The organism is Borreliella bissettiae DN127 (assembly GCF_000222305.1).
Classification (GTDB): Bacteria; Spirochaetota; Spirochaetia; order Borreliales; family Borreliaceae; genus Borreliella; species Borreliella carolinensis.
Genome location: NC_015919.1, coordinates 1 through 55,219 on the forward strand (window position 1 = coordinate 1; position 55,219 = coordinate 55,219).

A 55,219-nucleotide genomic window follows, 5' to 3' on the forward strand; every position below is an offset into this window, starting at 1 on the left:
TAAAGATAATTTATTAGTATACTAATAAATTATCTCAAATAACTTTAATACATATGTTACTTTATATTAATACTGGATCTTAACAAGAAATTCTTTAATAATTTTAAAATTATTAATTTTATAATAAAAAAAATAATAATAAATATTGATTTTGCAATCTTGACATGTAAAATACGACAGTGCGTATCAATACTAATACAATTTTGCTTTTTAATACGAATATATCTATTAAAAACTTTTATTAAAAAATAATTTAAACATAAAAACGAATTAGAAAATTAAAGTATAAAAACAATACTCCAAGCTCACAATAAGAAATAAATATAATAAAACTCAAAATTTTAAAACAACCTAAAGCCCATTGAACCTGAAATCACACTACCTTTCTTTCAGTTTTATTAAGCTTAGAAGATTCACTCTTTTATCTTTCCTTCTTGGTCAAAAAATCCCAAATAACGTGGATAACTGGTAGATAGTATTATTCTCACAAAAGAATTTTTAATTAATAGTTTACATTTTTAAAACTTGCCTTTAACACCTAGATTGAGCTTTTTAAAAGTCTTCTTTTACTTTATATTTATCTTCTTAAGCTTAAAAATTTTTAAAAAATCTATTACTAAACAAACAAGCTGATATTAATTTATTATAAATTGCGCTAATATTTTACTTGTCAAAGCTTACTATTAGGAGATAATAAAAACATGAAAAAAATTTTCATATTAATATTAATTTTTGGGCTGACAATACAAATCTTTGCCACAAAAGACACACAAAGCAGAATTGAAAAGGGCATTGAAAGTTTTAATAAATATGATAAAGAGAAAAAAAATCCAATCGGGCCATTCCTTTTAAATTTATTTTTGCCTTTTGGTATAGGATCATTTGTCCAAGGAGATTATATTGGTGGAGGCTCAGTGCTTGGATTTAATTTATTAGGAGCAATACTTTGGGGAACTGGAATGATTCTTAACCATCGTGAAGCACAATTAACCGGATACATACTAATAGGGGTAGGAGCAAGCATGGTTTTAACATCCTACACAGCTTCACTTATTATTCCATTCACATTTGCAAATAGACACAACGAAAATCTTAAAAAAAGGCTCAGCGCTGAGCTTGCGGGGTTTGAGCCCAATTTTGGCCTTGGAATAAACGGATTCCAATTATCGTTTAAAAAAAATTATTAAATGAATATTGGACAACAATTTTTACGATTTAATTTAAAATTAAAAATAAATTTGCCAACAAAGAAAGTATTTCCGTTAATGCTCTCTCTGTTGGCTTATCAATTGCACTTAAAATGCCCCTACTCCCCTTTAAAATACTAAAAGCTCTTGCAATCTTAATCCCGCAATATTCAACCTAATTAAGAAATTATTTTTAATGCCAAATTAATACAATATTTTTAACAACTAATAATAACAATTATTAAATAAAATGTTCTAAACATATTATTAAAATGCTATAATTACTAATTAATAATTAAAATAATTTTTAAGGAGACTATTTTGAAAAAAACAATTATTGTATTTATAATATTGGCATTTATGCTTAATTGCAAAAACAAAAGTAATGATACCGAGCCAGCCAACGATGTAGATGAAAAATCACAATCTAGCTCAAATCTAGTTGATGAAGATCGGATTGAATTTAGCAAAGCAACACCTTTGGAAAAATCAATAAGCAGATTAAACTTAAACAACACTGAAAAAGAAACACTAACATTTTTAACAAACTTATTAAAAGAAAAACTAGTAGACCCAAATATTGGCTTACATTTTAAAAATACTGGTGGAGATGAAAACAAAATAGAAGAGTCTATACAAAAATTTCTATCAGATCTCAAAGAAGATGAAATAAAAGAACTGCTTGCAAAAATCAAAGAAAATAAAGATATGAAAGAAAAAGATTCTGAAGAGTTAAATACTTATAAAAGCATACTTGCTAGTGGATTTGATGGGATTTTTAATCAAGCAGATTCCAAAACCATACTTAACACCCTTAAAGATACTATATAGCCAAACCAAGGCTGAAATTTATAATTAATTTTTAAAAGCTAGTAGTTTAAAACTACTAGCTTTTAAACCAACTTTTTAGTTAATCAAAGAATTAAATGCAAAACTTGCACTTTTTATCTTAGGATATTTTTCAATTATTTTTTTCATAGTAACATTAAAAAGCTGAGAATCAAGTGAGATTCTGTAAACTTTTTCATTTTTTGGATGTTGCTTGGACTTAATGCTAATCTCGGCAATCATATCGCTCCAAGTTCCATTATTATAAAGAGAAACAAAAGCCTCAACCACTTTTTTGGCATTGCTAGAACCAAAAGGATATGCAGTTACAAGCCCAGATTCAACTGATTTTTCAGACATTGGAAGTCCCCCAAAAAATCCGCCTTTATTTTCATTAAAATTTATATCACTTCCCCTGCTTATTAACTTAAATCCAGAAATAGAATAAAGCGGATCACTCTCTCTAGTAGTTTCAAAAATTATTAAAGGCATGGCATAAGAAAGATATCCCCCATCAACAGGAGAAACAAGGTAAGAATACTTAATGCCACTAAGTTCTTTAATAAAATCTCCGTGCTCCCCAAACAAATCTCTAGCTTTAATTTTTATCCAACGAATACGAACCGGCAAAAGAAAAAAATTTATTGATTTTACTCCTTCTAAAAACTCTATTTTAGAGTAATCAATAAATTTATTTTTATTCTCAAGAGCTTTTAAAGTATCATAATTTTGCAAATTATAAACTACATCAGAATCTCCAGAAAAAAGCCCAAAATTCATCGATCCGAAAGCTCTTTTTTCTTGATCCAGCCTATTCCCTCCTCCATTTTCTCCAATAAGCCTACTACTACCCTTTCTCTCCATTTTTGAATTATCATCTAAATTACACCCTAGAATTAAAACTACAACAGATATAATGACTCTTTTCAAAACGCTCCCCCTTTAAATTTTTATCTAATATTTAAAGTTTTTAAATTATAGTATTAGAAGAAAATGTAGATCAATTAACAAAAAAATCAAAATTAAAAATTTAACGCCGGCTAATCTCTTTTATCAAGCTGTTTAACATTCGATTTATATAATCATAAAGTTTTTTATTCTTGCCAATATTGTTGTAATAAAGTTTAAAAATTTCTAAAAGAGAGTTTCTAACTTTAAAAATCAAGACTCTTTTGTTTTTATTACCAACAGAGCCCAGTGCTTGTTTGAAAGATTTACGTGATTTTTCCATTTCTTTTAAAAACCTATTAACATCATAATTTAATGTTATTTCTTCTAGCTTTCTTAATATCAATCTAGAATATTCCTTTCCAAGCTTTTTAAACAAATCGTCAACATTTTCAAAATCTAATTCTCCGTCTAGCAAAACCCTGCAACATTGCAAAATTTCTTCTTCTTCGTCTGTTAAATTGCGTTTCCAATTTAAATGCCAATCAAGCTCTGACTTTGTAGTAAGAGAAAAATTTTTTAATTCAAGAAGTTCTTTGCTAACACTGCCAATTTGTTGATCGATTGTTTTTTCAAGAGCAACAAGAATGTCTGCGCCCGAACCACCGGCATTAATCTTGGTTAGATAAAACTGCTGACACAAATTCATATCTAAAAGAGACATTTCATCTTCTCTATCACTCTTATCAGAATAATTTTCAATCAATCGCACCAAGGTGCTCATTTTAGAAGACAAATCTTCCCAACGCTTTTTCCCTATATCAATCAAAAACTGATTAACATCTTTTTCGCTGTATCTATATTTTGCCAGCACTTCATCATTGTTTAAAAGCCACCCACCAAGAGCATATCTATTCTCATCATTTTGCAAAGATTTCTTGAAAAACTCAAAATTTTTGACCTCTTCCGAATTTAAATGGGGAATCCAAATCTCATCATGAGCATTTTTCAGCAAAGCTTTACCATATCTTGATTTGCCAATATTGTGCTTTGAAGAAGTTTTTTGCAAAGACTCCGAATTATCTAAACCGCCAAAATCATTGCTCAACTGCTCCGGGGGTTTAGGCATTAAATTTTCAGAATTTCTTAAAGTTTGCAAATCCTTTTTAAAGCCTTTAGATTTGCTTAATACTTGATCATTCTTTTTGTTTTTCAAACTGCTTAAACTAGAATTTTTAAGCCCATTGTTCCCAGAATCTAAAGACTTTTTTTCATTGCTTATTAAATTTTGATTATTTCTATAAGTAGTACTTTTTAAATCTTCTTCTAAAGATTTGCCCTTACAATTAACAAAAACCAGAAAGCTAATAATAACTGCAATTCCTATTTTATTCATAAATTAAATTTCCTCTATTTAATTATTGGTTTAAATAAAAATATAGCTCACTTTACATACACTAAATGTATAAATTACATTATTTCTTATTATAAAAAGAATTAGGCTTGATGTTGTTTTAAGAATTTGTTTTTTAAAATAAAAAACCTATTTAAAACAACTTAAATAAAGCTTTAAGCCTAAATTAATCCAATTCTGCCTTTTAAAGCAAATAAGTATTAATAATCTAGATTATTTAATAATTTATAAATTATACAGATAAATTAAAATCATTAATATCAACCCAAATCATAGAAATTTAAATTTTCAATCTAGACATATCTGCAACAAAACAAACATAAACAGAAAGATTAACTCTTACAGCAAGAGTTAATCTAAGAGTTGATTAAAATAAAAAAGCTAAAACGAAGCGGATGCATCGTAGTTTTTAACAAGATTGCACGCCTCTTCAATGTTTTTAGTAGTCATAAAAGATTGTCGCACATTATCTATGTAGGTTTTTTCAACCTGTAACAACTGCTGCTTAGCATTAGCAACATTTGGATCATTTGAGCTTTCAAGGTTCATTTTGGCCCTTCTTTTGGCCTGCAAACACTTAACAACAGTAGCAAGCATTTCTTTTATTTTCTCTTCATTTAAATTAAAAATTTGATTAAACTTATCTGGCCTACTATCAAGAACCACCTGCTCAAGAAAAAACAAAGCTTCTTTTTGGTCATCATTTAAAGAGTCTACAAAAGACATTTTAAGCTCTTTATTTGCTGCGCTATCAGAAGTATTTAAAAGCTTTGAGGATCTTCTCCTAAGATCAGAATAATTAAATTCTTTACAAGAAAAGAACAATAAAATAACAAATAATAAAATATTTTTCATACAGTCTCCCACACTGCGATTACGCAAATATTTAAATTCAAAAATTAAATAAACTTTTTTAAAAAAAATATAAATTATAATATATCTCAACATTTAAAATAATAAACATTTTGTAAAAGTTTATAGAAATATCAAATAAAATATGCTAGAATGACTTTGGTAGTTAAAAATGGAAATTAAAATCGATGAAAAATTTAATATAGTATTTAATAACGATCTTAAGTTAATAGAAAACATTGAAGAACAAAAACAGCGTTTATTTTTTTATCTTAAGACACCAAAAGGCAGTTTAAAGGGAAATCCAAATTATGGGCTTGACTACAGCTTTTACTTTAAACTTTGCAAAGCTAACAAATTAGAATCTATTAAAAATTTTTTTTTAAACCTTTCAAAAGAACTCAAAATAGACCTTATTAACGTAAAAACAAGCATTAAAAACAAAACAATAACAATAAATTTTTTCTTTTTAGGAAAAGACACTTTAAAAATGGATTTTAAAATATGAGTATAATTTTTGACAAAAACTTAGGAATATTGGAAAAAACAATAGAAGAAATTCAAAACGAAAAAAAACATATGCTTAGAACCAAATACGGCATAAACATTAAAGACAATTCAATTTACGACATAATAAACTTTCCAAGCTCAAGCATTGACAAACAAATATCAGAAGTCTTAAAAGAGCTTTTTTCCAAAATTAAAGAAAATGGAAGCTATTTTAATGCACTCAAAGAAGATTTGAGCACACCCAAAAGCTCAACTTATGAAGCAATAAGAAAAGCTCTGCTAAATGTTGAAGGGGTTAAACACATAAACATTTTAAGTGGGCCTGGAACAATAAATCTTTACTTAATACTACAAGAAGATTGCTTTAAAGACCAAGAAAAAAAGCAAATTAAAATTGAAACTAAAGAAAATATTTGGCAAGCAATCTACTATACAGCACCAAGCGGAACAGTTTTTAAAGGTGACATTGAGATTGAGTTTTTAAACAAACACAACCAAAAAAAAACATACAAATTCAGCTTAGGCAAGAAGAAATATGCATATCTTAAAGCGGTCTACAAAACAGAAGCAAAAGACGCAATCTACAAAGATATCGATGCTCAAATTAGAGACATTTACAACAAAATATTAACCAACAAATACATTGAAATGGGGACATCTCTTAGATATCAAGACTTTCTTGCGCCAGTTAGCATTATCCGGGGAATAAAAGAGCTTAAAATCGGAGTTTGCATTAAAAATGATAAGACAACAAAAATCACACAACTTAGTGATAGTGATTTCACATTTAATAAAGACGAAAACACCAAAGAGGATGAAATTATTATTTTTGATACAAATAAAAGATTACTTATTAACAGAGAATAAAAATGAACAAAGAAATACCAAAATTTTTAGAAAATACCCAAATTGAAAAATTCATTTGCAATGAACTTGATTATAAAAAAGAGATATTAAGAGAACTAAAAGAACTGCTTGTAAACTTCAACACAATTAACGTTAAAAAGAGCATTAACTCCAAATACATTGCGCTGCTAATGCTTTCAATATTTAATGCATTTCACTTTAAAAAAGAGCTAGATAAAAATCTTGTTAACTTTTTAGATGCCATTATTTTTGCAATAAAGTCTATTGGCACTGACGAGAGCTTTATTGTACTCTTTAAAGCTTTTTTACACGCAAATGTAGAAGTCAGCTCAAACGAAAACGCTCCGGGCGAAATAATAATAAAATTGCTTGGAAACATTAAATCCCCTATTGAATTTAATATTGCAGCAAAAAATCAAAACAAGCTAAAAAAAATAACCGCAAAACACACGGGATTTAAAAAAACTCTAACTTCTAACTACATGCCCAAAGATTACAAAAACTCAGTATATGAATTTATTAAAATATTAATTCCTATAGGAAGGATAGTTAAAATAATAGACAAAAAACAAATAGAAATAAAAAGCACAAGAACAAAAAACTTTAGCACAGCAGATCATTTTTTTTGATCTACTGCTTAAATAGCGTGTAAATAGTAATTAAAAAATTGCAGAAATTTAAAACCTAAGAAATTTAAAAGGAGAATTTATGAATACCAACGAACCACAAGAAAGCGTACAAATAAAAGACTTAAACAGAAAAACAAAAGTTAATCAAAGCGATCTTATCCCTATTGATGACATAGTAGAAGATACTTGTGCAATCACATATAAACACCTCCTAGAACAAATACAAAACGATACATTTTATAACAACGAATTTGGGGGCTTTAAAAAAGCAATAAAAGATGTAATTAGCAAGGAACTTTTAGAAAACAAAGAACATATAAAAAATATTTATATTAAAGTAATCTCAAAGCTTTTAGAGCTAAGCACACCACTTGAAAACATAGATTTTGATACTGTTTTTAGAAAAGTTAAATCTACGTTTATTGAAAGCTTAAAACACACAAACACAAAACCATCTTCAAACAAAATTTCAATTTACAACTCAGACACAAAAGACATTGAACTTATTCAATTTGAAATCTTTATTGAAAGTTTAAAAGAAATTCTTGTAGAAAAAGACGAAATAAACAGGCTCAAAAGCGACCTAACAAATTACGTGCAAATAAAAGATTTTACAGACAAATTTAGAAACTCTTTTAAATCAATCCCCAAACAAACTCTTGATACAAAAAATGAACAGCTTGTAAGCTGTTATCAAAACAAAATTCCACAAATTGTAGACATTCCTATTTGGTGGCAAGGCAAACCACGCGACTTTGGGGGACTACACACAATAGTTGACGATGCTACAATATTAGAATTCCAATACAAGAACAAAGCTACAACCGTTGTGCTTAAAAACAGAAGCAGCACATCAATTGTAATAAACGAATCATACAAAGATAGTTATATTTACTTACAAATAGATGCAGAAATCAGACATTCAAGCTCAACAGAAGATGACAATAAACAATTTTACCTTCAATTTGAAAAAAGCTCTGCAAAAATTCTAATAGCTTCATTTTCTTCTCAAAACATGCCCACACTTAAAACGCCAATTTACAATGGCTGGTACTACGTTGGATCGGGCAAACTAAGCACGGGAGAAGAAATGCCAATTTTAAACAAAGTATAAAAATAAATAAAAGGAGATATTTATGGATACAATACTTATTTTTTTGTCAACAATTGACAATACAAAACTAATTATATTAGGAGGATTTATTGTGCTTGCAATATTGCCAATGATTTTCGCAATAAAACCACCGTTTAGAGAAAATTTAAATTTTCTTATCAAAAAACTTTTAAAGAATATAAATAAAAAGGGGAAAAAATGAACAGCAAAATGAATATCAACTCTGGCATTGAGGCTTTAAATAATTTATATGATTTTCTAAAAAGTAGCGATTCTCCAACAGAAGTCAAAGTGGAAAAGGGAATATATTTGGGGCTTAATCTTTACAACCTAATAATGAGCATCTATAAAGACAAAATCACAACCCTTGAAAAGGAAGAATCATTAAAAATATTAAATGAAATTGAAAATGTTAATAATAAAATTACTCAACTTATATCAAGCATTAATGATGAGAGAGATTTAAGTATTATTGAACATTTAAGAGAAGAGAGAAACGAGCTAATGACAATCAAAACCCAAGCGCTCCAAGAAGAAATAAAAGCGTTCTCAGAAAATCTAAGAAATACTAGCAACAAAACCCAAAACTTAAAAGAAGATAAAGGAGATTAAATTGCAAATTAAAAATTTTCCTTTTTTGTTTTTATTAAATATTTTTATAATCTTTTCGTGCTCTACAATAGCAAGCCTTCCAGAAGAGCCATCATCCCCAAAAGAGTCAACATTAAAGGCCTTAAGCTTATATGAAGCGCATCTTTCAAGCTATATTATGTACTTACAAACATTTCTTGTGAAAACTAAACAAAAAGTAAATAATAACAATTATCCTGAGTTTACGCTTTTTGACACAAGCAAATTAGAAAAAGCCCAAACTCTAAAATCAATCAAAACAAACATTGCTACTTTAAAAAATCATATTGACAAAATAAAACCAATTGCAATGCAGATTTACAAGAAATACTCAAAAAATATACCTTAATACCTTAAAGACATTTACTTTTTCTTTTTCCTGAAAGTCCCGGTTGCGGGACTTTTTTAAAAAAATAAAAGCCTACATTAAAACCAAACTCAATTAAAACCAAACTCAATTAAAACTAAACTTAATTTAAGTTATTATCATTTTATTTTTTTTCAATTTTCTATTTGTTATTTATTAATCTTATACTATAATTATACTTGTATTAAGTTATATTAATATAAAAGGAGAATATATTATGAAAAAATATTTATTGGGAATAGGTCTAATATTAGCTTTAATAGCATGTAAGCAAAATGTTAGCGGCCTTGACGAGAAAAACAGCGTTTCAGTAGATTTGCCTGGTGAAATGAAAGTTCTTGTAAGCAAAGAAAAAGACAAAGACGGTAAGTACAGTCTAATGGCAACAGTAGACAAGCTTGAGCTTAAAGGAACATCTGATAAAAACAATGGATCTGGGATACTTGAAGGCGTAAAAGCTGACAAAAGCAAAGTAAAATTAACAGTTTCTGAGGATCTCAGCACAACTACACTTGAAGTTCTAAAAGAAGATGGCAAAACATTGGTGTCAAAAAAAACAACTTCTAAAGACAAGTCATCAACAGAAGAAAAGTTCAATGACAAAGGCGAATTAGCTGAAAAAACAATAGTAAGAGCAAACGGAACCAGACTTGAATACACAGAAGTTAAAAGCGATGGATCCGGAAAAGCTAAAGAAACTTTAAAAGACTATGCTCTTGAAGGAACTCTAACTGCTGAAAAAGCAACATTGGTGGTTAAAGAAGGAACTGTTACTTTAAGTAAGCACATTTCAAAATCCGGAGAAGTAACAGCTGAGCTTAATGACACTGACAGTGCTCAAGCTACTAAAAAAACTGGAAAATGGGATGCGGGAACTTCAACTTTAACAATTAGCGTAAACAGCAAAAAAACTAAAAACCTTGTATTTACAAAACAAGACACAATTACAGTACAAAAATACGACTCAGCAGGCACCAACTTGGAAGGCACAGCAGTCGAAATTAAAACACTTGATGAACTTAAAAACGCTTTAAAATAAGGAGAATTTATGAGACTATATTTAACAGGATTTGCTTTAGCGTTAGCTTTAATAGGATGTGCACAAAAAGGTGCTGAGCCAAAAAATACTCCTCAAAAGTACAATGATCAAGAACTTATTGACTCAAGCAAGGCGCCAAAAGACGCTAAACAAACCCTTCCTACAGTGGCAGAAGACACAGTGTCTTTGTTCAGTGGCAATGAAATTTTCTTAAGCAAAGAAAAAAATAGCTCCGGCAAATACGATTTAAGAACAATAATTGATCAGGTTGAGCTTAAAGGAACTTCCGATAAAAACAATGGTTCTGGAAGCCTTGAGGGCGTAAAAGCTGACAAGAGTAAAGTAAAATTAACAGTTTCTGACGATCTAAACACAATAACTGTAGAAACATTTGACAGTTCTGGCAAAAAAATTTCAAGCAAAGTTACTGTAAAACATGGGTCAATAACAGAAGAAACTCTCAAAGCTAATAAATTAGACTCAAAAAAATTAACAAGATCAAACGAAACTACACTTGAATACTCACAAATGACAGATGCTGATAATGCCACAAAAGCGGTAGAAACTCTAAAAAATGGCATTAAGCTTGAAGGAAATCTTGTAGGTGGAAAAACAACATTGAAACTACTAGAAGGCACTGTTACTCTTACAAGAGAAATTGAAAAAGATGGAAAAGTAAAAGTTTATTTGAATGATACTGCATCTGGTTCTACTAAAAAAACAGCTACCTGGCAAGAAACTACTAGCACCTTAACAATTAGTGCTGACAGCAAAAAAACTAAGGATCTAGTATTCTTAACAGACGGTACAATTACAGTGCAAAAATATGACTCAGCAGGAACTGCCCTTGAAGGTAAACCAGCTGAAATTAAAGACCTTGCAGAACTTAAAGGTGCTTTAAAATAATATATAAGTAAACCCCCCTACAAGGCAAAAGCATGTAGGAAGGGTTTATTACAACCTAAAAATTGAATTTATATATTTTTCAATTTGTTACTTCTGGAAAAAGTCTCTTAGGAGACTTTTTCTCTTTTTAAAAAGAGAAAACATAACAATAACAAGTCAAACTACTTAAAGCTTTAAGTCTCTAAATATTTAATATCAAAATAAAAAGCGCCAATAAACTGAATGCATGGCTAAAATTTAAGCAAATTAACAGGGCTAATTCCTTCACTCAAGCCCAACTCTTGAATGAAGGATAAATAAATAAAATAATTTCAATTCTTAATAAAATTAAACCCATCGCTAATCAGCTCACTATTTTAAATAAAAATTAACGCGTAAAAATAATTTACTCCTAATATAAGTTTATTACTGATAATATTTTATTATAAAAACTTACTTTTGTAAAGTATATTTAACAAATATGCATTAAATATACTTTTTTTTATATTTTTTATATAAAAATACTTTACTTTTTTAAGAAACTGTACTATTAATTAAGTTATAATTAAAGAAACTACTTATATTAGGAGTATAAAATTGAAAACATTAAAACAAAAAGCACCAAGCACTACAAAAAAGGCAAAGAAAACTACAATGAACTTCCAACATAATTTGATTGTATTAATCTCTACTCTTAACTTTATCAACTTAAACTTTAAAAAATACACACAAAAAAACATACTTTATTTCCTAAACAAAAACCTTGAAAGAAATAAACAAAACCCCATAAAACTCAAAACACTACAAAACTATTTATACATACTAGAGAAAAAATTTAAAGTCACACTAAACTACTGTAAACATTTGGGGAAAAATTCTGGAAGTGAAACTTATTATAAGCTTAAATACAAAAAAGAAAAATGCTATTTGATAATTAACGCATACTTTAAAGAAAAAGTAATCAATAAAATTAACGAATTTACACAAAGAATAAAAAAATTTTATCAAATAAATAGTAGTGTTAAATGGGAGTGTATTAATAATACTAATAATATATATAAATATAAAGAATATAGAAATATACACAAAAATTCCAAAAAAACAACAAATAACAAAACAATAAAAAAATATTTAAGTAAATGTAACTTCAAAACAAAAATTCCATCTCTAATATTGGATTTAAAGACAACAAACATAATTAAAATCCATCACTTAAGAAATCTAAAACACATTGAAAATGACCTTAAAGAAATAGATCCTAGAAACATTGAAAAGCACATATCAAGTGTAATAAAAGAAAATGTAAACAACCCAGGATATCTATGCAAATTTTTCAAAAACAGCGGATATAAAAGAATAGTAAACAAAATAAAAGAAACAGATAAAAAATCTAAAAACAAAAAAGAAATTTTAAAAAAAGTAATTGAAAACAAAATAAAAGAATTAGAAAATGAACAATATAAAAAAGAAGATCTCGAGAAGTTTTTTAGCAAAACATACGAAATTTATAAAATAAAACCACATTTCATAATAGAATACAAAAAATATCCAGATTTAGATAATTTAGTCAAAAGAGCAAAAACAGAAGTTCCCAAAATTCAAGACAAAATGCTAAAGTTAAAAAGTATAAAAAACAACATTTTTAGTATATTATTAGAACAGTTAAGGCACAAAGTAGATGAAGATAGGTTAATCCCTATTTTAAAAAAATTCATTGAGAATGAGCCTGATCTTAAATATAGCAAGGTATTTGACAATTCCTACTATAATAATTTAATTGAAATAGTGAGCTAGCAAGTTAGAAAGAAAATGTACAGTTTGGCTTTACTATTAAGGAAAAAGGAAAAAAATGACGGCTTTACTTGAACGATTAAAGCAAAAACAAAAAGAATTAAAATTAAACACAGACAACAAACCAAAGTCCCAAAAGGGAAAAAAGGCCAATGTTTTTTCTAAGATTGAGGAGGTTAAAGGTAGAAAGATATACCATACTAAAATCTTTAATGACTTTTATACATTTGGAATAAGCAAAAATGAACCTACGAAATTTTTCATTTCTTTAAGGGGAATCTTCAACATAGAAGACATAAGTATGTTTCATTTATTCTCTATAAGAGAAGATGATGAATTTATGGGAATTTATTACGGAATAAGAAAGCTTGATAAGGCATTTATTGTAAAGAATTTCAACAAGAAGGAAACATACACTCTTAGAAAATGTGAATACATTGAATTTAAGTTTAAAAAAGGTTCTGTTTTTTGTTATTTAAACGGGCTTCATATTTTACTTAAAAAAGATAGGGTCGACAGCCCCTATTACAACACACTTTTAAATATCATTTTAGAACTAGAAACCGAACTCTACACTTTTTATAGCAAAAAATTGGCAAAAGGGGGAATTATTCCTGAATGGATAAAAAAGAGACAAAAGTAATAACAGTTGCAAGCATAAAAGGTGGTGTTGGCAAGAGCACAACAAGTTTAATTTTTGCCACATTGCTTTCAATCAAATGTAAGGTTCTTTTAATAGACATTGACACTCAGGCTTCAACAACAAGCTATTTTTTCAATAAAATTAAAGACAATAATGTCGATCTAATAAATAAAAATATATATGAGGTATTAATATCAAATTTGCATATAGACAATGCACTAATAGCAATCAACGAAAATTTGGATTTAATTCCAAGCTATTTAACACTACATAAATTTAATTCAGAATCCATTCCATATAAAGAATTTAAATTAAAAGAACAGCTAAAGTTAATAAGCAATCATTACGATTATATAATACTTGATACAAATCCCAGCTTAGATTTTACCTTAACAAATGCTCTTGTGTGTAGTAATTACATAATAATACCAATAACAGCAGAGAAATGGGCCGTTGAAAGTTTAGATTTGTTTACTTTTTTCATGAACAAGCTATTATTGACTTTACCGATGTATTTAATAAATACTAAATTTAAAAAAAACAACACACACAGAGAACTTTTAAGAGTTTTAGAGAAAAATAGTAATTTTTTGGGCTCAATATCTGAGAGAGAAGATTTAAATAAAAGAATAGCAAAAAATGACAGATTTGATTTGACGAAGGATTACATAATAGAGTACCAAAATACGCTCACGGCGTTTTTAAATAAATCAAGTTACGTACACTAAGTGTACTCAGATTGTAAAGGAGGAGACAGGTGGAAATAAAGATAAATAAAAGAAATTTATCTGAGAGCGTTAGAGAAGAAGAACAGGCGCTTATTCATTATAATAAGCTTAAAGAAAAATTAAACATTAATTTTCAAAAAGAAATTTATTGCAAATTAGAAGCAATGAAGGTTTTAAAGGAAATTAAAGACAAAGAATATTATAAACTTGATAACTATTCTAGTTTTGATGATTTTGCAAAAGATTATAGACTTGCCAGAACTCAAACATATAAATATCTTAAAATTGCAACAGCAATAGAAGAAGGTTTAATTGAAGAAAAATATGTAGTTAAAAACGGAATCAACGATACAATTTGCCTTCTTAAAACAAAAGAAAGTCCAAGTTTAAAAAAATCCAACCAAAACCCAATAAAACCACTAAGATTTCAGCTTAAAAAGGAAGAAGCTTATTCTTTTTATAAAAAAAATGCAAAGCTTACAAGCTTTCTTTTGGAAAAAATTTTTTTTGAAGAAGAAGATTTTTTATCAAAAATAATAAAAGAATTTGAAACTTTAAGAAATAAACGAAAATAAAATATTTATTTGCAAAACTTGAAAAGTTAGTGTATACTTTATAGGTACAGACTGACACGCAATGTGTCGCTCTTAATATAAGGACCTGTTACCTTAAAGGGTTTATTGGGGATTCTTTTAAAAGAAAGTCCAATAAACCCTTTAACTTTTAAATTAAAGTTTTTATTTTTTAATATTAATTTTAGAAAAATTTAGAAAAGTATTTACAAAACATAATTTTTTTTATACTATATTATTAGTAAAAAACTTATATTAGGGGTTAAGATGAAAAGGCTTAATAAGATCAAAAGGAAAGAATACTGCAAATTTTTAATTAAAACTTTTGCCATTAAACACAATGCGTTTGAGTGGCTTGGTTCTAATATATTAAAGATTCTTAAAACCCTAATGTTTTCTTATTAAGCTTTTGGATTCTAAGGTTTAAATAAAAATTTGTCATAAATTTTTATTTATTTAAAAATTATATTTAAAAATTGTATATTTAAAAATGTTTATTGAGAAAATATTACAAAGTAATGCAGAATTGTTTAAAGACATTCAAAAGTCCGGATGTTATTTTTTATCTTTGCACTATTGGATATTTGTTTTAACAGGTTTTGATTTTACGTCAAAAGACGTTAATTTAAATTATCAGCGGTTTTTAAAATTAGGCTACATTAGAAATGATTGTTATATTTTAAATCCATGTGAAATTCTCAGATGTTATAAAATATTTTCTAAGGTTAGATATGAAAGTCCGCTTTATTTGCCCAAATCTGGTAGAGAGTTTGAAATAACACAGGTTAAGCTGAAAGATCAAGTGTTTATGCATTTTCTTGTAATGGATAATAATAAGGTGCTTTACGACAGCCTTGATTTAAAGTCCAAAGGAAAGAAATTTCAAATAATATCAAAAAGAATATTTAATTATTTTGTTTGAAAAGATTAATTGTATTTTTAAATTCTAAGCCTTTTAGGTGAGTTGTTTAAACTTTAACTTATTTTATGTCTTGATTGTCGGGTGAAAAGTTTAATATTTGTTGATTTGCATTTCAAACCAGTATTTAAATTATAAGATAAAACCCAACCGACTGGATTTGGTTGGGTTGTTGTTTTAAACCGATTATAAAAATGGTGGTTATTAGGTTTTGTTGCACTCTTCAACAGCACTACTATTCTTATTCTTTTTCTTTTCTAGGGCACAGTAGTTTTTCTTATGAACCCTTTGTAATTTTGTTTTCATTATTTTAGCAATTTCAAGTATTCCTTCAGCTGTAGTTGTAGGGTATTTTGCAGCCGCATCTGTAACTGTCTTTGTCATTTCTTGTACCCCCAATTCTTGTAATGGTCCTGAGACCTCAAACATCATGTTGTACATTGCTGAGAATTCACCACTACTTCCAGTCTCTTTAAGTTTGGTAGCTTCCCCCTCAAGTGCTGTTACAAATTTTTCTGCCACTTCAGTAGCCCGCATTTTTGCTTCAAGTATAAATGGCTCTTCTGATACCTTAGTACCTGTTTGGCCGTCTTTAAAGGCAGCAAAATTTACATTTTTATTAACAGCTTCTTTTCTAATTTTATCTATTTCATCTGTAATAGCTTTGGCGCTTCGTTCTAATATAACTTTTGTTTCTCCTGTTAAACCACATGATAATGATATAAACAGGCTAGCAAGTAAAGTTAGTTTTAGTAAATTTTTAAAATTAAAGATTTTGAAAGTTTTTTGACATTTATTCATAGTTTATCCTTTTTAAAATTTTAATAAAAGCAGCAAATCAATATTAATATTATTAAATTGTAAATATTAGGACGAGCTAAAAATAAAATTTTTAGTCCATTCTAATGACAATATTTTTAATATTTATTTTTTGTTTTTGCTGGTATTATTTTTTTCTCCTCATTTTCAAGATTTTGTTTTGCCTTAATTACTTCTAGTTGATTTTCTATTTGAACTTTAACTTCAAGCAATCTTTCGGCTGTGTTTATAGGGGTATTTTTAGTGCCCTCTAAAACACGGGATTTTACGCCTGTTATTCCAACCTCTTCTAGCGATTCTACAACGTCAAGCATAAAGTCAGACATAGCCAAGAATTGACTACTTTTACCAGTTTCTTTAATTTTTAAAGCTTCTTCTTCTATTATCTTGAGAAACTTTCCTGTTTCGTCAATGGCCTGTATTTTTGCTTCTCTTAATGCAAGCCCACCATTTGTCACTTTAGAGCCAGTTTTACTTTTTGTAAAAGCTGCAAAACGCACTCCCTTGTCAGTGGCTTCTTTTTTTATTTTTAGGATTTTATTTTTTAAATCCCTAGAAGATGATTCAAGCGCTAGCTTTGTTTTTTCTATTAGTCCAACGTTACATGCAACCAATAGAGTAAAAAACAAAGCTATAGCTATTAAATTTAATTGTTTCATTTAACCTCCTTTGATATTAAGTTTATTTAAATAAATCTAAATTTTAGCCCAGTTTATTAAAAATAAAATAAAATAAATTGGTAATAGATTTGATGTAAAAAGTCAATGCCATTTTTGCATTTGTACTAAGTTGCAAAACTTTTATTTTCAAGCCGTTATTTTCAAGCCTTGTCAGTTTTAATTTTATTTTTGTTAGGGAGACATGAATTTGTTTTATGCAAATATAGCAGTAACATTGTTTGGAGTTATAAGCTGGCCTTTTAAGCGGGTTTATAATTTTGATATTTATTTCCAGTTTGACATAAATAATACAAATTAGTTATTTTGTATTATTTTTTAAATTAAAACAAAGATCTAAAAATTTAGGTCTAAAAATAAAAGAGAAGCCATGCTCCCGCAATTTATTGGCTTCTCTTTTGAGTATTTTGACTATTTTGACACTGTTTTAATTAAGAGAGGAGTGTGGCTAGCAGACCCATAAGGCTTGAAAATGCCTTTTAACCCCTTAAAAATTGTTCTGTTTTGTCAGCCCCAGAGACTATTTTATTTTTTCCTTTAATTATTATGCCCAGCAAACTTTCAGTGGCTGTATTGTTCCCAGCAGTTTCTATTGAGCGTTTTAATCTTTTATTTTGTTTGTTAGCAACGATTTTTCTGATTTTTAGTTTTTGCTCCCCAGCAAATGTTCCACCGTCCATATTACACGATAACATTACCGCCGGCAACAAAATATATTTTATTTTAAACATTTCTTTTTTCTTTTACCATTTATTTTTATTAATTTTATTCTATTTAAAAATATATCTCGTTAATTAAATTATTCATAATAAAAAACAATAATTTTTCTTGAGTTTTTAAAAGAACTTAATTAAAATAAAACAATGATATTTAAAAATAGAAAAGAAGAATATATTTTTTTATTTAAAAAAGGTTTAAAAGATTTAGACATTGCTCAAATTTTAGGCGTTAGTGAATCTTTTGTAGCAAAAGCCCGAAACAAATATTTTAAATCTGATGATTATGTTTGCAAAAAGAACTCTATTTTTAGCAATCAAGCGGGAGAAAGCATTGCTAAAGAGCCTTTTAACGAGGATAATTTCAACAATTTAATACTACTTGCTACAAAAAAGGCCTGTGAGCTTGAAAATGCCAAAAACGAAACTGAAAAGTTATTTTACGAGATGGCTCGTTCTTTTATTGATTCCCACAACAAATATAAAAATCTCAGCCTAGCAGCAATAAAAAAGGATGCATTAATCTTGGACTTAAAAATTAGCAAACTTCAAAGCGAGATTAGCGGCAATAAAAAAAGAGACCTTAAAGAACAAGAAAACCTTGAGAGAGAGCTTTCTTGTAAGATTAAAGAAAGAGAAGAGATTGAAAAAAAGCTTATTACTATTTGTATGAGAGAGGATTTTGACGCCCTTGTTAAGCTTAAATCTGTTTTAAGTAGTAAGAATTTAAAATTGGAGTAAAATTTGAAATTTTTAAGATTTCCGGCATTTCTAAATCTTGAGAAAAAGTTTAAAAATAAGTTTAATATTAATATTTTGGATTATATTAAGCCAAAACCAACTAACATTTGTTTTAAGGATTTTGAAAACAAATACTTAACTGCTAAGCAAAAGGAAGTTCTTTTTGACATAGAAAGTAATAATTATTCAAAAGTAATATTTAGTGGTGGAATTGCAAGTGGCAAGACTTTTTTAGCCTCATATTTGCTTGTTAAAAAGCTAATTGAAAACAAATCTTTTTATGAACAAGATACCAATAATTTTATTATAGGCAATTCTATTGGTTTGTTGATGACAAATACCATAAAACAAATAGAAAAAATTTGCAGCTTGCTAGGAATTGAATATCAGAAAAAGAAAAGTGGACAGTCTTTTTGCAAAATAGCAGGCCTTAAGCTTAATATTTACGGGGGCAAAAACAGAGATGCTTTTTCTAAGATTCGTGGGGGCAATAGTGCAATAATTTATGTAAATGAAGCAACAGTAATTCACAGAGAAACTTTACTTGAAGTGGTCAAAAGGCTTAGAAAGGGCAAAGAAATAATTATTTTTGATACAAATCCGGATCATCCAGCACACTATTTCAAAACAGACTATATTGAAAATACAGATGTTTTTAAGACATATAATTTTACAACGTACGACAACCCCTTAAATTCAGCGGATTTTATTCAAACCCAGGAGAAACTTTACAAACGTTTCCCCGCTTATAAGGCACGCGTGCTTTACGGGGAGTGGATTTTAAATGAATCTACGCTATTTAATGAAATGATTTTCAATCAAGATTATGAATTTAAAAGCCCAATAATGTACATTGATCCTGCATTCTCAGTAGGTGGAGACAATACAGCTGTTTGTGTTTTGGAGCGCACTTTTGAGAAGTTTTATGCGTATATTTATCAAGATCAAAAACCAGTAAGTGATAGTTTAATGCTTTCTTCTATTCAAGTTTTAATAGAAAATTTCAATGTAAATACTGTTTACATTGAAGAGAGAGATAGCACCAAAGGAGATGGGATTTTAACCAAAACAATTCTTTTTTTAAGAAACAAAAGTATTAACTATTTTAAAGTTGCGCCAATAAAGCCTGCAAGCAATAAATTCAAAAGAATCTGTGCGCTTATTCCTTTGTTTGAAAGCCACAAAATAGAATTTTTAAAAATAATAAATAAAAATGTAGTATCTGATATTTACAGCTACAAAGGAGACGGCAAAACAAAAGATGATGCACTTGATTCTCTTGCAAATGCTTATCTTCTTTTAACGCTAAATCATAAAGAAAAATTATTTCATTTCGGCAAGTTTAAATATTTATAATTTGATCTATATTTTTAGATATTAGTTTAAGTTTTTTCTTATTAAGAATTATTTAAAAAGTTTTTGTCTTTTTTTGCTAATTTTGTTAAAAAATTTCTATTTGTCTTAAACCTAGGGCAAAGCAATATTAAATAAATTTTTAAATCATTTAAAATTTTTTATTTAAAAATATAATTTTTTATAAAAAATAAAAAGCTAATATTTAATCTTTTAAAAGTTTTGAAAAAGAATTTTTCAAGGTTATTTTTTTGGGGAATATTGTTGATATGATTTATAATTTAATTTTTATTATTTTTTTATCAAAGAAGGGATAGTTTAATGAATGTCAGAATTTTTTTATTTTTCTCTCAAGAACCTTAGAATTGAAGATATTTCAAGCAAGTTGTTTTTAGAAAGAAAGTTATTTTTTACATCAATTTTGAATAGACGTGATTGAATTCGATGCAATTTTAGTAAATTTTTAGAAAAATTCACTAAAATTGCCTAATTTGCCTGTTTAAAGGCATTTTTACAATTTGTCTATTTAAATGTATTTCAAGGAGAGGGAAATATGAGAATTGCCTGTGTAATTTTTTTTTTAATGTGTTTTTTAGGTTGTAGTTCTTTTAAGAAATTAAATAATAAAAGGGTATTGTCCAAAAATAAGCGGAAAGCCTCAGATTATAACAGAGAGTATTATCAAAAAAACAGAGAAAAACTTAAATTAAGAGCCAGAGAGCGATATCGTAGAAACAAAAAAGCTTAAATTAACCAGAAGGAATTAAACGTATTAAGTGTATTAAGCTTGTTAAACTTATTAAAAATTTTAAAGTAATTTTAATGTTAAGCAATATATTTAAATTGAATGGCGAATTTATGCAAAAGATGTATGTTTCTTGGTTATTTAAAGTAATTTTGTACTTTTGAGATAAATTAAAATTCCTCCTAAATTTAGATTAGGAGAATATACATGAAGAGATATATTTATGTATATATATTTGCGGTAATAGCAAGTTCTTGTTATTTAAATGATTTTTCTAATATGAAACAAAATAACTTTAATAAATATGATTTAAATTTTTTGAAGCTTTCTTTATCTGAGAGAGAAAATGCTATTTTAAAAATTCAAAGAAAATTTAAAAGCCTAACTGATAAAATAAGCTCTCGGATATCTAATTATAGTGAGATTAAAGTTAGCAATTTTTTTAGCGAATCTAGCGAACAGAAAATTAATCTTTTAAGCAAAATATTAGAGATTTTAAAAGTACAGCACGGGCTAATGGAAAAAAGTAGCAGCAGCTTAAGCAGGCTTAATATGTTAAGTGGTGGTAGTTATGCCGCTTTTGATCCACAGCCAGAATTGAGGCTCTTAAATCAAAAATATTCAGATATAGATGAAAAATTAAGAGAAATATGTAGTTGCATTCTTGGTAACAGCGTTGACTTTAATAAGGTTTTAAAGGATTTGATGTATTTAAAAGAGAGCTCTTTAGCGCTAATGCAAAAATAAGTTTTTATAATAAGTTTTTTATAAATAGAGCCCAAAAATTTTGACTCTATTTATAAAAACGCATTTATTCTTCTAAAGGTTTTATTTCTGATAGGGCAAATCTTTCTGAATTGTTTGTATTCCACCCCGTCCACTTATCATTTTTAAAAAGATAATTTCCCGCAACACTGTATAATGGAATTATTGGATAATCATTTTCAATAATTATTTCTTCTATTTTTTTTAATATTTCTAATCTGAGTTTTTCATCCACTTCAAGATCAGATTTTATTATAAGCTCATCAAGTTCAGGATTTGAATATCCGTAAGATACAAAATGTGAGCTTTTAGTTTCAAATATATTAAAAAATGCCATGGGATCTAAATAATCTCCTTGCCAGGAACTTATTGAGATCTCATATTGACCTTTTAAAATGTTTGATATGTGGTTAGCCCATGTCTCATTCTCAATTTCTACATCAATATTTAAAACTTTTTTCCATTGGCTTTGAATAAAATTGGCAACTTCTTTTTCAAGGTCATTTTTATTGTATTTTAGTGTAAGCGTTGGAAAATTTTTTCCATCCGGATATCCAGCTTCGGCTAAAAGTTTTTCTGCTTTTCGTGGGTTGTATGGCTTTAGCTTTTTCCCATAATTATAGTTGTTAATATTAGGACTTATTTTCCTTGTTGCTTTAAAGTTGTTATCAAGCACCCTGTAGACTAGAGTTTCTCTATCAACCGCAAGAGCTAATGCTTCTCTTACTTTTGGATTGTTAAGAGGTTTAGCATTCGTATTTAATGAAAAAAATCCGATTTGATTAATGTCAGCTGAATAAAAATCTTCTCTTAAGATAAGCTCATTAATAAGGGTTAAGGGAATGCTGTTAAAAATAGCATCTATTTCATTGTGCTCGTACATGCTGTAAATTCTGCGGGCGTCGTTTATAGTAACAAATATAAGCTCATTAATAGCAACGTTTTTAGCATCGTAAAATTTTATATTCTTTTCAAGAGATATTTCTTCGTTTAAAATGCTTCTTTTTAGCTTAAAGGGTCCGTTTGTAACCATGTTTTCTGCGTCTGTCCATTTATTTCCAAACTTTTTAACAACGTGAGTAGGAATGGGCATGAATATCGGGTGTGTAAGCATGTCAAGAAAATATGTTGTTGGGCGAGAGAGAGTTATTTCTAAGGTTTGATCATTAATCACCTTTATTCCAACTTCATCTACATTTAATTTTGTTTCATGAAATTCTTTTGCATTTTTTATCTTTGATATTAGTATGCTAACATTTGGCACATCAATCTCATTTTCTAAGGCCATTATGTAGGAATCTCTAATTGTACTTGCCGTTATTTTAACCCCGTCACTCCAATAAATGTCGTCTCTTAGGTGGAATGTGTAGCAAGTGTTGTCGTAAGAAATGTCCCAATTTTTTGCAAGTCCTGGCCTGTAACCACCCGTTTTGGGGTCCCCCCTTAAAAGCCCGACAAATAGTTCGTTTACAATTAAATTACCGATTTTATCGCTGCAAAAGTGTGGATCAAGTGATGTTGGTTTGTTTCCAATTCCAACGCCAAAGATAATATCATCTTTTTGTTTAGAAATTGTGCACGATATTGCAGCAGCAATGCCTAGTGTTAAAAGTAACCTTTTTTTTATTAACATATCCTTTGTATACCTCCTTTGTGTATTTTTAATAATTAATAGCAAATTATATTGCAATATAATTTTTTAAAATATTTTATGTCTTTGTTTGACGTTTTAAGGCTTTTTTTATTTTTTGGTTATTTGCTAAATAAATGGTTTTTATTCAAAGGATTCAAAGGAAATTTAAAGAAAAAGACCAAAAAAAAGACACATTATTTTTCCACCCTGTGGACACTTTTTCTTTAAAACTACAAATAGGGTCTTCAAGACCCTATTTGTAGTTTTAAAGAAGTTTTCAATGAATTGTTGATTTATAACAATAAGACAAATATATATCTCTCTTTATTTTTTTTCAAATAATTCAAATAAAATTAAACCTTTATTTGCATGTCTTGAGAATGCTAGAAAATGAACTATAATGACGACTTATTTTATCGGAGGTTGTGATGCAAAGGATAAGTATTTTATTAATGATATTTGCGGTGTTTTCTTGTAAGCAGTTTGGCGATGTTAAGTCGCTTACAGAAATTTATTCTGGAGATGACACTCCTCTTGTTGTTGGCAATGTAGCTAAGGAGCTGATTCCTGAAGAGAATTCTTTAACTCCTGAAGAAGCTGAAAAGTTAGAGACTTTAAAAGTATTTTTAAAAGATGCAATGGGTGCTAATGGTAGAGAAGATACTTTAAAAGCTGAATACGAGAAATCTTATAAAGAATTTTTTGATTGGCTTTCTAAGGATGTTAACAGACAAAAAGAGTTTATAAGTTATTTTGATAATATTTGCGGGATTGTATCTAAAGCAGTAGATGCAAGTAAAAAGCAAAGACCCACCGAGCAGCAATCCTTGGGCTTTAAAGAATATGTTTGTTACAAGATTAAAAATAGCAAAGGCGAGGCTTTAAGTTTATTTTTTCAAAAGGTAGCTGATGCGTTTGGTGTTGATGAGTACAAAAAAGAAAGTGATGAGAGCGTTCAAAAGCCTGAGAAATGCAATGAAGAGATTTTTAAAGTAATCAAAAGGGTATTTACCCAAAGTGATAACAACAACGAATTGAAAAATTTGGCAAATTTTGGAAATGTTTAAAGATGTAAAATGCGATTTCTTTATAAAAACAGGTTCCGATGGAACCTGTTTTTATATTTTTAAAAAGACTTTTAAGTTATGACCTTTAAGTATCTTTTTAAGGATATATCTTTATTAGGGTATGAGTGAGAACAATAATGCAAAGAGTAATTTTCAAAATTTCAAATTTAATAATATTGAATTTGTCGAAGAATTATCAACTCAAATTATTAATTCTGCCTTAGAAGTAGAGACTAATTTAAATAAAATTTTAAATACAAAGGATTCACAAGATGCTCATTTAAGGGTTCAAAAATCAAAATCAAAACTTATTTCTGTGATCAATCTGGCCAAAAGGCTAAACAATCACCTACTTTTAGAATTTGATAAAATTTCTGATTTTGATATTCCTGTAACATTTAGGATTGTTGACAAGATTTTAAAAGTATTTTATTGGACGGTAGTCAATTTTGATTCTCATACAGTAAGTGAAATTGACTCAGTGGGGTTAAAAGAGATTGATTTTTTACATGAAGATGAAGAAGGAATAAAATCAGCTGAAGAGGAGATTAGTAGCATTGAAAATTTAAAGAAAAGAGAATTTCTTTCTGGGCTACTTTTAGTTATTAAATTCACATTTCAAGCAGACAAAGCCTTAATAAAGGCAATAAGAGCATCCCTTTTGGCGGCATCTTTTATTGCTCAAAGGGGAATAGAAGGCAAGCAGGGTTTATTTTTTTATATTTAGTTGAATGCAATTGGATTTTCTGCATTTCAATATTAAAAGGTAGAGAAACAGCTCTCTACCTTTTTAATATTTATTGGGATTGGATAAAGTATTAATTTAATTTTCTTTTTAATATTATTTTATAATTTATATCTTTTAACAATGCGAGTAAAAATAAGCAGAATATTTTGCAAGTTTTACTTATATTCTTTAATTAATATTAGCATAAATCCTATAAAACGTATTAGTTTTTTTCTAAAATTTTAAACGAATTTTAATATTTACATTAATGTTTACATTTTGCATATCAGTATTGTTTGATAATTAATATTAAATAATAATAATTTGCATAAAAAACTGTTTTTGATATAATAATGTATAATGATATTTAAAAAAATAATTAACGAATTTAAAATGGAAATAAAAAACAATAAATCCCAAATTAATCCTATTGATGTTTATAGGTATTCAATTTTTTTTAGAAATTACATAGAAAGTACAGCAGAAGATGCACTCAAGAATGGAGTTAATTTAAGCTTGCTTGAAACGTCTTGTTTGAAAGAAAGCAGTAGTTCTCTTTTTGGCTTAAAGTTAGAGTTAAAAGAAGCTCTTCTTGAAGCAATGATAAGCTATAGATTTAATGGAGCAGGTTATATTTTAGTAAAACCCAAAAGCGAAGATGAAGATTTAAGCAAAAAGGTTAACAGCGAATTACCCACAGGTTTTAAATATTTGGATTTTCAAAAAATTATTAACAAAAGAGATTCTAGCTACATAGAGTACCTTTCTAATTCAAAAGACCCGGACGGTTTTGAGAAGGCAAGAGTTGTAAAAATAGATAAAAGCAGAGTAATAGTTTATGAAAATTATGATTATGTTTTAGGTACGCAAGAACCCGCTTACACGCAAAGTTTGCTGCTTAACATTTGTCTTTTGGAGCAAATTTATTTTGAAATAGAAAAAAGAATAAGAAATTATAATTTTTTGTTTTACAAAGACGAACATTTGGTAGAACTTATTGAATCTTTAGAGCTTGCAAAAGAAGAAATTAACGCTTTAGCAAACAGTAAAGGCAAAATATTTTCCACCTTTTTTAAAGCTCAACAGCCAAACAAAAGTTTTCAAGAATTAAGTGGTGCTTCTGAACAGCTTAGCAGAGAACTTAGTAAGATTAAAAGCGCTTTAAACAATGATGGAATTTTTTATACAGCATCAGAGAATGCGCGTCTAGAGGTAATAAAATATGATTTAGAGTTTTTAAAAGACGCATTTGAACTTGTTAAAGCAAAAATTGGTGCTGATACTAAAGAGCCTTTAACTAGAAGTTTTAATGAGCAAGTCAAGGGGCTTGGTAGCAGCGGCAAGGGAGACAAAAGCAATTATTATGATTATTTAAAAGGCGTTCAAGAATCTGTTGCTAATGCGTGCAATCTCAAGCTTAACAAATATTACAGGCTAAATATGAAGTTTAATGAGCTTGAAGCTTTAAGTTATGAGCAAAGACTTCAAAAAGACAATTTGCTTCTTGATGTTTATTTTAAATATTTAAAGCTAATTGAAAATGAAAATCTAAGTGACAAGGCAAAAGAAAATTTAAAAGAGCAATTAAGTTTGGTTATTTAAAAGGAGTAATTATGGAAATAATGGCATCAAGTGCAGACAAAAACAGCCAAGAAGATTTAAAAGAGCTCGGAGTCAAAAGCAATGAAGTTTTAAGCGATGTGCTTTTTAAAGAGTTCTTGGAATATAAAAATCTCAAAAGTGCAAGCAGCAACCTAGCCGGCAATTCTTTTCACAATGATTTAAGAGAATCTGTTGAGATAAATAAACTTGCAAATGATAATTTAAGTTTTGAGTATAATACAGAAAATCTTTTAGCAAAAGGGTATTCTTTTAAAGAGGTTGTAAAAGGACAAGCCGAAGAGCTTATTAGAAAGTATGTAAAATCAGCTCAAATATTTGCGGTAGCTGGAACTTGTCCCCTTGAAGAGATTGACTCATCTTCTCGTGCAATATTAATAAGGCTTGCAAAGACCAACATTGATCAGAATAAGAATTCAGAAAATTCATACAAAGTTATAAATTTTCAAAGAATAAACTTAGATCAAAAAAATAATTTAAGAGCCGGGAATGCTTTTTTAAACACGCATCATGATTTAAGAGAAGCAATGCTTAATGAGTGGGAAGAGGTTAAGAATGAATTTTATTTTAATAAAAAATCATTGGCTTAAATTAGCTTTAGTTAGCTTAAATTTGTTTGAATTTTTGTAATTTAAGCTTGTAATGAAAAATTTAAATGAGAATTAAATGAAAAATTAATTTAAAAAAGGAGATTATTAATGAGTGATTCAATTGATTTTCAAAAAGAGATAGAAAAACTAAAAGCATCAAAAGTAGAACTTGAAAGTCAGCTTGAAAGTTTAAAGAAAAATCAGGTTCAAAAAATTGTTTTAGACAAACTTCAAAGCGTTACTGCTGGCAGTTACCCGGTGTTTGAGAGCAGTTCTAAATTTCAAGAAGAAGGGTTTTATTTTTCTCAAAAAGGCGGACTTAAAAGCTCTTCTGCTGATAAGTTTGAAAATTACCAAGCTTTAGATTTTTGCTACAAATGTGGGGTTAAGCTGATTGTTAATGGCTCGCACCTGCAAATAGCAAGAGGCGGCGGTAATGATCTTTACGGGGTTTGTGTGGACTTTGACGATTTTTCAAAAACTGGTACGGTTGTTCCGATTACTTGTAGTTTTGAATGTGTTTTGATTACCAAAGACAAAACTATTAAAGCAGAAGACAAATTAATAATAAACAGCGAAGGGGTTTTAGAAAAATCTAGTAAGAATGCATCAATTATTCACGCTTTAGCATTAGGCCCCTCTTTAGAATTTAAAGACAGAAGAGATGTTTACGGGGTTAGGGTTCTTTTTTTGGTTAAGCAAATAAAAGATGCAATTTAAATGGGAGAATTTAAAATAGGAGAATTTGAAATGGATGAGAACATATTAAATAACGACGAGTATATAAACACAGTAAGGGATGTTTTGGTTAAAGAATGCCCAATCCCGGAATATTATCATTTTCTAGATTCACAGCAAATACAAAGTAGTAATATTTCTCTTGGAAGCGACAGAATTATTAAGTGGTATTCTAATTTAACAGACGTTCCTACATTAAAGGTTAATGATTTTAACACAGTCTCAACAATAAAATTTCAAAGACAAATAGTAAAAATTAATTATTTGCCTTTTCAGTATGCATTTACGTACTACGCGCCAGATGGAAAAGTTAGCGTAGAGGCAAGCACAAATATTAATATGAGAGAAGGACTCTTGGGAGCAATAATTGAGATACAAAAGTTAATGAGTGCGCACTATTTAAGGGGCGGGCTTACACTCTCAAGAGGCAGCAAAAGAACTCTTCTTGTTGATGAGTCTAACAATGAAACTATGTACGGACTTTTGAATCTTCCAAACCAAATAGACAAAACAGTTAAACAGACAAACATATTAGATCAAATAAAATCAATAAATGATGAACTTTCAAAGATTAATTTAGAAGATGAAAGAAAGGTGCCTTTTAAAATACTTACAACTAGCAAAATCAAGGGCCTTCTTCTTGAAAGGCTTCCAAACAACAATTATTCATACAAAGACATGCTTTTTGATTTTATAAGCGCAATTAATAATGATGCAGATATTGAGCTTGAGACTACAAATTTACTAGACGATGAAATTTTAATATATCCAAGAAGTAGCAAACTGCTGCTTTTAAAAGACGGGCATCAGCCAATATTAAATTCATACACAGAAGTTTCAAGTAGTAATTTTAGAACAAGTTTTCTTGACTTTTCTATTGGAACAATTTTGGCAACAAAAAATTCAATCCTTAGAATAAAATTGAGCTAAAAAATGAATGACAGCAAAGTAGATACCAATCAGGCTTTAAGTGAAAATTTAAAAACTCTAAAGAGTAATAATTTAGAATCACTTCAAACGGTTTATGAGCAAATACTTAGTCTTTTAATGCTTGATTTTAAAGATCTAAGCATTAAAGAATTTTCTTTGTATTTAAATTTACTTGAGAATATTTTAATTCATAAGAGAATAAGAATTAAAAATTTAAATGATTCTACAATGTTTGTTTTGATTTATTATTTTATTGGTTGTGAGCTAAAAAAACGAAACAGATTAAAAGGTTTTAGTTTAAATAACATCAAGTCCGAAAAATTTAAAGAGATATCATTAGAATATTTCCCCACAAATCTTGATTCCAGCGGGTGTGGGGGTGATTTTTGCAAATGTTTGGATAGTTTAATAAAAGATTTAGGAGCAAAAAGCGCTCTAATAGGAGTGGTTAAATGAAGTCTTTAGAGATGATTAATACAGGTTTAAGTAATATTATAGGCATATATTCACAAGAACTTTTTTTCTGTAAATTTAGAATAATCAAAGATCCACTAAGTGCATCTTATGAGTCTATATTTAAAAGTTCTGATACTGTTGTTTTTAAAGGAATGTTTTTGTTAATAAATCCAGAAGAGGTGGTTGAGATTGAAGGCGTAAATATTTTTGATAAAAATATTTACGCCAAGGTGTATACTCTTGATAATTTGGAATTTGAGTACGGAGATTTGGTTAAGATTTTTGACGATGTTTATTCAATATTGGGGGTGCTAAAGAGCTACAAAGAAGGTCTAAATTACAATACTCTGGTTTTAAGGAGCTCTTGTTGAGTGTAAAAATTAAATTTAAAAACATTTCTTTTAATGCAGAAAATAGTGTTAATATCAAATCTGAAGAACTTAAAAGAGAGCTTGATTTCAAACTAGCAAAAGCCTTTTACAAAGAGTTTTATTCTAATATTTTTTCAAACAAAGGAATAAAAACAGCTTTTAGAAAATCTATTCAAAAAGGGCTTGTTGAAATAAAAGATCAGTTTAAGGTTTTTTATAAAAATTATTCACTTAGCAGGCAAATAGACCCAAGCTTAAAAAAGGACAATCATGATTGTAGGACTAAATGAATCTGTACAGTTTTTAATAAAAATACTTACAAACTTTAAAAAATATTTGGATCTTAAAGAAATAGAATTAGAAATCTTAAATACCTATAATCACCCATATTTGGAAAAGTTTGCTACAAATACTAGTAATTTACTTGTATTAAAAAGTGAGTCTTTCGAGGGGCTTACGCCCAGAAATTTGGGGGGTAGAAATTCTTTTAAAGAGTTTAATGAGTTTAGATTAAGGTTTTCGCTTTATTTTTTAAGTTTTATTTTACTTAAAGCTTACAGAGATTCTTATGAGAACATTTGCAAAGTGTATGAACACTTTTTAGAATTTTTACACGAGAATAGATTTAGGTTTGAGTTTACAAAAGAGCTTGAGAGTGGTTCTTGTTTGCTTTTAACTTATTATCTGTGCTCGATTAGCAATTTGAATAATGATGGGCTTCTTGGCGTTTCTAATATGCATGCCAATATGTGTTTTAGTTTTAATCAGATTTTTATTGCAAATATACAGGTTTTAAAACAAGAGAGATAAATTCTTTGAAAAAGATTAAAAGAAATTAAAAGAAATTAAAAGAAATTGAAAAAATAAAAATAAAAATAAAAATAAAAATAAATAAAAATTAAAAAAAGAAATTTAAAAAGGAGGATAAATGCCAAAAGATACAATAAGCATTAGTTTGGTGCAAAACAGATTAGCTTTCAACAACATTAATTATTACAGTCCGCTTTTAATTTATAAAAGCAATGTTTTAGCAAGCAAACACTTGGCATTAAGTATTACAAATTTAGAAGATCTGCTTGAAAAGCTTGAGATTCAAAAGACCCAAGAGTCTGACTCTTCTAAGAAAAAAATAGCAGAAGAGCAAATAGGCGCTTTAAAAAAATCAATGGGTGATTTTTTTGGGCAAGAAGGACTTAAGTCTGTTGATTTTTATGTTTACAACCAGATTAAAGAGATTAAAGATTTTTTAAAATCCAATTTACATCCGTTTGTAGTTTTTGTAAATCAATCAGAAGATACTATTAGTAGTGATTTTGAAGAGATTAGAAAAATTTGCAATTTTATTGTAATTTCTGCCAAAGATGGCAACTTACCAAATTTTTTAAAAGGCAAAGACAAAAGCGAGCTTAAAAATGTTATTGCTGTTTACGCCGGCAATCAAAATTTGCACCTTAAGTTTACATCAGTTTATTTGCATCAAGCAAGCATTTTTCACGCTGTTAATCCTTATGGTATGATTTTAAACTCTGTTCCTGTTTATGATGACTTTTTAATTGACTCGCTTAGAAAATCCAATATTAATTTTTACTCTCTTTTGAATGAAACCGGCAATGACGGCATTTTAGCTTTCAAAGAAGGAGTTAGTCTCTCAGGCGACCCGATTGATGAAGCTTTTACGCTTTTTTACATTAAAAATGAAGCAATAAAAGAGCTTATTAGGATTTGGAATAAAAACAATAGAGCTAACAGCAAGCTTGGTGCTTTAAATTTGGACGGCAATTTGCCAAACGAATACACAGCAGGGCTTGAATGTTTTTTCCACGAACTTAAACAAAAGGGCCTTATTGTCTCTTATAAACAGATTAAACTTAAAGTCAACTCTTCTGAAGGCTTAAGCTTAAGCTTAGAAGTTGCACTTAAGTACAATGACAGTTTTAATAGTGTTAATTTAGTAATAACAACACAAGAGATAAACGAATATTTAAGGAGAGTATCATAATGAGAGAATATTATTCACTGGATTTAATATTTTTTAGCTTTAATGACAATTTAATAGACACAGGCACTCTTGAGTACAGCACAGAGCCTAATGTAATGGCCAAAGCAAGCACAGAAGACAGAAATTTTCCAATTCCAAGCTTTAGAGATCCAAGAACCGTTGTTCATATTTTTGATTTAGAAGTAAGCAAAGGGTCTCTTGATTACAAGCTTTTAACAAAGCTAAGCAATGAGCAATTTTACGAGAATGTGCCAAAATCTAAAAAATTAAAAAGATTGGTTTTTAACGATCAAATGGGACTTAAAATTATTTCAAATAGCGCCTTTTTTGCAGAAATTCCAACTAGAAAGTATTCAGCTGATAATGATACTGTTAAGTTTACAATTCATGCAATCAATTGTGATGTTGAGAAGGCAAGTTAAAAAGTTAAAAGCAATTTGATTGCAATTGTTGAACAATAAAAATGTTTTAAAAAAGTTTTAAAGTTTTAAAAATGTTTTAATTAAAGGATAAAAATTTAAAATGAGATACAAGTTAAAAATATTAACCAAAGCCAAAACACATACATACGTTTTAAAAGATATTCCGATGTACGAGTGGGACAGTATTTTGGGATTTGATGTTGAAAGAGATGAACTTATTAGCAAACTTAATGATCTGCGAACATTAAAAGAAATAACCAAACTAATGATCTCAAGAGGTTTTTTAGATGAATTTTACGAAATCTTAAACCAAGAGAGAAAATATTCTGAGCTTTACAAGTACGCTCTTCCCACAATTCTTTTTTCAGTTCAGCATTCATTTTTTGAAACAATAGAAGGTTTTAAAAAGCCCGGCTTAGTTTACGTTGAAAGTTTTCAAGACAAAAACGGCGACTACATTAAGTATGACTACATTGACGAGCGCTGGAGTTATGATTTTTTAATTACAAGCAAGCCTTCAGACTTAAGCTTTGAAGATTCTTTAAAGCCTGGTTTTGAGTCTTTTCAAGAAGGTGGCAATGAATAAGCAAGAGATTGCGACCAATTATTTTAAATACATAGACTATTTGACAAGAGAAGCCAATAAGTATTATTTTCCTATTGTAATGGGCATTTGTACGTACAAAGACGTTAAAAAAATGAGCTACAAAGAACTTGTAGAGGTTAACCGAGTAGCAAGCTTAAAGCTTAACAAGGAAATATACGAGAGGTTTTTGTTTTAGTAGTATGTTTTAAAGTATATTTTAAAGGTTTTTATGTACGAAGAAAACAATAATGAGAATAAATTCACAATTACATTAGAAGGTGTTCTTGACAGAAATGCCACCAAGAGTAATTTAAAAAAAGAGCTTTTAAGCCTAAAAAGGGAAAATTTTTTAAGCCAAGGGTTTGGCGGTTTGATTGGGAAAGGCAGTAAAGATTTTTTATCTTTAAGCCTTAAAAGGCCCGAGAGCCATAAAACTCTCAAAAGTGACAATTTTCAAAAATCAGCAAGTTTTAAATCTTTGAATGATTTTGGCAAAAGTAATTCTTTTAAAGATTTTAGTGGTTTGGATTTGAATTTTGACTTGAAAGACAAAAGTGGTTTGCCTGCTGGATGCTTAAATGAGAATAAAAGTAGTCTAAGCTCATATTCAAAGTCAAAAGTAGATAAATTAGATCTTGGCTCTAGCCATTATTCATATTTTAAAACTGAAAATATTAAAAGCACTTTTAAGCAGAATTTTATTAATAATTGCTTCAAAGATCAAACTAATCTACCAAAAGACTTTAGATCAAATTCCAATTTTAACAAGCCCCCTTTTAAGGATTTGCAAGAACCTTTAGGTTTGAAAAACGAAAACAGCCAGATTGTTTTTAAAAATTTGATGTCCTTTAGAGATCTTTTTAAAGGCCCAAGCCCAGTTGATTTTTTTAATATAAAAAATGGTTTTAATGATTTAAATTTGCCTTTAGAAGAATTTCAAAATTTAAAAGACAAAAAGACCAAGCTAAATCTTGAAAATTTGGTATACAAAGATAATCAAAAAGAAAGTGCAAATAAAATACTAAAAAGAAAAAGATCTTTTGAAACAGAGCTTGAGAGAAATGATTTTTTAAGAAAACTTTATATTCTTCAAAGTTCGCAAAATTCAAATCCAAATTCAAGCTCAAGCTCAAATCCAAATGATTTCTCTTTTATTGTTGAGCTTGCGCAAAACTTAAAAAACGAAGGGTACGCCAAAAATGACTTAAAAGCGATTGGCCTGGTAAGCGATTTTCTAAAGGGTGAGAATAATTTAGAAAAAGTTTTAAGTTTTAAAATGCCAACAAGTTCTTTAAAAAATTCAAAGTTTGAGCCTGAGATTTTAAATAGCAGCAAAATAATAAATGCTGCCCTTGAGCCCGGATTAGGCCCGCTTTTAGAAAAAACTTTAGAACTTTTAGAGTGGGCTAAAAATTACGATTTTACAAGCAGCGTGCTAGACCCTTTAAGAAATACTTTTTCAAATCTTGGCATTATTTTAGCACAAGCTTTTGAAAGCTTGCCTTTGGTTGAGCACATTACAAATTTGCTAAATAGTGCTAGTGAGTTTAATTCAAGAGGAATTGATGATGATTTTGGAATGCCTTAAGAAAAGAGGTTTTAAGTGATTAAAGAGCAAGCCAGTAATTTAATAAAAGAGATTGTAAATCAAATCTCAAGTTTAGCAAGCATTTCTAATTTTGTTTTACTTTTTCCAAGGCTTGATTTTAAAGGCCTTGGGTACATTCCCCAACTATTTTTTATTTTTACAAAGCATGATCTAATAGAAGAAAATCTCTCAAGCGTAAGCTCAGACCGAGCGGTAATTGACTTTACCAATACAAAAAGTGAATATGTAAATTTTAACATTACTCCAAGGCCTGAGATTATAACAATTAATAAAGGGATTTTGTCATCTATTTATGATCAAACTTTACTAAGAGCTTTAAGAGAAACTCCTTTTATGAACAGTGTTTTAGAATTTAATAGCAATTTTATAAAAATGCAATTCAGGCAAAGGTTTAATCTGGGTGTTTATTACAGCATTTACAGCCCTTCGGTAGGATTTCATGAGGTGGTAAGCATTAATTCTTTAAAGCTTAAAGACACAGTTTATCTTGAGGAGGTTGAAATTAGTTTGCAAGTAAAAATTTGCAAAACGTTTAATATTTTGACTTATAAAGGTTAAAATATTAATTAAAAACATCTAAATATTAGGAGAATATTAATGAGACAATTTAAGTTTATTTTAATATTTTTTTTATTTATTGTTTCAACAACATACGCAAGTGTGGCAAGACCATTTAATTTTAAAAAATGGAATTTCAAAAAAGACATAGATTTGGCGTATGTATTAATGCACGACATTGACAATGGGATTTTAATCAAATCTCAAGACAAAGCCGGCAGCATCAAAAGCCAAGAAATACTTGCTAAGCTTAATGCGCTGAATGCTTATTGTAATAATTTGCAAAAAATAATAAAACGGAAACTTACTTTGAGCAGATTTCAAAAAGAGGTGGAATTACCACTAATTAAGATTATTAGAAAGTATAAATATTTAACAAGAAATTATAAAAATAAAAGCTTTATTGAAAATCCGGAATATACAAAGCTTGTTGTAGAGAAAATTATTAAAAAAGCTCTTTTTCTAGAAAACTATCAATTAAGTATTAGTAGTAGGCTTAATAATGTAAAATCTCGTGAAAATTCTCGTGAAAATTTTAGAAAAAGAATATTTGATGATCAAAGCAGCTTGAAGCCTTTAAGCAAAACTAACAAATCTGTTGGCCTGAAGCTTTCAAGCTCTAAACCTTCCAAAAGATCGCAAGGTGAAAAAAAATGCAACAAAAGACGAATCTTAAACAAGTATGATCTTGGCCGTGCAGAAGGTGAGTTTTTAGCTGATCCAGACCAAAACTCAGACGAGCTAGAAAGCAGCTACCAAGATGAAAGCGAAAGCGACTACCAAGATGAAGGTGAAAGTGATTACCAAGATGAAAGCGAAAGTGAAGTTGATGCGCTTAGTGAAGATCAAAGTGAAGATGAGTTTTTTGATTCTCTTGAGGGTCAGTTTAGCTAAATTTTTAAATTAACAAGTTATTAATTTAATATTAATTTAATTAATAACTTGTTAATTTAAAAAGGGGTTTTATTTAAAAAAGATGTTAATTTTTCAATACGATTTTAAGGTTGAGTTTTACAACGCAGTTGATTCTAAAAATAGCCTTGGCGGTAGACTTGCAGGCCCAAGGCCCAAAATTGTTATTACTACTCAAAATGGTGTGCCTGATTTGAATATTTTTATTCAAAATACATATTCTGAGAATAGTTTAATAACTAGTAAAAAGTCCAAACTTCAAATTTTTAATGCGCCTTTAGATTTTTCTGATTTTAAGGCAGCAGATATTGTAAAAATTTATTATAAAAAGTTCTCAGACCAGCAAGATTACCGGTTTATTATGGCCGGATATTTAAAAGCGCCTGTTGAAAGAATTGGTGGTCTTGAGAATTTTAGCTTTGAGTTTGAATTGTATCTTTTGTCCAGAGCGACCTTTTTAGAGAGAAAATTTCAGTATAAAAATTTCAAAGGCAGCACTATTGCTGATGCAATAAAGCATGTGTTTAAGGACAAAGCAATTTTTTTTATGAATGAATTTGAAAAAACAAAAGTTATCAAAGAGAGCTTTGCTTGCAATTCGCCAAAAGGATTAATAGAATACCTAAGGCGACAAGGGTACGTTGACTCTGTTATTGTTGAGATTGGCAGTCCTGGGCAAGATGTTGATTCAAGGTTTATTTTTATGAATTTTGAACAATCTGTTTCTGGCGAGTGCAAAAGACTTGAAGATTATGGGCTTTTGTTTGTCCCGTGCCAAAGAGATTCTTTGGGGTTTAAGCCCGGTTTGAGTTTGTATCAAGCACAAGTGATGTTTACGCACAACATTAAAATTGCAGATAATCTAAGCTTTAAAGACAGACATGGAAATACCATCAACTGCAGGGTTAAAAACACCAGTGCCAGATTAAGCAGCACCAGAGAGTGCGTTTTAAATCTTGAGCTTTACTGTGAGAATAAAAAAGGAATCTATTATGCAAAATAATGATTTGTGCGTGGGGTCGGGTAGCCTGAGGGGTTCTGCTGTTGGTGCGTTAAAGCAGTTTCTTTTTGAGAATGTTTTTATTTGCAGAATAGGCGTTATTAAAAGCTTTGACTTTAAAACTCAAACGGGCGTTGTTACCATTAAAGAATACGAAGGGTTAAAGATTAGTACTTGCAGCATATCTAACTTTAATCTTGATTTAGCAGCAGAAGATGAGGTGGTTTTACTTCAAAGTAATTTTAATATTTTTCAAGAAAATGATAATAATCATTTTGATAAAAATTATTTTTACATTCTAAGTGTTCTTAATCCTAAGAACATTGGCATTAAGCTTGATCAGTTTAAATTAAGCGTGCAAGATTTTGATTCACAAAGCGAGAATATAAAATTTAAAGCTAAAAAATTGATCATTGATGTGGATAATATTGAAATTAAAGGCAACTTAAAGATTAATGGAACTAAGTTTGAAAGTCATACGCACAGTTCTGGTACGCTAACTTATGTTAATAGTAGTGGTGTGCCAACAACCACAACCGGGAAAACAGGCCCGATTTCTTGAAGAGGGTTTTTGATTTTTCTTTTGATTTTTCTTTTCTTAAGAATAACTTTGCTGTCAAAGTTTTATTGATGATTGTTTTCTGCCAATAAGATTAAGTTTCTCACTTGGTTTACAAATTCTTCTGTTGCGTCAATTATTTTGCTGATACTGTTGGTTGTTAATTTGGAGTCAGCTTTTAGCTGTTCTTTTGTGTTTTGGTATTCATTTTTTACTTTAGTAAATTTTTCGGCCAAAACTTTGTATTCTTGAGCTAGTAATTTGTTGTAAAGTTTTGGGTTTGGATGAAACTTAAAGCCCAAATCCCAGTCTATTTGGCTTGTGTTTTCTTTTTCTCCCCATTTCTTGGCAGCATCTATTACTCTTTTTATTGTGCTTGTTCCTAAGGGATCTTTAGTTTCTTCAAAAACAAGTTCACTTTTTTTTAACTCTTCGAGTAATCTATTTTTTGTTGTTTCTATGTTTGTGATAGAGCTTTCAAGCTCTTTAAATTCTTTAGATGTTTCTAAATTTTTTATTGCATTTAGTGCTTTATCTAGAGAATCTCTAACTTGATTTGCGTATTCTTTTGTTATAAGGTTGCCATTGCTGTTCAAGTGAGTGCTGTGTTTTTGGAATTGATTTTGCAGATTTTGTGTTGGGAGTGTTACACCTTTGCTTAAGGTGCTATTTTCTAAAGTGCCATTTTCTTCTTTTTGGTCAAAAATTTTGTCTTTCTCATTATTGATTTCTTCTTCTTCAATTGGGGTAAGTATTACTTCGTTGATGGTGGTTGTTGAGATTTTGAATTCTATTGTATTTGGATTTAAAGATTTTTGCATATTTTCGCTTAATTCTTGCTCTGTGGTTTCATCAGAAGCCCCGATTAACAATAATTTTTCTTGTATTTTTGCAATTTCTTCTTCTGATTTTGCTATATGTATTTCTTCCGGCCCTTCTGGCGGCACTAAGCCTTCGTTTTCAAATTCAGGTTTTAAGGAAATCTCTTGTTTTCCAGGTTCAATTTTTTCAATTTCTAAAATAGGGGGTGTTTCTTGATTTATTTGTGATTCGGGGTCCTTTTTTAAGCCAGAGTCTGATTCAAGCCGCAAGCTGTTCTTAATGATTTCTGAGATATTTTGTAATTTATATTCGTTTAAGGCCTTGTTTTTGTCATTTGTAGCCATATTTGCATTACAGCTAATAACTAGCAGCAATGGTGCAAATATTGAAATTTTTAAAGCATTTTTAAGCTTGCCTTTCAAAGCCTTACGCTCCTTTAAAACAAGAATATTGAGAAACATTATACCACATTTTTTGGATTTTGATTTTATTTTAAATATAAAATCCCCTTAATAGGGGATTTAGGGGGGTATCATAGATTTTGTATTTTTAAATTTTTATTCTTACTGTTTTGTAGAATTTAAAATTTAATAATTTGTAATTGTTGCCTTTGGGGGCATTAGTAATTTGGTGTTGAAGTGGTGGTGCTATTTTTAAATTTATAAATTTCTCTAAAATTTCAGCACCATTCTTCTTTATTTTATCTTGATACAAAAGATTTGCTTTGTACTAAGTGTACAGCATACTTTGAATTTTTCAGATTTACTAATAAAGGAGAACATCGGGTGAAAAGCGATGTTCCTTTGAATATATTAATATATTTAAATGTAGGCTTAAAATTTTTACCGTTAGCTAATAAAATATTTTAAAAATATTAAAATGATTTAATTGCTTTACTAAGACTCTTCAGCTTGTTCTTCATCATCTTCATTTTCATCTTCTTCAGAGCTGTTTTCAGCCTTTTCTTTTATTGCGGGTTTTGATTGTGAATTTTTCTTTTTTCCATTTTCATCTTTTAGCTCTTGTTCTAATTCTTTGTGCACATTGTGAAGAATAGAATCTATTAAAACTCCACGCCCAATCGCACTACAAGACATAATAAATGCTGAAAATGAAATAAATATTATTTTTCTTTTAACCATTTAATTATTCCTTTAACCTAAGCAATTTAAGTGTAATTATATATCATTAAATTATATTAATCAATTAAATATACTTTATTTTTAAAGTATAATTTAATTTTTAGATATATTCTTTTTGAATTAATAATTTTAGATTATTTATGTCTGTTAGGGTGTCTAAAATTTTAGTTAAATTTTTGTTCATTTGAAAAACTTGTTTGTGAGGTACTAGATCCAATTCTATTGTTTTGTCACTAATAGATAATTTGTTGTAATCTATTGAATGGTAATCTTTGTTGTTTTTTATTTGAAATCTATAGATAGGATTTAAGTATTTCTCACTTATCCCCTTTTGAATTGTTTCTTTAAGGTCCTTTAACAAATAATCTTTGGGTGTTTGGGTGTCGTTTGGGGGATTAAGCATGACGCTAATAATGCTGTTGTCATTTTTATTTTTAAGGGTTAAAACAAATAATAAATCTTGATCTTTGAAGAAATTATCAATATTTTCAATCTCTTTGAGATTTTTTAAAGTTGAGGTTTTTGTATTTTTTTGGTTTTTAAAGTCTAACAATTTTTTGTTTATTAAGATGCTCAAAGATTCCACTTTTCCTGCAGCGGGCAAGATTTTATCTTCTGTTTGTTGAAATTCTTTTTCTCTTTTTATGCTAAAATCAAGATCGAAAGTTTGAATCGGGTAAGCTTGTTTGTAGTATTCTTCAGTACTTGTTGGAACTTGATTTGACTCTCTTATTTCTACCGTTTGAATTGATACTACGGGGATTATTTTTATTGCGGGTTTTCGTTCTTTGTGTATTTCCTTTTTTTCAGGCACTTGTTGTTCAGGAGGTTTTTTTTCAGATGTTTGCTTTTCAGGATTTTGTTCTTTGTTTGTAAATAAATCACACGACAAGATTAAAATTTCTAGCAGTATTAAAATTACTCTTTTACTCATTTATTTCTCCTTATCCCTTTTGATTTGTTCATTATATAATAATATTAATTATTAATAAGGTGTTTTAAAGCTTATTTGATTAAATTTTTTAAAAAATAGTAGAAATTAATTTTTACAAAAAGAAGTTCTTTTTGCAAAAAGAACTTCTTTGGAGGTAGTTAAAAAGTAGTATTATTAATTGATTTTATAGACTACGCCTTGATTTTAAGTATATAGCTATTTTAAAGTATAGCTCATATTTTAAAATACGAATTTTACTTGTTTTTAAATTTATACAAAGAGGGCTCTTGCTGAGAGCCTCTTTGAAACGTGTGTGGGAAGTGTTTAATTTAATTTTAATAAATAAAATTATTTGATGAATTCTTTAAGCCTTGAAGCATTGATTAATATTTTTAGTGTATCGTAAATGCTTTGACTTATTTTAATGTAATATTTTTTATTAGAATAAGCGGAGTAGATAAGTTTAACTTTATTTAGGCTTTTTTGAAATTTGGCAAAGCTTAGATATTTCCAGCTATGATTGGTTGATACGTAAAATGAGCTTCCAAATTGCAAATCGCCATATTTATCTTTGTTTAGAATTGCCTTGTTAATGCTTGATAAACTGTGATAATGAAACAAGGGCATTAAATTCAGTTCTTTTTTTTGTTTATCTTCGAAATTCAAACAACATCTTATGAAATTATTTTCATAAAAATAATTAAAATCTTTGTGATTTTTTAATTGAAGCAGGTTTTTTAAACCTTTTTTATCCATACTGGTTTTGTGGGCTAATATACTAATTGATTTTAGCTTGCCTTTTGTTAGTGTGATTTTATCGTATTGGTCTAAATAATGTGCTTCTGATTTTATTTCAATTGCTGCATTTGAATCTACGCTGTAAGTTCTAATGTAAAACTGTGTACAAAGAATAGGGTTTAAAGGTTTTGTATGTTCATTTTTATAAATTAGGGTGTTTTCAATTGCACTCATATTTATCTCTTGTAATATTAAATTTATTTAAATTGTTTTTTAAAATATTCAAAGTTGTATACATATAAATATTTAATTATTCTTAAGTCCAAATTTATTTACATAAGATATCATTTTATACAGATTTTATCAATAGTTTGTGAATTATTTAATACTTTTTTTATTTAGAATAAAAAACCAATTGATATTGATTATTTCAAAATTATATTTTAATATAATATCAGTTCTAAAGAAGGAGAATAAACAATGATAAAATTAATGTACGCTATATTTTTAAGCGCGATATTATTTGTTGCTTGCGAAACTACAAGAATTTCAGATGAGATGGAAAATACTAGCGATGAAGATTCAAAAGTTACAGCTCCAATGCCAGATAAAAATATGATGAAATCAATGCCAGATAAAAATATGAAGCCAATGACAAAACCAATGGCAAAACCAATGAAAAAGTAACAATATTTGCTTTTAATTTAAATTAATTTAATTTAAATTAGTTAAGTACAACACTAGTAACTATTTTAAAAAACTTTTTTAATAAATTTATTGAAAAAGTTTTTGATTTTTAATTTTCAATAATAGTTAAGTGGATTGATTTATTATTTATTATTTTGATTTAGAAAAATTAAAATAGTATATTAAAATTAAATATAAAAAAGGGAAAGGGGCTTTAAAACCCTCTTCCTTTTTGAATGCAAAACCAATATTACTGAATTGGGGCAAGAATGTTGGTAGTTGTGTTTACTAAATTCAAAATTATATCGTGAATGTCTGCAAATTGAGCCCTTGAATTTTTTGATCTTAAGGCATCATTTAGTTTTGAAACGTCGGTTTGTAAGTCGTTGTTGGCATTGTACTCATTAATAAAATCATCTGTGTCTTTTAGCCATTTTTCTTTAAGTGGTGTAAGTTGCTCAAAATCGTGGTAGAGCGCTTTTAAATTAGCTTTGTTTAGATTTTGTAGTTTGTCTTTTACGTTTAGTATTTTTGCGCTGATTTCTTCCATTGCTAATTGAATGCTAAAGCCTCTGTTTATAAGGGTTTCTTTAACCAAACCTCTATAGTTTGAGTCTTGAGAAAGTTTTGATAAAATTTTCCCAAGTTCTATAATTTTTCCTTCGTCGAAATTTAAAGACGTGTAAAGCATTCTTCTTTCACTTGTATATTCGTTTTCGTCAAAATGCACTGTTGAGTTTGCATTGAAAAATATTTTACTAAATATTTCTTCTTTCATTCCAAATTGGTCATCCGGCTCACCCTTGTAAGAGTCAATCTCGCCTATTTGAATAATATTCTCAGATCTATCTAATATTTTTTGTATTAGCTCTGTAGCCTCAGGATCTAATATTTTTTTTGGAGCAACATTAGCATTGTTGGGATTGTTTTTTTGCTTTAAAGCTGCTGGGTTGGGGTTGTTTTTATTGCCAGCTGAGATTTTTGGCGGACTTTTTAAAGTATTAATAGCAACAAGCAGATTGTCTATTTTTGATTTACCGTTTTTAGACATCTTTTTATTTTTTGATGAATTGTTTTCCGTTTTTGCTATTTTTGTCTTTTCTTTTTTCTGCTTTTTATTTTCATTACCATCTTTTACCTCTAGAGAGCAAGAAAGCAAAATTAGCACAGTTAATGTATGCAATAAAAATATTGCAATTAATTTATTATTTTTCAAAATGTTATCCTTCAATAAAAATTTTAAGTAATTAATTATTAATTAATAATTTTAATTACCCAATTAATAACTTTAATTCAAAATTGTTATTGTGCAAAAAGAATTCAAAAAAAAAGAGAGCCACGGCTCTCTTTGGGAATAAGGTTTTATTTTTTAATAATTTTTAATTATTTATTATTAAATTTAAATAATATATCTAAAGAAATTAATGTTTGCTCGGATTTCAAGCAAAGAGAAATCATTTTGTCTTTGTATAGTTGCTCGATGTGGTCTTTTAGCTTTTCTGTATTGTATTGTAGCTCCAAGGTGGAATTTGAACTTTTAATCAATGTTTCTATTGTGCTAAGCCATTCTTTTTTTATTAAGGTAAAATCAACAATTAAATTATAAATTTCTTCTAAAGTATCTTTATTAAAATCATTTTCTCTTAGCTTGTCCATGTTAATTGCTAAGTCTTCAAGCGCAACTTCAAATCCTTGTTGAATTCGTATGCCCCCGGATATTTTTTTTATTATGTCGTGGGCTTTTGGGTCTTTGTAAAGCTTGTTTACAATCTCTGCTAAATTGAAAATGTCAGTGGTGTTGTAGCTTAGTGATGAATAAAACTGTCTTCTCATTTTTTGAGATTCTCTAAGGCTTGAGTTCATTTTTTCTTGAAGCCTTGTGCCATTTTTGGGGTCAATTTTGTAAACATTGAGTAGCTCAAACATACTATTTTTTAGTCCAAATTGGCTGGGTATTTCTGTTTGAAGTTTTTCTTTTTTTATTATTGTCATTTCTCTTGCTAAAATCTCAAAGAGCTTGTCAATTAGATCTGATTCCCCTTTATTTAAAGCTTTTAAGTCTTTTTTTGATCTTTGAAGGTTTTGTTTTTTTGCTCCCTTTTTTATGTCTTTTTGAAGATTTGATTCATCGTATTTTGTTTCTGTAAAGCTTGCTACTTTGATTTTATTGTTTTTACTGCTTTTATTGTCTAGATCGCAAGAGAAAAATGTCAGTATCCCTAATGTGATAAATATTGATAATTTTGTTTTATTCAAAATTTACTCCTTTAATAAAAATTTTAAGTAATTTTAATTATTTAAAATTAATACTTAATGATTTAAATTTAGTTCAAATTTAAAATAGAACAATAAAAAAAAGAAGAGTCCAGATCTCTTCTTTTGATTAAATAGTTGTAAAATAGTTTATTTTCGTTTTTTAAATAAACTATTTGAGCTCTGTGATACTAATGTATGTCTCAAGAACAGACTGGCGAGCATTTTGCATTTTGTCTATGTAGTTGTTTTGAATGTACTCTGCTAAAGATTTAGAGTCGCCTGAGTAATAATTAGGGTCTGCATAATTAATAAGCTCAAAAGCGTGTCTTGCCCATTCGTCTTTTTCATCTACTATTTGATTTAGTTTTGATTGGAGTGTGTTTAGCTTAGAGGTGAAATCGAAACTGTTAATTTTGGTGTTTAAGTAATCCTGGTTAAAGATTTCAATTTTTTTATTTATTTCGTCTAATGCAAGTTCAAAAGAAATTTGTGTTCCAAGCCCTGATATTATTAATTCTCTTATTAAGCTGTGATTTTGCTCCTCATCGTAAAGAAGGTCCATTATTGCTCCAAATCGTGTGATTTTGCTTGGATCAAAATCCATAAGTGCATATAATCTATTTCTTTCATTTTCTGCTTCTGGTGTGTTGGAGCTAAGCTTTGGCGCGTAACTTCTGTCAAAAACTTTACCATTTGAAATAACATCTATTAGCTCAAATACAGAATCTTTCATATTAAATTGATCGTGAGTTTCTCTAAATCCAAAGTTGTTTTGTGTAGTATTTTTTTCTTCAGCAATTGTTCTAATAAGTTCATTTTTTAATTCTTGTAATTTGCTGTCCCCGCTAGAAGATGTTGTTGCTTGCACGGCAATGCTTGGACTTGTTGGCTGGCTTGTTGGTTGGCTAAAGGTGTAACTTAAGGTAAATGCTGGTGGTTTGTGATTTATGCCGCTAAAGGTGCTTGTAGCTTTAGGCGCAGCTTTACCCTTTTGAGTAGTTCTTCTTATGATTGGCAGGGTTGACAGTGATACATCTTTTGTTTTTGTTATGCCCGCTGTAGGTATGCTTGTGTTTATATTTGTTGTTTTTGAAAGATTTGATAGATCTGCTCCAAAACCTAAAGTTTGCTGTCTTGCTGCTTTTGCTACTTGTGGTTGATTTTGCAATCCTTTGTTTTTTGCTGCTGGAGCTTTTGCTGTCACTTGTTCTTGTTTTTTCAGCTCCGCTGCTACTTTATCAACTACCGGTATGTTTTTTGCAACATTGGGGTTTGTATTAACCGCTGCTTTTTCTTTATCATCTTTTGTGCGATTGAGCATTCCTTTTACTTTGCTGTTATAATCTTCATTTAGATTAGCATCAATTGTACAGGAAAACAAAAACAATCCCAGGAGCTTTAATTGTATTAATGGTTTGATTTTCAAAATACTATTCCTCGATTTCTTTTTAATGAATTTTAATAATCAAAATTAATTAAAATTTAAAATTAATTACTAATTATTAAAAAGTTAGTTCAAATTATAGAATAATCAATAAATATAAATAAAAATGTTTTAATCTGGCAAAGGTCTAATTTTCTTATTTTTTTGTTTTACATTATTTCACAATATTCTCCTTTTATAAAAATGTAGCAGTGGGGTATAAAATAATTTTTATTACATATTACAAATGTATATCAAATTATTTTAATTTAAATTTAAACTCTTATAAAAATCAAAAGACATTTTTATGTTTTAGCTTGGATTGATTGGGTTTAGTTGGATTTAGATTTTAAGCCTAAAAAAAAAGAGAAGAATTAACTTCTCTTTTTAAAATATCAAGTGCAACATATTATTTTTTTCTTAAAGATTATTAAGATAGAGGCCTTAAAGTATTAGTGTCTTTGTAATATTGATTAAAGTGTTCTGCTAGCTTTACCTCATCGTTTTTAATTCCTTGATCATCTTGCTTGTAAGCCGCAAGAGTTTCGTTTAAGGTTTTTTTAAACCTTTCTTTAAGCTCTAAGTCAGATTTTAAGCGTTTTTGTAGTTCTTCTAAGTCTTCTTTGCTTAGATTGTCTTGCTTTTCATTTAGTGATTTTAAGTTAGTTTCTATACGAAATTGAATACCCAGCGCTATGTTATAAAGGAATGATCGAATTATGCTGTTGTTTTTTTCGGGATTTTTTTTAAGTGTTTCAATAATTTCTTTTAATGTCTCTATTTTTTCTTTTTGATAATCTAAAGATGAGTAAATAATTTTTTTTAACCGAATTTTGTCATCTTCAATAACCAGTACAGCATCGTTGTCGATAAAAGTATCTAGAAGGTCAGATTTTTCATTAATAATTTCGGCCATTTTCATATTGTGTTGATTTTCTTGAGTTTCTATTTTCTTGCCAATTTCTTTTAATCCCGAATTAGTGCTTTCATTTACTTTAGGATCGCTTTTGCTCAAAGGTGCACATGAGATGCAAATTAAAGTTAATATCACAGTAATAATATTAAGCTTGATTATATTTAGCTTGGCTTTTGTCAAAATACTCTCCTTATAAATTAAAACTAATACTTATTAAGTTTAATACAAATTAATATTATAACTATATTGCAACAATTGTCAATTGACATTATTCTTATTTAATATTTAATCTAAAAATCTTAAAAAGATTAAATTTTTATTAATTTTGTTATTATTTTTAGTTTGGATTTAATTGGATTTATTTGGATTTAAATTTTAAGCCTAAAAAAAGAGAAGAATTAACTTCTCTTTTTAAAATGTCAAATGCAGCATATTCTTTTTCTTAAAGATTATTAAGAGAGAGGTTTTAAAGTATCAAAGTCTTTGTAATATTTATTAAAATGTGCTGCTAGCTTTTCTTCATTGGTTTTAATGTCTTGATCATTTTGATTGTAAGCCTCAAGAGTTTCGTTTAAGGTTTTTTTAATTTTTTTCTTTTCCTTTAAGTTGGATTTTATTCGCATTAGTAATGATTTAGCTTCTTTTAGGTTTAAATTGTCTATTTCATTTTGTATTAATGCTAAATCCTCCTCTATTTGGAATTGATTACTAACTGATATGTGGTAAAGCAACCTCCCAACTATATTATAGTTTTCGGGATTTTTTTTAAGTTTTTCAAGTATTTCTTTTAATGTCTCTATTTTTTCTTTTTGATAATCTAAAGATGAGTAAATAATTCTTTTTATTTTAATTTGGATACTTTCATCAATAGTATCCGAAGGGCTGACTTTAAAAGTGTTTAGGAAATCAAAATTTTCAGCGGCAATTTTAGCTATTTGCGTATCTTCTTCTTTTCTTATATCTTCCAGTTTCTTGCCAATTGCTTTTAATTCTGAGATTATAGTTTCTAAAAGTTCTTGATCGGAAGGCCTAAAGTCCCCAGAGGCATCTTCAGGATTTTGAGCGATTTTCTCTGGATTGGTGCGTTTTTTCGGATTGGTGCTTTCATTTACTTTAGGATCGATTTTGCTCAAAGGCGCACACGAAATGCAAATTAAAGTTAATATCACCGTAATGATGTTAAGATTAATTGCGTTTAGTTTAGTTGTTGTCAAAATACTTTCCTTATAACTTAAAATTAATATTTATTAATTTTAATGTGGGTTAATCATGTAAGTATATTTCAATATGTTAAAATATAAATTTTATTATTTGAAATTTAAACCTAAAAAAAAAAGAGAAGAATTAACTTCTCTTTTGAAATATCAAGTACAGCATATTCTTTTCTTAAAGATTATTAAGAAACAGGCAATAAGCTAAAATCGTCTTCGTAATATTTATTAAAATGTTCTGCTAGCTTATTTGTATCGTTTTTAATGTTGTCGGTATTTTTATTGTAAGCCTCCATAGTATAGTTTAAGGTTTCTTGAAAGCTTTCTTTTAGATTTAAATTGGATTTTATGTTCGTTAGCAATGATTTAGCTTCTTCTTGGTCTAGATTGTCTACTCCCTTTTGTATTGATTCCAAATTCTGATCTAGTTTGGTTTGAATTCTCAATAAGAAAAAATTAAAAAATCTTGAAAGTATTGTTGTGTGTTTAGGATTGTTGTTAAGTTTTTCAAGAATTTCTTTTAATGTATTTATATATTCTTTTTTGTAATACAAAGATGAATAAAGTGTTCTTTTCATTATCGTTCGGTTATGTTCATCAATAAGAATGGGGGCGATTGTAAAAGTTTCCAGGAAATCAAATTTTTCAGCAGTAATTGTAGCTATTTGTTCATAGTATACATTTTTTCGATCTTCCAGGTATTTACCAATTTCTTTTAATTCTGAGATTATATCTTTTGTGGATTTTTGATCGGAAAGCCCCAAGTCCCCAGATTTATATTCAATAGGGTCGATTTTATTTAAAGGTGTACACGCAATAAAAATTAAAGTTAATATCATTGCAATAATATTAAGCTTAATTGTGTTTAGGTTAGCGTTTTTCAAAATGTTCTCCTTGTATTAGTACTAATATTAATTAGTTATAATACAAGGTAATAATATAACTATATTGTAGCAATTGTCAAGTGGTTTAATTATTGTTAAATATTTAAAAGATTAAATTAATTGCTATTTTTAGATTAGATTTATTTGGATTTAGATTATGGGTCTAAAAAAAAAGAGAAGAATTAACTTCTCTTTTTGAAATATCAAGTGCAACATATTCTTTTTTCTTAAAGATTATTTAGAGATAGGTGGTCTGTAAGTATCAAATTCTTTGAAATATTGATTAAAGTGTTCTGCTAGTATTTTATTGTCTTTAATGTTATTAGTATTTTTACGGTAAGCCTCAAGCGTTTCGTTTAAGGCTTTTTTAAACCTTTCTTTTAGCTGTAAGTCAGTCTTTACGCGTACTATCAACTCTTTTAAATCTTCTTTTGAATTTGCTTTGCTTTGAGTGCCCAGTTTTTCATTGATTGATTTTAGGTGATTTTCTAGTTGTAGTTGAATGCCTCGCGTTGTGCGATGAAGGAATATTCCAGAAATTTTAGGATCAATTTCAGAATTACATATAAGTTTTTTAAGAATTTCTTTTAATGTCTCTATATTTTCTTTTTTATAGTCTAGGATCGAATAAAGCATTCTTTTTAAAAGTATTCTATCTTCATCGTTAGCTAGTCCGCCATGAGCACTAATATAAGGATCCAAGAGGCTAGATTCTTCCTTGGCAATTTTAGTCAGTTGTGTAGTTTCTTCTTTTTTTTGATCTTCCAGCTTCTTACCAATTTCTTTTAATTCTGATTCTTCAGCTTTAATAAATTCTTGATCGGAAGGCTTAAAGTCCCCAGAGGCATCTTCAGGGTTTTGAGCTTTTTCCAGATTGGTATTTTTATTAAGCTTAGAGGTTTTTTTAAGCTTAGTATTTCCAGTTGCTTTGGGATCGATTTTGCTAAAAGGTGCACATGAGATGCAAATTAAAGTTAATACCACTGTAATGATGTTAAGATTAATTGCGTTTAGTTTAGTTGTTGTCAAAATACTCTCCTTATAAGTTAAAACTAATACTAATTAATTATAATACAAAATAATATTATAACCATATTGTAATAATTGTCAAATAATAATATTCTTATTTAATATTTAAAGATTGAATTTATTATTGGCCTTAATTTGGATTTAATTGTATTTAAACGGTTATTTGGATTTAGATTTAAGCCTAAAAAAAAAGAGAAGAATTAACTTCTCTTTTTTAAAACATTAAGTGCAATATATTATTTTTTCTTTAGATTATTGATTTTAATTCATTAAATTTTTCTTGCTTAGATTTGGCATCGTAAGTAAAATAATCAAATATTTGAAAATTGTTAATTATGTGCTCTAATACATAATCTTTTTTTTCGTTATTTTCAGAGTATTGAATTTTTTTGTAAACCTCGTTAACAGTTTTTTTCAAGGTTGTTTTAAACTTTTCTTTTAGTGTTAAGTCAAATTCTACGTGTATTAGTATCTTTTTTAATATTTCTTCGCTTAGGGTGTTTAATTTATCTTCTTTTATTAATTCTAAATGATTGTCTATTTGTTGTTGAATGCCCAGAGCTTTGCTGTAAAGCAATGATCTGATTACATTTTCCTCATCAGTGTTGCCATTTTTGAGTGTTTTAAGAATTTCTTCTAAATTCTTTATTTTTGTTGTGTCGTAATTTAAAGATGATTGAATTATTTGCTCTATTTGTAGTTTTTCAGCTTCTTGAATTTTTTCATCTATTGTGATTAATGGAGTTTTTAAAGTCTTTTTAAGTTTTTCTATAGCTTTTTTATCATAAGACACGGGGTAAACCCCAATATTATCTGCTAAATTGCTCTTAGTAAGGGTACCTACTTTTTTAGTTTCTTCAATTTTTTGAGCTTCTATTTTTTTGCCAAATTCTTTTAATTTTGAGATTATAGTTTCTTTTGTAGATTTTTGATTTGAAGATGTAAAGTCCTTAGATGCATTCTCAGAATTTTCGGTGTTTTCTTTTGAATTGGTGTAGTCATTTACTTTTGGGTCAATTGGGTTAACAGTGCATGAGATGCAAATTAGAGTTAATATTGTTGCAATGATATTAAGCTTGATTATATTTGGGTTGGCTTTTGTCAAAATACTCTCCTTATAAATTAAAACCAGTATTTATTAATTCTAATACAAATTAATAATATAATCATATTGCAACAATTATCAAATAACAATATTCTTATTTGATAATTGCAGATTAAATTTATTGTTGAGTTTAGTTTGGATTTATGTAGATTTATTCGGATTTAGATTGTAAGTCTAAAAAAAAAAAGAGAAGAATTAACTTCTCTTTTTAGAAAAAAATATCAAGTGCAACATTTATTTGTTGCTTGTATTAAGTTTTTATTTATTTAATTCTTTTTGGTTATATTGAATAATTTCATCGATAGTGTAATTGTAATTGTCCATTATGTGCAGTGCTATGCCATCTACCGGATAATCCGTGGCAATTAATGCTGGGTGGGTTTTCATTTCTTCAACAGTTTTTATTAACTGTTTTGCAAATTTTTCTTTTAGCTTTAAGCTAGATTCTGAGCGTATTAGTAGCTCTTCTAATTCTTTTGGGGTTAAAGAGTTTGATTTGGTTTGTATTAATTGTAAATGATTTTCTAGATGTGCTTGAATATCTGTTGTTGTTTTATAAAAGAATTTCAAAGCTATATTTTTGTGCTTCCCTTCATCCTTATCTATAATGCTGTAAAGAATGTCTTTTAAATTCTTTATTTTTGTTGTGTCGTAATTTAAAGATGAGTAAATCATTCGTTTTATTTGCATTTTTACATTTTTTTTAGCTTCTTCTTTTTCTTTTTTGAAATATTCGGGTTGGATTTTATTATCAAGAGTTTCTATGAAATCAGCTTGTGCAGAAGCAATGTTAGCTATTTTTGTAGTTTCTTCAATTTTTTGAGCTTCTAATTTCTTGCCAATTGCTTCTAATTTTGAGGCTGTAGTTTCTTTTTTAAGTTGCTGCTTTAAAGACTTTAGATTTTCAGATTCATTTTCAAAATCTCTGAAGTTTTCTTTTATATCGGTTCGGCTGTTTACTTTTGGATTAGTTGGATTAACAGTGTATGAAATGCAAATTAAAGTTAGTATTGTTGCAATGATATTAAGCTTAATACTATTTGGTTTATTTTTTGTCAAAATAATCTCCTTGTGCATATTTATAAGTTAAAATTAATGTTTGTTGATTTTAATACAAAATAATACAACTGTATTTTAAGATCTTTTGGATAACAATATTATTATTTAGTATTAAAAAAATAAATTTATATTTTATGTTTTTAAGTTTTTTCCAATATTTCTAATCTCCTTAATTTGTAACAACGCTATTCCACACACACCGCTAATTAGTAGTGTATGTGGTCACAACAGGTGTTTAGCGGCGTTTTAATATCATTTAAAATTTGCATACTTTCATTTGGATTGAATTTGTGTTCGTATCTAACCCTTATTATTTCTCCTAAAATTTTTCCATCAGCTTTGGCTCCCCCCATATTGTTGTCATATTCACCAATAATGTTATCAATAGTTTTTATCCAAGAATTTCTCTCTTGTATTAGTTTTTCAAGTTTTTCTTGAATCCCTTTTACCGTTTTTGTTCTAAAGTTAAACATTAGACGTCTTTGCTCGTCTTTGGTTAAAAGATTAACGGCGCCTTCAAATGCTTCTTGGATCTTAAATCCTGTCCAAAAAATTAAACCAATAAGTGTGTAATGGTATCCAGTTGAGCTTGATGTTTGTGTAAGTATTGTTGTTAATTTTTTGATTTTATTTTCATTGTAATTTAAAGATGAGTAAAACAATCTTCTACTCCGATTGTTTTTTAACATGTAATCAATGTTCATGTCTTGTTTTTCTGGGAATGCGGCAATGTTTATTCCAAATTGATCAACTGGTTCGATTTTTTTAATATCTGTGGTTTTTTTTTGAGTAAATATCTCGATATTTGAATTTATTTTTTTAATGAATTTTTCATTCTCATCAAATTCCTGTGCAATTTTTTTAATTATCGCTTCCTTTTCATCGTTTAAAAGCTGGCTTTGTTGTAAATTTTGCCTCTTTTTGAGATTTACTGCTTTCTCAACGCCAAAGCTTTTAACTTCAATGAGGTTTGGTTGCAATTCGCTTGTTGCTTCTGTGTTGTTTGATTTAGAATAAAAAGAACATGAGACCAGTAAAGTTATTTGAAACAGCTTTAATTTTTTCCAAATTGTGTTTTTCTTCAAAAAGTAATCCTTAAAAAATTAATCATTCGTTATTAGTTATTATTCGGCAAGCTCAATATTTTTTATTTCTAATATAAATATATTTCAATTTCTTTAATTTTCAACGGTTGTTTTATTTATTTAAAATAAAATTTAATAAATAAAACGTTTAAAATATTCTTAAAACTCAAAAATTTTCTGTTTAGTTTTTAAATTTGTTGGTAGTGAGTTAATATTAATGTTTTACATTTTGCTTTTTATTAATTTTAAAAATATTCCCCGGTAGTCTTGTTTTTGCTGATGATTGCATTATATTTTTCATGTGTTATTTTATAATAATAAATCTAAATATTATAAAATAACACCGTTCTCCCCATTTTAATGAAAATTCTGAGTGCTTAGTTTTTGTTAAAAGCCTTATCTTTTTAAAGTCATTTTTAATTAAAAAAGTTAATTATATGTTTTTATACAAATATGTATTGATTCTAATTTAGTTATGTTTTAAAATATTAAAAATAAATGTTTAAATAAGGAGAATTAATAATGACTAAAATATTTAGTAATTTAATAATTAATGGATTATTGTTTGGATTTGTAAATTTAAATGTGTTTGCAGATTCTAACAATGTAAATATTCTCAAGTCTCAATCCAATGTTTTAGAACAACCAGATCAAAAAGAGGACAAAAACTTAGATCAAAAAGAGGACAAAAACTTAGATCAAAAAGATAATAAAAACTTAGATCAAAAAGATCAAGTTGATCAAGCTCTAGATACTATTAGCAAGGTAACCGAAGATGTTACTACTAAATTAGAGGGAGTTAGAGAATCATCTCTTGAGTTGGTAGAGTCAAATGATGCAGCGGTAGTTAAAAAGTTTGTAGGTTCAATGTCTTTAATCTCAGATGTTGCCAAAGGAGCTGTTGTTGCATCACGAGAAGCAACTATTGTGGCAAAGTGTTCAGGAATAGCTGCTGAGGATGCAAACAAAGTTGTTGAAATATCTAAAAAGGCTGTTCAAGAAACCCAAAAGGCTGTTTCTGTTGCCGGGGAAGCAACATTTTTAATAGAAAAGCAAATAATGTCAAATAAATCTCCAAATAATAAAGAATTGGAGTTGACAAAAGAAGAATTTGCTAAAGTAGAGCAAGTTAAAGAAACTTTAATGGCTTCTGAAAGGGCTTTAGATGAAACAGTTCAAGAGGCTCAAAAAGTTCTCAATATGGTTAATGGTTTAAATCCATCAAATAAGGATCAAGCAGTAGCAAAAAAAGATGTTGCAAAGGCTATTTCTAATGTTGTTAAGGTGGCTCAAGGTGCAAGAGATCTTGCAAAAGTAATGACCATTTCTTTATATATGAGATAGTTAGATTATACAGATTTATAAATAATTAGAGGTTAAAGCAAAAAGGTTTGAAGCTAATTATATAGCTTCTGCCTTTTTTATTTTACTAAGATCAATATTAAATCCCCTATTAAGGTTGTTTATGATATAATATTTACATTCTATATTCACTTGAATAATTGTATTAATTACATTCTTAAAAGGTTAATAAATTCGCCTTAAGCGAGGAGCTTAGTTTTTGAATAAAGAATATAAAATTTTGGATAATGGGTTTTTAAAGCTTATTGATTTTATGGGAGATGATAAGCGAATAGTTAAAGCAGCAAGGATTTCTTATCGAGGAGAGAGTGTTAAAAGAAAAGATGAAGAACTTATTGATTATTTAATAAGAAATGGGCACACAAGCCCATTGGAGCAGGTAGTTTTTACATTTCATGTTAAAGCCCCAATATTTATTGCAAGGCAATGGATGAGGCATAGAACCGCAAGGATTAATGAAGTTTCTAGATGCTACAGCTTGGCAAGAGAGGAATTTTATGTTCCTTTAGAAGAAGATTTAAAGTGTAAAATTTTTAATAATAAATCTAAAATAGAATTTAAACCTTTGGAAAAAAGTTTATCAGACAAAATAAAACATCATCAAAAACATTCTTATGAGCTTTATCAAGATATGATCAATTCTAATATTCCAAAAGAGCTCTCAAGAATAGTTTTGCCTTTAAGTTTATATACTGAATGGTATTGGCAAATTGATTTAAATAATCTTTTTCATTTTATTAAGTTGCGATTAGCCTTAGACAGTCCAAAAGAAATTAAAGAGAATTCCCCAAAAGAAATGCGCGAATATGCTAAAGCATTGGTAAGTATAGTAAGAGAAATTGTACCCACGGCTTTTAACAGTTTTGAAAATCATTTTTTAAGGGGAAAGAGATTTTCTGGTGAAGAGATAGCAGTAATTATTAACGCTTTAGATTTAAATAAGCTTAATATGGATGCTAAAAAATTGGAGCTATTAAAAGATAAGCTAGGAATTGATTAATTTTTTAAGGGTTTAGTATTTTTTAGATATAAGAATTTTGACAATGTAAATTTAAAATTAAATGTTATAAAATATAAAAGAGGCATTAATAATAAGAGTTTATTAGTATA

62 protein-coding genes are annotated in these 55,219 nt (G+C 28.3%); 41 read left to right on the plus strand and 21 right to left on the minus strand.

Annotated elements, in window-relative coordinates; translation table 11 throughout:
* The first annotated feature begins 701 nt into the window (after positions 1–701).
* Together BBIDN127_RS06690 and BBIDN127_RS06695 are read left to right on the plus strand one after the other, a co-directional pair.
* Positions 702–1,187: a P13 family porin gene (locus tag BBIDN127_RS06690; protein WP_014023187.1), complete on the plus strand. Its 486-nt coding sequence runs from the start codon at positions 702–704 to the stop codon at positions 1,185–1,187.
* Between the two features lie 321 nt (positions 1,188–1,508).
* Complete coding sequence (locus BBIDN127_RS06695; protein ID WP_014023188.1) at positions 1,509–2,018, plus strand: hypothetical protein; 510 nt, start codon at positions 1,509–1,511, stop codon at positions 2,016–2,018.
* A gap of 75 nt (positions 2,019–2,093) precedes the next feature.
* Here the strand turns inward: BBIDN127_RS06695 and BBIDN127_RS06700 are convergent, their stop codons facing one another.
* The 3 genes from BBIDN127_RS06700 to BBIDN127_RS06710 form a co-directional block, all read right to left on the minus strand.
* On the minus strand, positions 2,094–2,945 hold the full coding sequence (locus BBIDN127_RS06700) for a S2/P23 family protein (RefSeq protein ID WP_014023189.1): 852 nt from the start codon (positions 2,943–2,945) through the stop codon (positions 2,094–2,096).
* A gap of 100 nt (positions 2,946–3,045) precedes the next feature.
* Entirely contained in the window at positions 3,046–4,299 is a 1,254-nt protein-coding gene (locus tag BBIDN127_RS06705) for a hypothetical protein (RefSeq protein WP_014023190.1), read from the minus strand.
* A 399-nt stretch (positions 4,300–4,698) separates the two neighbouring features.
* The gene (locus tag BBIDN127_RS06710) at positions 4,699–5,172 is read right to left on the minus strand and encodes a BBA07 family lipoprotein (protein ID WP_014023191.1); all 474 of its coding nucleotides are present in this window, start codon (positions 5,170–5,172) and stop codon (positions 4,699–4,701) included.
* A 169-nt stretch (positions 5,173–5,341) separates the two neighbouring features.
* On the opposite strand from BBIDN127_RS06710, the gene BBIDN127_RS06715 reads away from it, so the two are divergent.
* The 14 genes from BBIDN127_RS06715 to BBIDN127_RS06780 all read left to right on the plus strand — a co-directional run bounded on the left by BBIDN127_RS06715 (position 5,342) and on the right by BBIDN127_RS06780 (position 15,866).
* Positions 5,342–5,677, plus strand: coding sequence for a contractile injection system sheath initiator (locus BBIDN127_RS06715; RefSeq protein WP_014023192.1), 336 nt, complete (start codon positions 5,342–5,344; stop codon positions 5,675–5,677).
* The gene (locus BBIDN127_RS06720; RefSeq protein WP_014023193.1) at positions 5,674–6,546 is read left to right on the plus strand and encodes a DUF276 domain-containing protein; all 873 of its coding nucleotides are present in this window, start codon (positions 5,674–5,676) and stop codon (positions 6,544–6,546) included. The genes BBIDN127_RS06715 and BBIDN127_RS06720 overlap by 4 nt, the downstream gene beginning before the upstream one ends.
* Positions 6,547–6,548: 2 nt before the next feature.
* Complete coding sequence (locus BBIDN127_RS06725; RefSeq protein WP_014023194.1) at positions 6,549–7,175, plus strand: DUF735 family protein; 627 nt, start codon at positions 6,549–6,551, stop codon at positions 7,173–7,175.
* 79 nt (positions 7,176–7,254) lie between these two features.
* Positions 7,255–8,289 (plus strand): DUF685 domain-containing protein, encoded by a 1,035-nt coding sequence (locus tag BBIDN127_RS06730; RefSeq protein WP_014023195.1) that lies wholly within the window; start codon positions 7,255–7,257, stop codon positions 8,287–8,289.
* Between the two features lie 22 nt (positions 8,290–8,311).
* Positions 8,312–8,491 carry a BlyA family holin gene (locus BBIDN127_RS06735; protein WP_014023196.1) on the plus strand — a complete coding sequence of 60 codons (180 nt, stop codon included), beginning with the start codon at positions 8,312–8,314 and terminating at the stop codon, positions 8,489–8,491.
* Positions 8,488–8,901, plus strand: a complete 414-nt coding sequence (locus BBIDN127_RS06740; protein WP_014023197.1) for a BlyB family putative holin accessory protein — start codon at positions 8,488–8,490, stop codon at positions 8,899–8,901. Before BBIDN127_RS06735 ends, BBIDN127_RS06740 begins: the two co-directional genes overlap by 4 nt.
* 1 nt (position 8,902) lies before the next feature.
* Positions 8,903–9,268 carry a BBA14 family lipoprotein gene (locus BBIDN127_RS06745; RefSeq protein ID WP_014023198.1) on the plus strand — a complete coding sequence of 122 codons (366 nt, stop codon included), beginning with the start codon at positions 8,903–8,905 and terminating at the stop codon, positions 9,266–9,268.
* Between the two features lie 235 nt (positions 9,269–9,503).
* Positions 9,504–10,325 (plus strand): outer surface lipoprotein OspA, encoded by an 822-nt coding sequence (gene ospA / locus BBIDN127_RS06750; protein WP_014023199.1) that lies wholly within the window; start codon positions 9,504–9,506, stop codon positions 10,323–10,325.
* 9 nt (positions 10,326–10,334) lie between these two features.
* On the plus strand, positions 10,335–11,231 hold the full coding sequence (gene ospB, locus BBIDN127_RS06755) for an outer surface lipoprotein OspB (protein WP_014023200.1): 897 nt from the start codon (positions 10,335–10,337) through the stop codon (positions 11,229–11,231).
* A 576-nt stretch (positions 11,232–11,807) separates the two neighbouring features.
* Positions 11,808–13,004 (plus strand): plasmid maintenance protein, encoded by a 1,197-nt coding sequence (locus BBIDN127_RS06760; protein ID WP_014023201.1) that lies wholly within the window; start codon positions 11,808–11,810, stop codon positions 13,002–13,004.
* Positions 13,005–13,059: 55 nt separating this feature from the next.
* Positions 13,060–13,644 (plus strand): DUF226 domain-containing protein, encoded by a 585-nt coding sequence (locus tag BBIDN127_RS06765; RefSeq protein ID WP_014023202.1) that lies wholly within the window; start codon positions 13,060–13,062, stop codon positions 13,642–13,644.
* Positions 13,620–14,372 (plus strand): ParA family protein, encoded by a 753-nt coding sequence (locus tag BBIDN127_RS06770; RefSeq protein WP_014023203.1) that lies wholly within the window; start codon positions 13,620–13,622, stop codon positions 14,370–14,372. The genes BBIDN127_RS06765 and BBIDN127_RS06770 overlap by 25 nt, the downstream gene beginning before the upstream one ends.
* A 29-nt stretch (positions 14,373–14,401) precedes the next feature.
* The gene (locus BBIDN127_RS06775; protein ID WP_014023204.1) at positions 14,402–14,947 is read left to right on the plus strand and encodes a chromosome replication/partitioning protein; all 546 of its coding nucleotides are present in this window, start codon (positions 14,402–14,404) and stop codon (positions 14,945–14,947) included.
* A 487-nt stretch (positions 14,948–15,434) separates the two neighbouring features.
* A complete protein-coding gene (locus tag BBIDN127_RS06780) occupies positions 15,435–15,866 on the plus strand; it encodes a DUF261 domain-containing protein (protein WP_014023206.1) in 432 nt (143 codons plus the stop codon).
* A 201-nt stretch (positions 15,867–16,067) separates the two neighbouring features.
* Here the strand turns inward: BBIDN127_RS06780 and dbpA are convergent, their stop codons facing one another.
* From dbpA to BBIDN127_RS06795, 3 genes are all read right to left on the minus strand, one after another.
* Positions 16,068–16,664, minus strand: coding sequence for a decorin-binding protein DbpA (gene dbpA / locus BBIDN127_RS06785; protein ID WP_014023207.1), 597 nt, complete (start codon positions 16,662–16,664; stop codon positions 16,068–16,070).
* Positions 16,665–16,780: 116 nt separating this feature from the next.
* Positions 16,781–17,341, minus strand: coding sequence for a decorin-binding protein DbpB (dbpB, locus tag BBIDN127_RS06790; protein WP_014023208.1), 561 nt, complete (start codon positions 17,339–17,341; stop codon positions 16,781–16,783).
* 497 nt (positions 17,342–17,838) lie between these two features.
* Positions 17,839–18,039, minus strand: coding sequence for a hypothetical protein (locus tag BBIDN127_RS06795; protein ID WP_014023210.1), 201 nt, complete (start codon positions 18,037–18,039; stop codon positions 17,839–17,841).
* 183 nt (positions 18,040–18,222) lie between these two features.
* Between BBIDN127_RS06795 and BBIDN127_RS06800 the strand changes: the two genes are divergently transcribed.
* The 3 genes from BBIDN127_RS06800 to BBIDN127_RS06815 all read left to right on the plus strand — a co-directional run bounded on the left by BBIDN127_RS06800 (position 18,223) and on the right by BBIDN127_RS06815 (position 21,661).
* Complete coding sequence (locus tag BBIDN127_RS06800) at positions 18,223–18,816, plus strand: hypothetical protein (RefSeq protein WP_014023211.1); 594 nt, start codon at positions 18,223–18,225, stop codon at positions 18,814–18,816.
* Positions 18,817–18,819: 3 nt separating this feature from the next.
* Positions 18,820–20,172, plus strand: a complete 1,353-nt coding sequence (locus BBIDN127_RS06805; RefSeq protein ID WP_014023212.1) for a PBSX family phage terminase large subunit — start codon at positions 18,820–18,822, stop codon at positions 20,170–20,172.
* Positions 20,173–21,121: 949 nt separating this feature from the next.
* Positions 21,122–21,661, plus strand: coding sequence for a hypothetical protein (locus tag BBIDN127_RS06815; RefSeq protein WP_044055046.1), 540 nt, complete (start codon positions 21,122–21,124; stop codon positions 21,659–21,661).
* A 64-nt stretch (positions 21,662–21,725) separates the two neighbouring features.
* Here the strand turns inward: BBIDN127_RS06815 and BBIDN127_RS06820 are convergent, their stop codons facing one another.
* A complete protein-coding gene (locus tag BBIDN127_RS06820) occupies positions 21,726–23,312 on the minus strand; it encodes a peptide ABC transporter substrate-binding protein (protein ID WP_014023216.1) in 1,587 nt (528 codons plus the stop codon).
* Positions 23,313–23,740: 428 nt separating this feature from the next.
* Here BBIDN127_RS06820 and BBIDN127_RS06825 point away from each other — a divergent pair, with 428 nt between their 5' ends.
* From BBIDN127_RS06825 to BBIDN127_RS06915, 19 genes are all read left to right on the plus strand, one after another.
* Entirely contained in the window at positions 23,741–24,379 is a 639-nt protein-coding gene (locus BBIDN127_RS06825) for a hypothetical protein (RefSeq protein ID WP_044055047.1), read from the plus strand.
* A 121-nt stretch (positions 24,380–24,500) separates the two neighbouring features.
* Positions 24,501–25,106 carry a hypothetical protein gene (locus tag BBIDN127_RS06830; RefSeq protein ID WP_014023219.1) on the plus strand — a complete coding sequence of 202 codons (606 nt, stop codon included), beginning with the start codon at positions 24,501–24,503 and terminating at the stop codon, positions 25,104–25,106.
* A gap of 360 nt (positions 25,107–25,466) precedes the next feature.
* Positions 25,467–26,708 carry an anti-CBASS protein Acb1 family protein gene (locus BBIDN127_RS06835; protein WP_014023220.1) on the plus strand — a complete coding sequence of 414 codons (1,242 nt, stop codon included), beginning with the start codon at positions 25,467–25,469 and terminating at the stop codon, positions 26,706–26,708.
* 11 nt (positions 26,709–26,719) lie between these two features.
* Entirely contained in the window at positions 26,720–27,316 is a 597-nt protein-coding gene (locus BBIDN127_RS06840) for a DUF1357 family protein (protein WP_014023221.1), read from the plus strand.
* A gap of 108 nt (positions 27,317–27,424) precedes the next feature.
* A complete protein-coding gene (locus BBIDN127_RS06845; protein ID WP_014023222.1) occupies positions 27,425–28,036 on the plus strand; it encodes a DUF228 domain-containing protein in 612 nt (203 codons plus the stop codon).
* Complete coding sequence (locus tag BBIDN127_RS06850; RefSeq protein ID WP_233421671.1) at positions 28,037–28,984, plus strand: hypothetical protein; 948 nt, start codon at positions 28,037–28,039, stop codon at positions 28,982–28,984.
* A 3-nt stretch (positions 28,985–28,987) separates the two neighbouring features.
* Positions 28,988–29,440, plus strand: coding sequence for a DUF3890 domain-containing protein (locus tag BBIDN127_RS06855; protein ID WP_014023224.1), 453 nt, complete (start codon positions 28,988–28,990; stop codon positions 29,438–29,440).
* Positions 29,437–29,811: a DUF1506 family protein gene (locus BBIDN127_RS06860; protein WP_014023225.1), complete on the plus strand. Its 375-nt coding sequence runs from the start codon at positions 29,437–29,439 to the stop codon at positions 29,809–29,811. Before BBIDN127_RS06855 ends, BBIDN127_RS06860 begins: the two co-directional genes overlap by 4 nt.
* Positions 29,808–30,101 (plus strand): hypothetical protein, encoded by a 294-nt coding sequence (locus BBIDN127_RS06865; protein WP_014023226.1) that lies wholly within the window; start codon positions 29,808–29,810, stop codon positions 30,099–30,101. The genes BBIDN127_RS06860 and BBIDN127_RS06865 overlap by 4 nt, the downstream gene beginning before the upstream one ends.
* Positions 30,082–30,621, plus strand: a complete 540-nt coding sequence (locus BBIDN127_RS06870) for a DUF764 family protein (protein ID WP_014023227.1) — start codon at positions 30,082–30,084, stop codon at positions 30,619–30,621. Before BBIDN127_RS06865 ends, BBIDN127_RS06870 begins: the two co-directional genes overlap by 20 nt.
* A 118-nt stretch (positions 30,622–30,739) precedes the next feature.
* Entirely contained in the window at positions 30,740–31,810 is a 1,071-nt protein-coding gene (locus tag BBIDN127_RS06875; protein ID WP_014023228.1) for a DUF787 family protein, read from the plus strand.
* Positions 31,810–32,232 (plus strand): DUF1463 domain-containing protein, encoded by a 423-nt coding sequence (locus BBIDN127_RS06880; RefSeq protein WP_010257097.1) that lies wholly within the window; start codon positions 31,810–31,812, stop codon positions 32,230–32,232. The genes BBIDN127_RS06875 and BBIDN127_RS06880 overlap by 1 nt, the downstream gene beginning before the upstream one ends.
* A 100-nt stretch (positions 32,233–32,332) precedes the next feature.
* A complete protein-coding gene (locus BBIDN127_RS06885) occupies positions 32,333–32,818 on the plus strand; it encodes a DUF1473 family protein (protein ID WP_014023229.1) in 486 nt (161 codons plus the stop codon).
* Positions 32,811–33,014: a DUF1322 family protein gene (locus BBIDN127_RS06890; RefSeq protein ID WP_014023230.1), complete on the plus strand. Its 204-nt coding sequence runs from the start codon at positions 32,811–32,813 to the stop codon at positions 33,012–33,014. Before BBIDN127_RS06885 ends, BBIDN127_RS06890 begins: the two co-directional genes overlap by 8 nt.
* A gap of 33 nt (positions 33,015–33,047) precedes the next feature.
* A complete protein-coding gene (locus BBIDN127_RS06895) occupies positions 33,048–34,406 on the plus strand; it encodes a hypothetical protein (protein ID WP_014023231.1) in 1,359 nt (452 codons plus the stop codon).
* 15 nt (positions 34,407–34,421) lie between these two features.
* Entirely contained in the window at positions 34,422–34,985 is a 564-nt protein-coding gene (locus BBIDN127_RS06900; protein WP_014023232.1) for a DUF792 family protein, read from the plus strand.
* 39 nt (positions 34,986–35,024) lie between these two features.
* Positions 35,025–35,879 carry a hypothetical protein gene (locus BBIDN127_RS06905; RefSeq protein WP_014023233.1) on the plus strand — a complete coding sequence of 285 codons (855 nt, stop codon included), beginning with the start codon at positions 35,025–35,027 and terminating at the stop codon, positions 35,877–35,879.
* Positions 35,880–35,961: 82 nt separating this feature from the next.
* Complete coding sequence (locus BBIDN127_RS06910) at positions 35,962–36,900, plus strand: DUF693 family protein (RefSeq protein ID WP_014023234.1); 939 nt, start codon at positions 35,962–35,964, stop codon at positions 36,898–36,900.
* The gene (locus BBIDN127_RS06915) at positions 36,890–37,459 is read left to right on the plus strand and encodes a DUF777 family protein (protein ID WP_014023235.1); all 570 of its coding nucleotides are present in this window, start codon (positions 36,890–36,892) and stop codon (positions 37,457–37,459) included. The genes BBIDN127_RS06910 and BBIDN127_RS06915 overlap by 11 nt, the downstream gene beginning before the upstream one ends.
* 62 nt (positions 37,460–37,521) lie before the next feature.
* On the opposite strand, the gene BBIDN127_RS06920 is transcribed toward BBIDN127_RS06915, so the two are convergent.
* From BBIDN127_RS06920 to BBIDN127_RS06935, 4 genes are all read right to left on the minus strand, one after another.
* Complete coding sequence (locus BBIDN127_RS06920; protein WP_014023236.1) at positions 37,522–38,700, minus strand: hypothetical protein; 1,179 nt, start codon at positions 38,698–38,700, stop codon at positions 37,522–37,524.
* A gap of 474 nt (positions 38,701–39,174) precedes the next feature.
* The gene (locus tag BBIDN127_RS06925; protein ID WP_014023238.1) at positions 39,175–39,420 is read right to left on the minus strand and encodes a hypothetical protein; all 246 of its coding nucleotides are present in this window, start codon (positions 39,418–39,420) and stop codon (positions 39,175–39,177) included.
* A 100-nt stretch (positions 39,421–39,520) separates the two neighbouring features.
* Complete coding sequence (locus tag BBIDN127_RS06930) at positions 39,521–40,354, minus strand: hypothetical protein (protein WP_014023239.1); 834 nt, start codon at positions 40,352–40,354, stop codon at positions 39,521–39,523.
* 348 nt (positions 40,355–40,702) lie between these two features.
* Complete coding sequence (locus tag BBIDN127_RS06935; RefSeq protein WP_014023240.1) at positions 40,703–41,326, minus strand: hypothetical protein; 624 nt, start codon at positions 41,324–41,326, stop codon at positions 40,703–40,705.
* Between the two features lie 246 nt (positions 41,327–41,572).
* Here BBIDN127_RS06935 and BBIDN127_RS06940 point away from each other — a divergent pair, with 246 nt between their 5' ends.
* On the plus strand, positions 41,573–41,779 hold the full coding sequence (locus tag BBIDN127_RS06940) for an Lp6.6 family lipoprotein (RefSeq protein ID WP_014023241.1): 207 nt from the start codon (positions 41,573–41,575) through the stop codon (positions 41,777–41,779).
* A 250-nt stretch (positions 41,780–42,029) separates the two neighbouring features.
* On the opposite strand, the gene BBIDN127_RS06945 is transcribed toward BBIDN127_RS06940, so the two are convergent.
* The 10 genes from BBIDN127_RS06945 to BBIDN127_RS06990 all read right to left on the minus strand — a co-directional run bounded on the left by BBIDN127_RS06945 (position 42,030) and on the right by BBIDN127_RS06990 (position 52,747).
* Complete coding sequence (locus BBIDN127_RS06945; protein WP_014023243.1) at positions 42,030–42,995, minus strand: complement regulator-acquiring protein; 966 nt, start codon at positions 42,993–42,995, stop codon at positions 42,030–42,032.
* Between the two features lie 167 nt (positions 42,996–43,162).
* A complete protein-coding gene (locus BBIDN127_RS06950; protein ID WP_014023244.1) occupies positions 43,163–44,035 on the minus strand; it encodes a complement regulator-acquiring protein in 873 nt (290 codons plus the stop codon).
* A 169-nt stretch (positions 44,036–44,204) separates the two neighbouring features.
* Positions 44,205–45,461 (minus strand): complement regulator-acquiring protein, encoded by a 1,257-nt coding sequence (locus BBIDN127_RS06955; protein WP_014023245.1) that lies wholly within the window; start codon positions 45,459–45,461, stop codon positions 44,205–44,207.
* Between the two features lie 427 nt (positions 45,462–45,888).
* Entirely contained in the window at positions 45,889–46,554 is a 666-nt protein-coding gene (locus tag BBIDN127_RS06960) for a complement regulator-acquiring protein (protein WP_014023246.1), read from the minus strand.
* A gap of 272 nt (positions 46,555–46,826) precedes the next feature.
* Positions 46,827–47,588 (minus strand): complement regulator-acquiring protein, encoded by a 762-nt coding sequence (locus BBIDN127_RS06965; RefSeq protein ID WP_014023247.1) that lies wholly within the window; start codon positions 47,586–47,588, stop codon positions 46,827–46,829.
* Between the two features lie 182 nt (positions 47,589–47,770).
* Positions 47,771–48,469, minus strand: a complete 699-nt coding sequence (locus tag BBIDN127_RS06970) for a complement regulator-acquiring protein (RefSeq protein WP_014023249.1) — start codon at positions 48,467–48,469, stop codon at positions 47,771–47,773.
* Positions 48,470–48,703: 234 nt separating this feature from the next.
* Positions 48,704–49,498, minus strand: a complete 795-nt coding sequence (locus tag BBIDN127_RS06975; RefSeq protein ID WP_014023250.1) for a complement regulator-acquiring protein — start codon at positions 49,496–49,498, stop codon at positions 48,704–48,706.
* Between the two features lie 247 nt (positions 49,499–49,745).
* Positions 49,746–50,603, minus strand: a complete 858-nt coding sequence (locus BBIDN127_RS06980; protein ID WP_014023251.1) for a complement regulator-acquiring protein — start codon at positions 50,601–50,603, stop codon at positions 49,746–49,748.
* A gap of 258 nt (positions 50,604–50,861) precedes the next feature.
* The gene (locus tag BBIDN127_RS06985; protein ID WP_014023252.1) at positions 50,862–51,662 is read right to left on the minus strand and encodes a complement regulator-acquiring protein; all 801 of its coding nucleotides are present in this window, start codon (positions 51,660–51,662) and stop codon (positions 50,862–50,864) included.
* 206 nt (positions 51,663–51,868) lie between these two features.
* A complete protein-coding gene (locus tag BBIDN127_RS06990) occupies positions 51,869–52,747 on the minus strand; it encodes a complement regulator-acquiring protein (RefSeq protein ID WP_014023253.1) in 879 nt (292 codons plus the stop codon).
* Positions 52,748–53,269: 522 nt separating this feature from the next.
* Between BBIDN127_RS06990 and BBIDN127_RS06995 the strand changes: the two genes are divergently transcribed.
* Entirely contained in the window at positions 53,270–54,091 is an 822-nt protein-coding gene (locus tag BBIDN127_RS06995) for an OMS28 family porin (protein WP_014023254.1), read from the plus strand.
* A 217-nt stretch (positions 54,092–54,308) separates the two neighbouring features.
* Positions 54,309–55,109 carry an FAD-dependent thymidylate synthase gene (thyX, locus tag BBIDN127_RS07000; protein ID WP_014023255.1) on the plus strand — a complete coding sequence of 267 codons (801 nt, stop codon included), beginning with the start codon at positions 54,309–54,311 and terminating at the stop codon, positions 55,107–55,109.
* The last annotated feature ends 110 nt before the right edge of the window (positions 55,110–55,219 follow it).

Coding starts and splice junctions, on each gene's coding strand:
- BBIDN127_RS06690 (WP_014023187.1), top strand. CDS start 702: ATGAAAAAAATTTTCATATTAATATTAATTTTTGGGCTGACAATACAA.
- BBIDN127_RS06705 (WP_014023190.1), bottom strand. CDS start 4,299: ATGAATAAAATAGGAATTGCAGTTATTATTAGCTTTCTGGTTTTTGTT.
- BBIDN127_RS06710 (WP_014023191.1), bottom strand. CDS start 5,172: ATGAAAAATATTTTATTATTTGTTATTTTATTGTTCTTTTCTTGTAAA.
- BBIDN127_RS06715 (WP_014023192.1), top strand. CDS start 5,342: ATGGAAATTAAAATCGATGAAAAATTTAATATAGTATTTAATAACGAT.
- BBIDN127_RS06720 (WP_014023193.1), top strand. CDS start 5,674: ATGAGTATAATTTTTGACAAAAACTTAGGAATATTGGAAAAAACAATA.
- BBIDN127_RS06725 (WP_014023194.1), top strand. CDS start 6,549: ATGAACAAAGAAATACCAAAATTTTTAGAAAATACCCAAATTGAAAAA.
- BBIDN127_RS06730 (WP_014023195.1), top strand. CDS start 7,255: ATGAATACCAACGAACCACAAGAAAGCGTACAAATAAAAGACTTAAAC.
- BBIDN127_RS06735 (WP_014023196.1), top strand. CDS start 8,312: ATGGATACAATACTTATTTTTTTGTCAACAATTGACAATACAAAACTA.
- BBIDN127_RS06740 (WP_014023197.1), top strand. CDS start 8,488: ATGAACAGCAAAATGAATATCAACTCTGGCATTGAGGCTTTAAATAAT.
- ospA (WP_014023199.1), top strand. CDS start 9,504: ATGAAAAAATATTTATTGGGAATAGGTCTAATATTAGCTTTAATAGCA.
- ospB (WP_014023200.1), top strand. CDS start 10,335: ATGAGACTATATTTAACAGGATTTGCTTTAGCGTTAGCTTTAATAGGA.
- BBIDN127_RS06765 (WP_014023202.1), top strand. CDS start 13,060: ATGACGGCTTTACTTGAACGATTAAAGCAAAAACAAAAAGAATTAAAA.
- BBIDN127_RS06770 (WP_014023203.1), top strand. CDS start 13,620: ATGGATAAAAAAGAGACAAAAGTAATAACAGTTGCAAGCATAAAAGGT.
- BBIDN127_RS06780 (WP_014023206.1), top strand. CDS start 15,435: ATGTTTATTGAGAAAATATTACAAAGTAATGCAGAATTGTTTAAAGAC.
- dbpA (WP_014023207.1), bottom strand. CDS start 16,664: ATGAATAAATGTCAAAAAACTTTCAAAATCTTTAATTTTAAAAATTTA.
- dbpB (WP_014023208.1), bottom strand. CDS start 17,341: ATGAAACAATTAAATTTAATAGCTATAGCTTTGTTTTTTACTCTATTG.
- BBIDN127_RS06795 (WP_014023210.1), bottom strand. CDS start 18,039: ATGGACGGTGGAACATTTGCTGGGGAGCAAAAACTAAAAATCAGAAAA.
- BBIDN127_RS06800 (WP_014023211.1), top strand. CDS start 18,223: ATGATATTTAAAAATAGAAAAGAAGAATATATTTTTTTATTTAAAAAA.
- BBIDN127_RS06815 (WP_044055046.1), top strand. CDS start 21,122: ATGAAGAGATATATTTATGTATATATATTTGCGGTAATAGCAAGTTCT.
- BBIDN127_RS06820 (WP_014023216.1), bottom strand. CDS start 23,312: ATGTTAATAAAAAAAAGGTTACTTTTAACACTAGGCATTGCTGCTGCA.
- BBIDN127_RS06825 (WP_044055047.1), top strand. CDS start 23,741: ATGCAAAGGATAAGTATTTTATTAATGATATTTGCGGTGTTTTCTTGT.
- BBIDN127_RS06830 (WP_014023219.1), top strand. CDS start 24,501: ATGAGTGAGAACAATAATGCAAAGAGTAATTTTCAAAATTTCAAATTT.
- BBIDN127_RS06835 (WP_014023220.1), top strand. CDS start 25,467: ATGATATTTAAAAAAATAATTAACGAATTTAAAATGGAAATAAAAAAC.
- BBIDN127_RS06840 (WP_014023221.1), top strand. CDS start 26,720: ATGGAAATAATGGCATCAAGTGCAGACAAAAACAGCCAAGAAGATTTA.
- BBIDN127_RS06845 (WP_014023222.1), top strand. CDS start 27,425: ATGAGTGATTCAATTGATTTTCAAAAAGAGATAGAAAAACTAAAAGCA.
- BBIDN127_RS06850 (WP_233421671.1), top strand. CDS start 28,037: ATGGGAGAATTTAAAATAGGAGAATTTGAAATGGATGAGAACATATTA.
- BBIDN127_RS06855 (WP_014023224.1), top strand. CDS start 28,988: ATGAATGACAGCAAAGTAGATACCAATCAGGCTTTAAGTGAAAATTTA.
- BBIDN127_RS06860 (WP_014023225.1), top strand. CDS start 29,437: ATGAAGTCTTTAGAGATGATTAATACAGGTTTAAGTAATATTATAGGC.
- BBIDN127_RS06870 (WP_014023227.1), top strand. CDS start 30,082: ATGATTGTAGGACTAAATGAATCTGTACAGTTTTTAATAAAAATACTT.
- BBIDN127_RS06875 (WP_014023228.1), top strand. CDS start 30,740: ATGCCAAAAGATACAATAAGCATTAGTTTGGTGCAAAACAGATTAGCT.
- BBIDN127_RS06880 (WP_010257097.1), top strand. CDS start 31,810: ATGAGAGAATATTATTCACTGGATTTAATATTTTTTAGCTTTAATGAC.
- BBIDN127_RS06885 (WP_014023229.1), top strand. CDS start 32,333: ATGAGATACAAGTTAAAAATATTAACCAAAGCCAAAACACATACATAC.
- BBIDN127_RS06890 (WP_014023230.1), top strand. CDS start 32,811: ATGAATAAGCAAGAGATTGCGACCAATTATTTTAAATACATAGACTAT.
- BBIDN127_RS06895 (WP_014023231.1), top strand. CDS start 33,048: ATGTACGAAGAAAACAATAATGAGAATAAATTCACAATTACATTAGAA.
- BBIDN127_RS06905 (WP_014023233.1), top strand. CDS start 35,025: ATGAGACAATTTAAGTTTATTTTAATATTTTTTTTATTTATTGTTTCA.
- BBIDN127_RS06910 (WP_014023234.1), top strand. CDS start 35,962: ATGTTAATTTTTCAATACGATTTTAAGGTTGAGTTTTACAACGCAGTT.
- BBIDN127_RS06915 (WP_014023235.1), top strand. CDS start 36,890: ATGCAAAATAATGATTTGTGCGTGGGGTCGGGTAGCCTGAGGGGTTCT.
- BBIDN127_RS06925 (WP_014023238.1), bottom strand. CDS start 39,420: ATGGTTAAAAGAAAAATAATATTTATTTCATTTTCAGCATTTATTATG.
- BBIDN127_RS06930 (WP_014023239.1), bottom strand. CDS start 40,354: ATGAGTAAAAGAGTAATTTTAATACTGCTAGAAATTTTAATCTTGTCG.
- BBIDN127_RS06935 (WP_014023240.1), bottom strand. CDS start 41,326: ATGAGTGCAATTGAAAACACCCTAATTTATAAAAATGAACATACAAAA.
- BBIDN127_RS06940 (WP_014023241.1), top strand. CDS start 41,573: ATGATAAAATTAATGTACGCTATATTTTTAAGCGCGATATTATTTGTT.
- BBIDN127_RS06995 (WP_014023254.1), top strand. CDS start 53,270: ATGACTAAAATATTTAGTAATTTAATAATTAATGGATTATTGTTTGGA.